Source organism: Spirosoma endophyticum (genome assembly GCF_900112365.1).
GTDB classification, from domain to species: domain Bacteria; phylum Bacteroidota; class Bacteroidia; order Cytophagales; family Spirosomataceae; genus Spirosoma; species Spirosoma endophyticum.
On the sequence record NZ_FOLQ01000027.1, the window covers coordinates 15935 to 57468 of the forward strand.

The 41534-nt window shown below is 39.8% G+C and carries 35 protein-coding genes and 5 pseudogenes; 10 read left to right on the forward strand and 30 right to left on the reverse strand.

The features are described from left to right. A partial coding sequence (locus BM202_RS37605) for a transposase (RefSeq protein WP_177236768.1) occupies positions 1-844 on the forward strand: 844 nt, incomplete at its 5' end. 183 nt (positions 845-1027) lie between these two features. Here BM202_RS37605 and BM202_RS31890 read toward each other — a convergent pair. Then, a pseudogene (locus BM202_RS31890) lies at positions 1028-1321 on the reverse strand (transposase); the annotation flags it as partial. Between the two features lie 870 nt (positions 1322-2191). Here BM202_RS31890 and BM202_RS38535 point away from each other — a divergent pair. The 4 genes and pseudogenes from BM202_RS38535 to BM202_RS39200 all read left to right on the forward strand — a co-directional run bounded on the left by BM202_RS38535 (position 2192) and on the right by BM202_RS39200 (position 6262). Further along, entirely contained in the window at positions 2192-2572 is a 381-nt protein-coding gene (locus BM202_RS38535; RefSeq protein ID WP_245776881.1) for a helix-turn-helix domain-containing protein, read from the forward strand. Between the two features lie 445 nt (positions 2573-3017). Beyond that, positions 3018-3131: pseudogene (locus BM202_RS39195) on the forward strand (transposase); the annotation flags it as partial. 326 nt (positions 3132-3457) lie between these two features. After that, positions 3458-5932 (forward strand): T9SS type A sorting domain-containing protein, encoded by a 2475-nt coding sequence (locus BM202_RS31900; RefSeq protein ID WP_093833893.1) that lies wholly within the window; start codon positions 3458-3460, stop codon positions 5930-5932. Between the two features lie 219 nt (positions 5933-6151). Then, positions 6152-6262, forward strand: a complete 111-nt coding sequence (locus BM202_RS39200) for a hypothetical protein (protein ID WP_394333816.1) — start codon at positions 6152-6154, stop codon at positions 6260-6262. A 393-nt stretch (positions 6263-6655) separates the two neighbouring features. On the opposite strand, the pseudogene BM202_RS31915 reads toward BM202_RS39200, so the two are convergent. The 4 genes and pseudogenes from BM202_RS31915 to BM202_RS31930 all read right to left on the reverse strand — a co-directional run bounded on the left by BM202_RS31915 (position 6656) and on the right by BM202_RS31930 (position 8848). Further along, positions 6656-7550 (reverse strand): annotated as a pseudogene (locus tag BM202_RS31915) (IS3 family transposase). Next, the gene (locus BM202_RS31920; protein ID WP_093833901.1) at positions 7535-7837 is read right to left on the reverse strand and encodes a transposase; all 303 of its coding nucleotides are present in this window, start codon (positions 7835-7837) and stop codon (positions 7535-7537) included. Before BM202_RS31920 ends, BM202_RS31915 begins: the two are co-directional and overlap by 16 nt. 47 nt (positions 7838-7884) lie before the next feature. Continuing rightward, positions 7885-8277 carry an integrase core domain-containing protein gene (locus BM202_RS31925; RefSeq protein ID WP_093833903.1) on the reverse strand — a complete coding sequence of 131 codons (393 nt, stop codon included), beginning with the start codon at positions 8275-8277 and terminating at the stop codon, positions 7885-7887. Beyond that, a complete protein-coding gene (locus BM202_RS31930) occupies positions 8240-8848 on the reverse strand; it encodes an IS3 family transposase (RefSeq protein ID WP_093833905.1) in 609 nt (202 codons plus the stop codon). Before BM202_RS31930 ends, BM202_RS31925 begins: the two co-directional genes overlap by 38 nt. 188 nt (positions 8849-9036) lie before the next feature. Here BM202_RS31930 and BM202_RS31935 point away from each other — a divergent pair, with 188 nt between their 5' ends. Beyond that, positions 9037-10044 (forward strand): IS110 family RNA-guided transposase, encoded by a 1008-nt coding sequence (locus BM202_RS31935; protein WP_093833907.1) that lies wholly within the window; start codon positions 9037-9039, stop codon positions 10042-10044. A gap of 183 nt (positions 10045-10227) precedes the next feature. Here the strand turns inward: BM202_RS31935 and BM202_RS31940 are convergent, their stop codons facing one another. The 21 genes and pseudogenes from BM202_RS31940 to BM202_RS32040 form a co-directional block, all read right to left on the reverse strand. Beyond that, the gene (locus BM202_RS31940; protein ID WP_093833909.1) at positions 10228-10716 is read right to left on the reverse strand and encodes a transposase; all 489 of its coding nucleotides are present in this window, start codon (positions 10714-10716) and stop codon (positions 10228-10230) included. 225 nt (positions 10717-10941) lie between these two features. Continuing rightward, positions 10942-11802: a hypothetical protein gene (locus tag BM202_RS31945; protein ID WP_093833911.1), complete on the reverse strand. Its 861-nt coding sequence runs from the start codon at positions 11800-11802 to the stop codon at positions 10942-10944. Between the two features lie 157 nt (positions 11803-11959). Continuing rightward, positions 11960-12112 (reverse strand): IS1 family transposase, encoded by a 153-nt coding sequence (locus BM202_RS39210; RefSeq protein ID WP_093833913.1) that lies wholly within the window; start codon positions 12110-12112, stop codon positions 11960-11962. 272 nt (positions 12113-12384) lie between these two features. Continuing rightward, positions 12385-12561 (reverse strand): annotated as a pseudogene (locus BM202_RS39215) (IS1-like element transposase); the annotation flags it as partial. A gap of 217 nt (positions 12562-12778) precedes the next feature. Further along, the gene (locus BM202_RS31960) at positions 12779-13900 is read right to left on the reverse strand and encodes a glycosyltransferase family 4 protein (RefSeq protein ID WP_093833917.1); all 1122 of its coding nucleotides are present in this window, start codon (positions 13898-13900) and stop codon (positions 12779-12781) included. A gap of 47 nt (positions 13901-13947) precedes the next feature. Then, a complete protein-coding gene (locus tag BM202_RS31965) occupies positions 13948-15093 on the reverse strand; it encodes a glycosyltransferase family 4 protein (RefSeq protein WP_093833919.1) in 1146 nt (381 codons plus the stop codon). Between the two features lie 57 nt (positions 15094-15150). Next, positions 15151-16065: a glycosyltransferase gene (locus tag BM202_RS31970; RefSeq protein ID WP_177236769.1), complete on the reverse strand. Its 915-nt coding sequence runs from the start codon at positions 16063-16065 to the stop codon at positions 15151-15153. A 1446-nt stretch (positions 16066-17511) separates the two neighbouring features. Beyond that, entirely contained in the window at positions 17512-18477 is a 966-nt protein-coding gene (locus BM202_RS31975; protein WP_093833923.1) for a glycosyltransferase, read from the reverse strand. A 27-nt stretch (positions 18478-18504) separates the two neighbouring features. Continuing rightward, on the reverse strand, positions 18505-19725 hold the full coding sequence (locus BM202_RS31980) for a hypothetical protein (RefSeq protein WP_143100820.1): 1221 nt from the start codon (positions 19723-19725) through the stop codon (positions 18505-18507). A gap of 162 nt (positions 19726-19887) precedes the next feature. Beyond that, positions 19888-21114 (reverse strand): acyltransferase family protein, encoded by a 1227-nt coding sequence (locus BM202_RS31985; protein WP_093833927.1) that lies wholly within the window; start codon positions 21112-21114, stop codon positions 19888-19890. Positions 21115-21245: 131 nt separating this feature from the next. Beyond that, the gene (locus tag BM202_RS31990; RefSeq protein WP_245776883.1) at positions 21246-21971 is read right to left on the reverse strand and encodes a WecB/TagA/CpsF family glycosyltransferase; all 726 of its coding nucleotides are present in this window, start codon (positions 21969-21971) and stop codon (positions 21246-21248) included. A 904-nt stretch (positions 21972-22875) separates the two neighbouring features. Then, positions 22876-23283 (reverse strand): IS1 family transposase, encoded by a 408-nt coding sequence (locus tag BM202_RS39220; protein ID WP_093833929.1) that lies wholly within the window; start codon positions 23281-23283, stop codon positions 22876-22878. Positions 23284-23312: 29 nt separating this feature from the next. Beyond that, complete coding sequence (locus BM202_RS32000; RefSeq protein WP_093833931.1) at positions 23313-23609, reverse strand: IS1-like element transposase; 297 nt, start codon at positions 23607-23609, stop codon at positions 23313-23315. Positions 23610-23661: 52 nt separating this feature from the next. After that, positions 23662-24990, reverse strand: coding sequence for a flippase (locus tag BM202_RS32005; RefSeq protein WP_093833933.1), 1329 nt, complete (start codon positions 24988-24990; stop codon positions 23662-23664). Positions 24991-25149: 159 nt separating this feature from the next. Then, positions 25150-25338 (reverse strand): annotated as a pseudogene (locus BM202_RS32010) (IS1 family transposase); the annotation flags it as partial. Between the two features lie 268 nt (positions 25339-25606). Further along, positions 25607-25930: an IS1-like element transposase gene (locus BM202_RS38550; protein WP_093833935.1), complete on the reverse strand. Its 324-nt coding sequence runs from the start codon at positions 25928-25930 to the stop codon at positions 25607-25609. Between the two features lie 558 nt (positions 25931-26488). Further along, on the reverse strand, positions 26489-27157 hold the full coding sequence (locus BM202_RS32020; RefSeq protein WP_093833937.1) for a sugar transferase: 669 nt from the start codon (positions 27155-27157) through the stop codon (positions 26489-26491). 68 nt (positions 27158-27225) lie between these two features. Further along, on the reverse strand, positions 27226-29535 hold the full coding sequence (locus BM202_RS32025) for a GumC family protein (RefSeq protein ID WP_093833939.1): 2310 nt from the start codon (positions 29533-29535) through the stop codon (positions 27226-27228). Positions 29536-29546: 11 nt separating this feature from the next. Then, on the reverse strand, positions 29547-30353 hold the full coding sequence (locus BM202_RS32030; RefSeq protein ID WP_093833941.1) for a polysaccharide biosynthesis/export family protein: 807 nt from the start codon (positions 30351-30353) through the stop codon (positions 29547-29549). Positions 30354-31753: 1400 nt separating this feature from the next. Further along, a complete protein-coding gene (locus tag BM202_RS32035; RefSeq protein ID WP_093833943.1) occupies positions 31754-32209 on the reverse strand; it encodes an SRPBCC domain-containing protein in 456 nt (151 codons plus the stop codon). A gap of 163 nt (positions 32210-32372) precedes the next feature. Then, positions 32373-33332: a helix-turn-helix transcriptional regulator gene (locus tag BM202_RS32040; protein WP_093833945.1), complete on the reverse strand. Its 960-nt coding sequence runs from the start codon at positions 33330-33332 to the stop codon at positions 32373-32375. 97 nt (positions 33333-33429) lie between these two features. On the opposite strand from BM202_RS32040, the gene BM202_RS32045 reads away from it, so the two are divergent. Then, positions 33430-33735, forward strand: a complete 306-nt coding sequence (locus BM202_RS32045; RefSeq protein WP_093833947.1) for a GNAT family N-acetyltransferase — start codon at positions 33430-33432, stop codon at positions 33733-33735. Positions 33736-33743: 8 nt separating this feature from the next. Then, positions 33744-34700 carry a polysaccharide deacetylase family protein gene (locus BM202_RS32050; protein ID WP_177236770.1) on the forward strand — a complete coding sequence of 319 codons (957 nt, stop codon included), beginning with the start codon at positions 33744-33746 and terminating at the stop codon, positions 34698-34700. A gap of 55 nt (positions 34701-34755) precedes the next feature. Here the strand turns inward: BM202_RS32050 and BM202_RS32055 are convergent, their stop codons facing one another. The 4 genes from BM202_RS32055 to BM202_RS32070 all read right to left on the reverse strand — a co-directional run bounded on the left by BM202_RS32055 (position 34756) and on the right by BM202_RS32070 (position 38449). After that, entirely contained in the window at positions 34756-35502 is a 747-nt protein-coding gene (locus BM202_RS32055) for an ion transporter (protein ID WP_093833949.1), read from the reverse strand. Next, positions 35499-36200, reverse strand: coding sequence for a hypothetical protein (locus BM202_RS32060; RefSeq protein WP_093833951.1), 702 nt, complete (start codon positions 36198-36200; stop codon positions 35499-35501). The genes BM202_RS32055 and BM202_RS32060 overlap by 4 nt, the downstream gene beginning before the upstream one ends. A gap of 49 nt (positions 36201-36249) precedes the next feature. Next, complete coding sequence (locus BM202_RS32065) at positions 36250-37659, reverse strand: carbohydrate porin (protein WP_093833953.1); 1410 nt, start codon at positions 37657-37659, stop codon at positions 36250-36252. Between the two features lie 109 nt (positions 37660-37768). Continuing rightward, positions 37769-38449 (reverse strand): response regulator transcription factor, encoded by a 681-nt coding sequence (locus tag BM202_RS32070; protein ID WP_093833955.1) that lies wholly within the window; start codon positions 38447-38449, stop codon positions 37769-37771. Positions 38450-38685: 236 nt separating this feature from the next. Here BM202_RS32070 and BM202_RS32075 point away from each other — a divergent pair, with 236 nt between their 5' ends. Next, a complete protein-coding gene (locus BM202_RS32075) occupies positions 38686-40008 on the forward strand; it encodes a TolC family protein (RefSeq protein WP_093833957.1) in 1323 nt (440 codons plus the stop codon). Positions 40009-40011: 3 nt separating this feature from the next. Beyond that, positions 40012-41115, forward strand: coding sequence for an efflux RND transporter periplasmic adaptor subunit (locus tag BM202_RS32080; protein WP_093833959.1), 1104 nt, complete (start codon positions 40012-40014; stop codon positions 41113-41115). The last annotated feature ends 419 nt before the right edge of the window (positions 41116-41534 follow it).

Sequence of the window (41534 nt, forward strand, 5' to 3'; positions counted from 1 at the left end):
TCAGGCCGTGTTTTGTCAAGAACACACGGGTATCTACAATGCCCATCTATTGGAACTTTTGCATGAACTGAAACTGTCAATCTGGCTGGAGTCATCCTTACAGATCAAGCAGGCCGGCGGGATGCAACGGGGCAAGACTGACAAAGTCGATGCCCAGCGGATCGCCCAATACGCTTATCGGTTCCGCGATCAGATACGGCTGTGGACACCTCCCCGGGAGGTTATCCAGAAGCTGGCCTTTCTGAGCGCAACTCGCCAACGGCTCAATCAGGCATACAACTTACTGGCAGTACCCGTGACCGAGCAGGAAACCTTCGTCAACAAAGCCCTCCAAAAGACCCTCAAGGGAAACGTCAAGAAGTCTCTTTCGGCTCTCAAAGAGGAACAGAAAGCCGTCGAAATGCAAATTCATAACCTCATCCAGGCTGATGCTCGCTTGAAAGAGTTGTTTGATCTGATGGTATCCATACCGGGCGTTGGGCCAGTGATTGCCACTGAGTTACTACTGGCCACCAACGAAATGCAGTCTATTAACGAGCCCAAAAAGTTAGCCTGCCACGCCGGGGTTGCCCCTTTTGAATACCGTTCGGGCAGTAGCATACGCGGCAAAACTAAAGTCAGCCACCAGGCTCGTAAACGGCTGAAAGCGTTGATCCACTTGGGCACCATGTCAGCCATTCAAGTGAAAGGAGATCTTCAGGACTACTACGAACGCAAACTCAAGGAGGGCAAACCCAAAATGCTTATCATCAATGCCGCCCGCAACAAGCTGATTCACCGGGTTTGTGCCGTTGTACGCCGAGGCCAAAAATATGATAAAAATTATGCGCCAGCCCTTGCTTAATCCATAGAAATCGGAGCGGTCATCTCGACGACGAGACTTATACTGCAAGGAGGATCGACGGAACTGAATAACAGAGCAGGCACGGCGGGCCGAAACTCGCGGGGTGGCCCGTGCCATAGTTTTCCAATAAACTTGAGGCCAGTTTTCTTCGCTGAACTGGCCCGCTCGGGCGGCCCCGTTAAAGCTTTTTTTTGAGCACATCCTGAAGTATTTGTTTGTCCAGGCTCAGGTTGGCCACTAGCTGTTTCAGTTGACGGTTTTCTTCCTCCAACTGGCGTAATCGGTGCAGTTCGGCAACACCCAATCCGCCATACTTCTTACGGTCCGCCGTCGCGGTTCCAATTGTAAAAGGTGGCCTCGCTAATGCCCATTTTGCGGCATACTTCAGCTACGGCTACTCCCGTCTCAGATTGTTTGAGAGCAAAAACGATGGCTCCGGCCACCCGGTTGCGCTTCGGTGAACTTCGTTTTCTTCATGACGATTTGTTTGATTTAAGTTAATCCAAATCGCCCGATTTTCTCTACTTTATACTGGAACGCTTTTCCGGGGGGAGGTCACCGCTATAGTTTCTGTCGGCTCCAACCAACCTTCTTTAGAATACGACCTATTTGGGAAGGGTCATAACTAACGCTAAAAGACTTTTAACCATTTAATTGACCTACAGGCGAGTCTAGGCTGCCCCTCTAAAACCATGATGTTCGACTCCCTTATGGAGTTTGGTCACTAATTGGCTGAGTTGTTCAAGCGATAAGCGAGTTCGTGCTCCTGTTCGTTCACCTCCCAATAAGGCTTTTGAGTCTTGCTGCCGGTATTTCTTAAGAGTTCGACTCACACAAGGCTAATTTAAACCAAAGGCCTAAGCTATTACAACTGCTGCCAACCGGCCTGCTAAGGTCAACACATCGTCGTCTTGGAGCTTCATAATCGGATTGCTTGTAATTTGCCATCATAGAAAAAGTAACTTACATCGCAGACTTACTCACACATCAATAAAGGCTTTGCGGGGCTGACGCCATACGAATTTGTCTGTATGCAGTGGCAAACAAAAGTGATTATCTTTACTAGCGATCTAACCAAGCCCACCTTGAGTCTATACATCTAGAACAAGACGGCTAATTTATATCTGATGGCTCAGATATATCATTACAATTAAGTTTATAAAATTAAATATTTATTAATAATTTATTTATAATATTAATATTTTGGTTTTTAATTTAATATATGTACTTTGCCCTAGATATATTTTTGTCTTATGACATTTCTTTCCAATTATTGATCCGTGAGTAAGTCTGTTATGTGATCGACTTTTGCTTTCCATGGCAAACTAGAGACAAGCAGATTACGAAGTGCTTCGCCGACTCTGTGTTGAACTCTGTCAGGCCGGTTGGCAACAAGCAGCTATCGCGCAAGCATTTAAGCTAACTCAACCTTGGGTTAGTCGAACTCTTAAGAAATACAACCAGCAAGGACTAACCGCTTTGCAAGAAGGGAGGCGAACCGGAGCACCAGCCCGTTTATCGGCTGAACAGCTGGGGCAACTCGTGATTGAGCTTAACAAAGGGGCAGAACATCACGGATTTAGCGGAGCCTTCTGGACTCGGGGACGAGTCAATGAAGTGATCAGGAAGTTTTTTAGGGTCAGTTATGACCCTTCTCAAGTAGGCCGTATTTTGAAGAAAGTAAGTTGGACTGGGGCGCCGGAGCGACAGGCGGTTGCCGCAACGTAAAGCTCGTCAGCAAGATGCGCAGGCAGTTGCTCTATGGCGAGCCGAACGCCTACCTGAACTCAATCGGATCGCCGAAGCGAAAAAGCTAACGATGAAGGGTGGGTTATTTTATATGTGGATGAGTCAGCCGCTGCGGCGGACCGTCTGTTAACTATTGCCCCTAGTAGCTCATACTTGGGCACCTTGTGGGCAAACACCTGTACTGGTTGAGCAAGCTGGACGAACCCACTTCTAATTTCAGTTATTGCTCCTAACGGTCTGATCTATGTGGCCGGTCAAGATCAGGCCTTCACTGGTGAAGACATAGTTTGGTTTTTAAGCCAGCTGTGTGGGCGATATCGAAAGCGGAATCTGCTAATTATCTGGCAGGGCCGCCTGTCTGTATGGAGCGGCCATTCATCGTAGCGAAGCCGTTACGCAATTCCTTGGTGAGCGCTCCGATCGTGTTCATTTGGAAAGCTTGCCCTCTTACAGCCCAGAACTTAACCCAGTGGAACCGGTTTTGAGTCAGTTGAAGGGCAACTTGAAAAACAGGGTTTTTACAAGTCTGGATGAATAAACTGTAACCGTTCTTGAGCAAACCAAGCGATTAGAAAACGATCCAAAATCAGTGAAAGCATTCTTCAATAAAAAAGAGGTAGACTTTATTACACACTAATTCACGGATCAATAAGACAGAATATACCTACTCAACTTTGCAGAAAGGTCTAAGGATTGACATAAACTTCATTCCTACTATTCATATATTATGACATTGGTAATCTTGCAGAATATTACACCTGATACAACTCTTACCAAATGTTGGATATCCATTTGTCACTATATTGCCAAAGCTCGATTTAGTCACGAGTACATATAAGACCATTCTGCTAGGAATTAACTAATATGGGTACTACTATATTGCCTACAGATAATAACATTCAATTAATATTTAATATTAATGGTGGAATTGAATCATTGGACACAAAGAATATGAAACTAATATTAATACTAATTTTACTCTGCCTACAGCAAGTTAAAGCTGCAACATATTATGTTAAGGTAGCAGGAGGAAATGGGAATGGGCTAAGTGATGAAACGGCCTGGAGTTACTCCAAATTAAATTCTACAAATCTCGATCCAGGTTCTATAGTGTTATTTAAAAGGGGAGATATTTTTTATGGAAAACTCCTTACAGTCTCTGGAGTTGAGGGAAATATTATTACATACGGTGCATATGGAAGTGGAGCAGATCCTATAATCTCAGGCTTTTCAATCATTAGTACATGGACGTTTTTTAGTAGTAATATTTATTATACTACAGTTAATGTACCTGAATTAAACGTTGTTACACTTGATAGCAAATTACAAGGAATGGGAAGATATCCTAAAACGGGATATTTATCGTATGTAAGGCACTCAGGAAATAGTTCAATTACTGGATCAACAACCTTGCCTTTTAATCCGATGGGGGCAGAAGTTGTTATTCGTAAAATTAGACAAATAACCGACAGGCATATAATTACGTCTTATAGAGATAAAACTATTGGCTTATCGTCAGAAGGTACATATGGGAATGTTTACTTAAATAATACAGCTTATGAGCCACATGATGGTAATGGGTACTTTATACAAGCCAGTATAAATACACTAACAAATTTAGGCGATTGGTATTATGACAAATCATCAAATCGTTTATACATGTATTTTGGTACGGATACTCCCAGTAGTCATCTTATTAAAGTGAGTACTATTGCTGTTCTATCTCAAATGGATAACAAGAATTATATCACATTCCAGGGTATCGATTTTGAAGGGGCAAATCGAGAAATAATTAATATTAATAATAACAATAATATTTTATTTGCAAACTGTAATTTTAGAAAAAGCTATGGATGTGTATTCGCAGACAATGGGATGTCTAATCTTGTAATTCAAGGTGGATCTATGACAGATATAATCAATAATGGACTGTTCGTTCCTCAGTCAGGCGATCAAATTACAGTTGATAGGGTGACAATGAATAATATTGGTATTATACCTGGTGCAGGAGGAAGTGGCGATGCTATGCAACTAGGAGTTTGGATTCAAGGAAATAATTTAACAGTAAAGAATTGTACTCTCAACAATATTGGATATCATGGAATTGTTCTTTATGGTAATAATACTCTTGCCGAAAAAAATTTAATTGATACTTATGGTCTTGTTAAAGATGACTGTGGGGGGATTTATGAGTTTCAATTCTCGAATGTAAAACATACAAATAAAATAATTAGAAACAATATTATCCTCAATGGTATTGGCGTTGCGGCAGGCGCCCCTCCTTATGAACAATATGGACAGGCAGCGGCTATTTATTTGGATGCGAATGTCAATAATGTCAAAGTATATGATAATATTCTAGCTCACGGACCTTGGGGTGGAATATTGCTAATTGGCGTTGGAGATAATAATGAACTTAGAAATAACCTCGCTTATGACTTTTCAAAGAGCCTTCTAATCTATAACTTTGAAGATCTTTTAATTAGAAACATAACGGTGACAAATAATACTTTTATTGCACGAACATCTGTACAGTCTACTTTATATTTACAAATGTACATTAAAGACAACCCATTATACTATGGAACTTTTGATAATAATATTTATGCTCATCCTATCATTAGTGATAATGCAATTTCAATCAATAGAGAATATCCAGGTGGGGAAGGTTTCACAAAAATTTCACTTGGTACATGGAAATCTGTTTATTCGCAAGACGTAAATTCACCTGAAACTCTGGTTACTACGGATCAGGAAAGTAACTTACGCTTTGACTATAACTACACTTCTAACCCTATAGATATATCGCTTAATTCTACTTATTCAGATGTCACAAATAATATATATACGTCAAGTATTAAACTTTCAGCATATGGCGGCTCGGTCCTAATCAAAATACCGCCTATTTTATACCCAGTTCAAACTATTACTTCAGGGAGTTGGACTGATCGATTGATTTGGTCTAGTAGTAATATTCCCGACTTAAAAGATAATGTTAAGATAAATAGTGGACATACTGTTACTGTGAATGTAGACCAGCGTATCTCATTTAAAACTATTCAAATAGATACTGGTGGTAAACTACAGTTTATAGGCGATTTTGACTTAAGTATTTATCCAAACCCGGCAGAAAGCACTATCAGAGTACAACATCCTATTGTGTTTAATTCCGGATACATTCAAGTTATTTCGGACGATGGGCGGGAAGTAAAGCATCATGATCTTATTGAAGGTGCTATTTTTACAACAATTGATGTTCGCTTTCTTAATCCTGGCTTTTATCTAATTCGGTATCAAAATGGAGCTTCCCAAGGAAGTGCACGTTTTATAAAGCAATAATAAATTCATTAGGAGCCTGTTTGAAAATGCGATAAAGACTCACAAAAAAAGAATCATCCTATCTAAGGGGATGAGAGGACCAAATCTGTACCCTTCCGACCTGACCACTCTGCTGGCCCAGTGATTTCGTCTGGAAAGTTATTGAACAAATCCTAACCGACAAGCGAAAACGCAACCGGGTCGCCGGAGCCATATTCCCTGCGGTGCATTTTTGACGCCTTGCTGTATGTCACCAAAAAAAGTTGCCAATGGCGACAAATGTCCAATGATTTACCCCCTTGGCCGCTATACTACTGTTACTTCTGGAAGAGGCACAATAATGGCAGTTAGGAAAATCTCAATAAAGCGCTGGTTAAATGAAGAGGCAAGAAATCTAATCGAGAAGCCTCACTCGACGTGGGTGTGATTGAATCTCAAACCGGGCTGCCAGAGCTTTATTAAATGTAGTGAATAAGGCGTAGTACCTAAAGGTTACACTGCGCCTTTGAAACTGGACCACTTTACTGAACAACGAAGTTGTTAGTTGATTTTATTTTCTACTTGATTTTGACCGCTTTTTATTCCCTTTAATACCTCTTCAGGCGTTCGATAATTCAGCGACTGGTGAAAGCGCCGACAGTTATAAAACTCGAAATAGGTTTGCAAGCCTGCCTCCAGTTACCAACCATTCTGATAGGCCTTCAGATAAATATCTGGACTTGCAACAGTACACTGGAGATTTTTTTAGGCAGCCATTGGAGCGGTGTAAAAATAGGACTCTTGTTGCGCCGGGGTCTGGTAATGCAGGCTTGAATGTCGCCGTCGGCGATTATACCAGACCTCAATGTACTCAAAGGTGGCCAATCGAGCTTCAGCCCGCGTCTTGAATTCAACATGGTTTACCAATTCACTTTTAAACGTTTTGAAAAAACTCTCCGCTACCGCATTGTCCCAACAGTTGCCTTTTCGACTGTTCCGGCAGCCCGGTCATACTTTGCATCACGGGTAGGCCCTTCAACTGAGTCTGGAATTCAGTGCAGGCGTATTGTACGCCCCGATCCGAATGAAAAAGCATTTGTACTTGTATCGCCCTGTTTTTGAGGGCCATACGCCACGCGGCCACACTCGTATCAACCGCTTTGAGACTATCACTCAATGCCCAGCCAATCACTTTTCGGTCCGCCAGATCCAGCACGGTGGTCAAGTATAGCCAGCCTTCATCAGTGGGAATGTACGTGATGTCAGATACCCACTTCTGGCCAGGCTTTTCTGCGGTGAACTCTCTGTTTAACAGGTTCTTGGCCACTGGATAATCATGCGCTGATTCGGTGGTCTGAACCCGGTACTTCTTGTACATAATACTGCGAATAGCTTCTCTATGCATGAGCCGAGCCACCCGGTTACGCGAAGTCTTCACCCCCCGATCCCGCAACTCGTCAGCGATCCGAGGACTACCATACCGGCCCTGACTTTGTGTGTGTATTTGCCGGACATGTGTCAGTAACTGATTGTGTTTCATCTGCCTGACACCAATCGGGTGTTTACGCCAATAGTAGTAGCCACTGCTACTCACCTTCAGTACATTACACATCTTCTCAACAGGAAACTGGCTGGCGTGTTCCGCTATAAATCGGAAGATTTCCTGTCGCCCCTGGAAAAGATGCTGACCGCCTTTTTTAGGATATCCCGTTCAAGCTCAGCGTCTTTCAATTCCTTTTGCAGTCGTCTGATCAGTTGCTGCTCCTGACTCAGCCCGCTGGTAGTAGTGGCGAGTTGGCCAAGACCTTTGTGAGTCTGCCGCCATTTGGTAATTCGACTAGAGTCGATGCCGAGCTCGCGGGCAGCCTCCTGCACGGAGCCTTTTGCATGGGATAACTCGACGGCCATTTTCTTAAATGTCTCGTCAAATACACATCTTTTTTTCATGGGTAATTTCGGTTTTGCCCCTAAATGTGCCTAAAAACCGTCTCCAGTCAAATGTAGCAAGTCCAGGATTCGACGTACCACTGAGCCGGAGTCTGGTAGCCCAACGACTGATGCTTGCGCTCGTAATTGTAGAACTGAATGTACTCCGTCAAGCCCTTTAACAAAGATAGGCCATCCGAGTAAGCCCGCAGATAGACATGCTTGTATTTGAGCGTACGCCAGAAGCGTTCCACAAAGATGTTATCCAATGCTCTTCCTTTTGAGTCCATACTGATGGCAACCTGCCGCTCTTGTAGGGGTACTAAAAACAGCTGACTGGTGAACTGACTCCCCTGATCGGTATTAAACATGCGTGGTTGGCCCCACTGCCCCAAAGCGTCTGATAGGGCATCAATGCAAAAGTCAGCCAGCAGCGTGTTTGATAAACGCCAGCTTAGAATGAAGCGCGTGTACCACCGGGACGCCGGAGCGTTCGATAACTACGCATAAATACAAAAATCCATGCGCCATCTGGATATACGTGATGTCGGTAGACCAAACATGATCAGGACCCTCAATGCTAACTCCCCGTAGCAGATAAGGGTAAATCTGATGGCCTTCGGCGGGCTTGGACAGATTAGGTTTTTGATAGACCGCTTCGAGTCCCATCAGGCGCATGAGTCGGTGTACACGCTTGATATTGACTGGGTTCCCCTCGCTGGTGACCTCCTGATGCATGCGTCTTAGACCCGTCTCAGGCCGAGCGGTAAAGAGTTTATCGATACGTTCCATCAAGACCAGATTTTCGGCAGACTCGCCCACCGGCTGGTAATAATAGCTAGAGCGAGATAGGCCCAGCAATGTGACTTGCTGGCTGATACTCAGTTGAGCATGGCCGACTTGGATTAACTTACGCAGGTCACCGGCTAACTCGTGCGTAATTTTTTTTTGAGAAAGTCGTTTTCGACCGCACCGGCCTTTAGGTTTGAGGGCTGGTAATAAACCAAGATTTGGTAGCTTGCTGACAGACAACCGAGCGGGCTTCCCTAGCGTCTCCGGCCAGGTTTGCGTCCTATGCGGGGCCGCCCGTGCGGGCCGATTCAGGTCCCGCTCGGTCTTTCTTACTTAACCTCGAATAGAAATTAGGGTGTTGTGACCCATTAGCAAGGTAGCGAGTGATAAGTAAGCGTCTGATTAGAAACTCTAAATTAAGTACCCACATGGAAATTCGCTATTACATTGGTATTGATGTTTCGAAGATCACTTTAGATTGGGCCGTTTATGCTAACCAGCGAATGGTTTGGCAAACTCAATCGGAGAATTCATCGGTGGCTATCCGAGCGGTGATCAAACAACTCCAGACGCTGGCATGCTTTAAGAACACAAATTGCGTAGTTTGTATGGAGCATACAGGTCTTTACAATGCCCATGCCCTGGAGGTGCTATTTGAGGCCCAATTTCCGATTTGGCTGGAGGCTTCCCTACACATTAAACAGGCGGGCGGGTTACAGCGAGGCAAATCCGACAGCGTTGATGCTCAACGGATTGCTGAATATGCGTATCGCTTTCGGGACCGCCTTCGGCTGTGTCAACCGCCCCGCCCTGTTATGAAAAAATTAGCCGAGTTGACCCGATTACGGCAACGGCTGCAAGGTATGATCAGTCAATTGAAAGTGCCCCTGACCGAACAGAAACGCTTTGGCGACAAAAGCTTGACCGCTCAATTAAGTCAGCATTGCAGTAGCTCACTAAAGGCACTGGTCAGCGATTTGAAAGGAATTGAAAAAGCCATCAAACAACTCATCTTAGATGACCCTACTCTGAAATCACTTTTTGAGTTGGTGACCTCAGTCCCTGGTGTCGGTCAAGTCGTAGCGACTGAACTGATCCTGGCCAGCGACGAGTTTAAAGCCATTGACGACCCTAAAAAGCTAGCCTGTCATGCAGGAGTGGCACCTTTTGAGCACTCTTCAGGGAGTAGCGTTCGCGGGAAAACCCGCGTGAATCATCAGGCGCGAAAATCGCTCAAGACTTTACTCCATCTGGCGGCTATGTCAGCTCTTCAAGTCAAGGGCGACCTTCAGCAGTACTATCAACGGAAAGTGGCTGAGGGCAAGAACAAGATGTTGGTCATCAACGCATTACGAAACAAACTCATCCATCGAGTCTATGCAGTCGTTAGGCGGGGCGAAAAATATAACAAAAATTATACGCCCACCCTTGTTTAAACCATAGAAATCGGCCCGGCTTCAGTTGTCCAATTTGCTGGAACAACGGGGCTTCGATTTGCTCGCGCTGTTCTGATGAGATAGCTGGTTTGCTGGTCCCTGACTCGAACAGAGTAGGCAGACCATCGATTACTTGCCGTTTCCAATCGGTGATCATTTGGGCATGAATGCCGAATTCGCGGCTTAACTGAGCCAAGATTTTGTGGCCTTTGAGTGCTTCCAAAACCACCTTGGTCTTGAAAGAAGCATCGTGAAGACGCCGGATAGGGTTTGCCATTGTTGGACATTTTGTAGGTGCAAGGTAAATTGGTTCAAGTTATCCTTGCTGTCCAGTTTTTTGGGAACATCATATTCTTCTTCCGCCACCTCAATCACCGTCTGTAAGCTGCTAATCTTCAATTCAGCTTGAGCCAGTACCTTGGTTAGGGCTTTTACTTGCCGGGTTAATGTTTGGACGGCTTGAGAGTTGGGCATAGTAGTAGACGGCTCAGGAGTAGCCGCTGAGTCCGTCACTGGCAAAGAAAACACAACCAGCCAGCTTCGCAAAGTATTTCGGTTGAGTCCGTATTTGCGACAAGCGGCTCGTATACCGATGATGCCCTGGTTAACTTCGTGAACAATCCGGCGCTTTTCTTTTTCGGATCTTCTCTCGAAAGGATGCCGACTGCCCATTCGAAGTCCATGTTTTTTTGTATTCTTGTGAGTTATCCTGATACGCTTAATGTAAAGCTATTTCAGGACTTGACATACCGGAATCTGGAACTTCTATATTAGCTAAATAGCTATTAATCACTATTGCAACAACTCTAATTTTTAAATCATCAATAGTTAGCTTGACATCACAAATTCAACCCGTCACGACAAATCTAATAAAATGAACAGCTTCAATATAAATGATTAAAAGAATCGCTTCAAAATATATTTATCAATTAATTGATTAGTTAAACTAAATAAAGTTTTAGAAACGCCACCAATTTTTACTGAAAAAATTAAAGGGTAATAATAGTAGCCAACTAATGTATCTAAATAACATCGTTTCATATTAATTACATGGGAAAGGGTAGATTTCAAAAAAGGAATACCATGATGGCTAGTTTTAAAAAAAATAACTTGTAGTCCTAAATCTTTGATAGTGGTATATTGTTCTATATCAATTTTACTCCAACATGAATAAAAATAAAAAACAGCCTTTGGATTAACAATGTATGAGTTAATTGAAAAAAATCTATTAATTAAAGGATTATTTCTCTCTCTAAATAAAATAGGATCATCTAATTCACTTGATCTATCTAAATACTTGAATAGAGAAAATTGACCATTAAAAGTGTAAATTATTTCAGCATTCAACTTAGACCCGAATAAAACTGCTGCATATCCGCCAGAAGAGCTCCCAATAGCAATAACTTTATAACCTTTAGTCTCAATTTGAAGGAAATAAAATAGCTTTTCAACAGAATTCAATTGCTCATTAATTCCATTTAAATAGAATTGCTTCTTTATATCTCTAAGAAAAATGTGTTTCGTTGCTTTTTCTACCCTAGTTCGGTACCATTCATACTTATTTGTTCTAACAACCTGATAGTTAAATGCATCTGCCGTATTAGGATCATAAAGTCCATTACTACTAAAATAGATGGCACAAAATTTTTCGTTTTGTTCAATTTCACTATCATGTTCAATTATGTAATTAGAATTATCTCGGAAAAACGAAACTATCTCAGTAGAGTCAGCATGGAATACGAAATTTGATTTTTCCATAAAAGCAGTTAAAATTAATTAAGTAAAACTTATAAAGTAAGAAGCGGGCAATGAACATAGGCATAATAATTAGTACGATTTCACTCGTTATTTGGTAGTGGCTTAATTGCGATGATCGGCAAAGAAAAATTGCTTGATAAACAGACGGATTGTTGTATCATGAACTGCCACTGACCGCTCCAGCGGTCTGGTTTGAAAAGCAAATGGTTCGGCGAGTTAATCGTTTTAAGCGCGTTCGAAGGGTTAAATGCTTACGTTCAAGACCTTGTAAAGATTTTTTACAATTAAGCGTATGCGTTGATCTAAGCAATCAAAATAGGCCGGCACGGGCCGCCCCGCACCAAGAGTCAGTCATCCATCTGATTAACTCAATTTTGGCCTTCTCTAACAGATTCAGCAAGTGGCGGAATGTTAGGTTTGTACGGCGGCACCAGCGGACCGGGCCAAAAACAAAGGCAATAACCTAGCCTGTCACGGCATCCTCCACCCACGGCAGCGGCCGACCGTCATAGTTAACGAGGTTGTTTTCTCTTACCCACGTAGGACCACATCTCGCCGACTTTTAGGCTCATTTTCAAGCTTCTATCTACGTTTAAATGTTAACAGGAATGACTTCACTACCGCACGGGCGGCCCAGTTTTTATTAAACTGAGCGCTGACGGTGTTGCGATTAACACCTAAGATACGGGCGGTATCACGTATGCCTGCTCCGTTGAGGACCATTTGAGTAATTTGTTCTTTGACCAATGGGTCACGGGCCTTGTGGGTATAGGTTTGAACAAAGGCTCTGACGAAGTCAAAGCATCGGTAGTACTAGACGCCTGCAGGAGTTGTGCCATAGCCGGTCCGCCGGTGCGGTTTGACTTGTTTGGTTTGCCCACAATGCTTACAGGAGACTGCTTCTAGTACCATTCACAAATATACCCGATTCAACACAGTTAAGCCACTACCAGTTAATTAGTTCCAGCATTGTTCTTTAATTTCTTGTTACAATACTTTGGAGAATATTAATAAATCTATTCTCAAATTTCTTTAATGTAAAATTTGTCTCAAATTTATTTCGGCTTTCTATACCCATCCGTTGACGCAAGGAAGAATCAGTAATCAAAATTTCTAACTTTTCAGCTAATAATTCAACGTGATTCTGTCTCACCAAAAATCCAGTAACTCCATCTTCTACAATATCCTGGATACCACCTTCATAAGTAGAAACGATTGGTAATGAGTAACTCATTGCTTCAAGAAGAACTAATGGAAAACATTCGTTATGGTAATATGTAGGAAGAGCAAAAATATCGGCTTTAATAAAAGCTTGTTTTTTTTCTTCTCCGTATTTTTTTCCCTCAAATATTACATATTTACCCAATCCAAGTTCTTCAATCCAAAGATAGAATTTAGCTAGTGAAATATCAGCCTCACCACCAACAAAACTACATAAAAAAGGAATATTTTTTCTTTTCAATAAAACTAATGCCTTTAATAATATCAAAACTCCTTTAGACTCAATCAAATTTGATAGAAAAAGTATTTTAACGTTTAAATCAATGTCTTTTTTTGAATTTTCTAAATTAAAATCTCTATTTTCGTCCTCTACCCCATTATGACAAATATATGTTTCTCTAATGGGAACAAGCCCTTGAATGTCAAAATAAAGATATTTTGACAATATAATAACAACTGCATTCTTAAAAATATACTGATAGCAAATTCGATTAACAAATTTGTGTTTTTGAATATTTATTCCTTTATTATGTAAATGATATACTAATTTTACGCGAAAAAACTTCAAAAGAGCAACTAGAATCAAATCTTTATAAAACGCAACACCTGTAGTAGTAAGAGCTAAATAACAGTATATCGGACGTTCTTTTAAAAGAAAAATAAGTAATTGTGAAAAAGTGTTAAGGTAACCTAAAATTTTCCTTAGATTAATCTTACCCGTTTCAGCGACCTGCTTTGAAGCTAACAAATTTATGTAAAAGCACTTAAAGCTTTTATTAATAGCTATGCTGTTTTTTATAGTTAAGCCAACTAAGGATGATCCATGAACTGGTGGGGGTAAATGAAGTAAAAATAATATTTTAGGTGAGTCATTCATAAAGTTTATTTCTGAAAAAATCAATACTTCAATCAAAAAATTATATGTTAAATTATTTCATTGCACATATTATAAATATTTAATGCTACAGAACTAGCATTGTATTTTTTTTCTATATTTTTAGATTCTTTTCCCATTTGCTCTAAATCTTTGTTGTGAAAATAAGCTAATGCATCAATAACAGATGTTTCTTTGAGAGGATCAAATAGCTTACCATTTAAGCCTTCTTGCACTAATTCTGGATAACAACCATTATATATGGAACAAGCAATAGGCAAACCACAAGACATAGCTTCAGGCACTACTAAACTCCAATTGTCTTCAAGAGTAGGGATAATAAATACATTAGCGATAGCATAATAATGGTGTATAAGATCATAATCTATACTGCCAATTAAATAAATTGAATCAATGTGTGAAAAATCCTCTTTACACTTGTCATATAATGGTCCAGTACCAATTAAAATTAGATTATCATTAGGATATAATTTGTTGTGAGATTTCCATGCTTCTAACAAAGGGATTACTCCTTTACGTTCATTAATTTGTCCAATGTATAAAAAAGTTAAGCCATTTCGAAGTAACAACTTTGACTTAAGTGCTTGAATTTCATTTAAAGAAACAGAATTGAAACTTGCTACTAAATTTTCGCTATCAGCAGACATACCACCAACGAACAATTGATCTGCTTTCACACCTAATTGAATTAGATAATCTTTAGTGAGAGACCCATTTATTGAATAACCGTCAACAAATTTAGATATAAATTTTCTATATAATGCTCTCCATTTTGGGCAATTGCGTTCAGTGTGAGCAGTTCGCTCGTAAGCAATTAATAACTTCCTTTTCTTTAATTTTGCTATTAATATTGCCATTGGAGTCCACTGAAAAAAGCCTTCACCAATAATAATATCAGCATCTACTTTCAAAATTGCATTGTACAAACCAGGTTGGTAGGGGATTTTAAATTCAGTATTTGCAAAATCACTTTTACTTTTAAAATTCAAAACTAACTCATCAGATAACCCTATAGCATGATCTCCAATTGCACTTTCAATTTTGGAAATAACTCTTTGAGGTACTCTATTTTTAGAGTATATCAAAAAAAAATTCTTATTATTTAATTCGAATATTTTTTTGTAAACTGGTATTCTGTAATCTAAAAATGATGGATTCACCCAAAGAATTTTCATGAAATTTTATCGCAATCTTAGAATTAAAATAATAATTAAAAAATATTTTAACATTGATTAACTAAAGATCTTTTTAATTGACATTTTCAATTGTTTTGGTAAGAATGAAAAAACAAAAAAGAAAAAATAATTAAATGGTAATTTAAAATAGTTTTTATAATACAATTTTTGAAAAACAATATAATTTTCAGAGTAGAATATTTCCCGAATATTTCGTTTAAGGATATAATTTTTATCAATCATTTGATCATTAACTACCTTCGAAAAATTTTCTGGCCTATTATTAATTCTATTTAAGTGATTTTCAAATACTCTTTTCAGATAAGCTCCATTGTTTAAAGTACTTTCAGAGTTTTCACGAATTCTGTAACTGTAAAGTGGTATATTTATTTTTTCTAAACGTGCATTATTTTCAATCAATCTTAATATTAAATCATAATCCTCAGTTTTATTGTAAAAAATATTGTAACCTCCTATTTGATTTATTAAATCTTTAGGTATCATCATAGTTGGGTGTAACGCGGGAGTACTACCTTTTAAAATATTCTTATTAATGTTTTCATATAATTTATTATTTGTTGTAATTACTTCGTCATTTTCATTTATAACGTGATAACCTGTGCATGATATCAACTTTTGATCAGAATTCAAAAGTTGATATAGCTGCTTTTCCAACCTATTCGGTAAAGATATGTCATCAGAATCTTGTATAGCTATATATAATCCACTAGCTACATTTATGGCTGTGTTTCTTGCTACTGCAGCGCCTAAATTATTTTGAGTTAAAACTATTAATCTTATATCTTTTTTTGCAATCTCTTTAAGAATATTTAAAGTATTATCAGTTGAGCCATCATCAACAATAATGTATTCAAAATTTCCAAAAGTTTGAGATAATATACTTTCTACAGACTTTTTAATAAATTTTTCGTCATTAAAAACGGCAGTTATAACAGAAATCAAAACGCTCATTGTCATGAGTATTATAGTTGTAAATCTAACAGTTACAATTGTTAGGAATGATCCTCATTAACGGAATTGGAATGATCAGTTAAAACACATGTAACTAAATTATTATTTAGTATACAAATATGTCAAAATTAAATTACTTTTTAGTAAATTAATTTTTGAAAGATTGTATTGTGATTAAGTTTTTTTCATTTCACAAAATTAATAAAACAAGCTAATTAAAACCTAAAAAATGTTTTACAATTCGCTTCATAAATTGGGTTATTTTGTTGAATACCGAAATAGTTAGCAGGTTCTTTTCCAAATTGGTTTTAACACCTTTTACGCTTTTTATTATATATTATGGCGTTCAACAAATCAATCTTTAATGAAACAGGCAATAGTTGTAAACTCGAAGTAGGCTTATCAACTGACTTGTAACTATTTCTCTCCTGTTAGGCTTTTCGGTAGATTTTATCATATTTGACTGTGCATTAAAGTCGTTCGATTAAAATTGTGGTTAAACGTTCGTTTCATGCCATCTAATGAGATCTCCGTATCGGCTATAAGTAATAGAGCGGTGAAGGTATCTAATGCAAAACCTGGGTGCCTTGATCAGTAGTGAGTATCTCGTATGTTAGATAATTACCGATGTTTCAACTAAGGCCTATTAGTACCAATAGCATCCACCATATTATAAACTGACTATTTTAGGATGTAAGGCAGTATATATCCATAATGATTATCGGTACATATATCCAGTTTGAATAGATATTAAGTACTATCATTGTTCCAAACACGACATACCCAATTAATTAGTAACAATCATAATTAATAAATATAGAAGTAGTAACCTATACTAGACACTAGGTATTAGCTTAAGCATAAATTGCTATATGCACATTGGTTACATTTATTGATATGCCCGCTTATTGTTCACCTTGTAACCTGCCTAAATCAGATCTAACTGCATGTTTCGGTTGCTATATTTCGTGGTGAGCAACTAATGTTCGTTTTAATAAACGCATTAAGAGAAATTTTTAAATCCAGCACAAGTGAGTTGGTAGTTATAACCTGATTGTTACAAATCTAACCATTAGCACTGTTGCCGAAGGCGCCCTCTGAAAGTTGGATTAAGCAGCGCATGACGTTAGATTAAATTCATTGGGGCAACTTTTAATAAAGGAGTTCAAATCAATTTTATTTCTGCCAGTCTGTTCATAAAACAGTGCTACTTTCAGTTCAATTTAAGCTGGAGTCGGCTTACCAGCAGTCTGAAATATATAGGAAGGTGAGTCCATTAACGGCTTTTTTCATTTGCTGATTTGGTCAGGATGGAAATCGTATCGATTACTAATCACCTTCAAGGTAATCTTCTCTTTAAGTTTCAAGGATTATTTAAAATTTGAACTATTTTATACACTTACGTTTACATTTAATAAGTGGTCCAAAATACGGTAAGTACAATATTCAGTAACCTTTGTAATATGTTATTAATTTGATATTTCGTTTAAATTCCTCTAATAACCAAATAATCATAGTTTTTAATTTTAAACTTGCTAAATTTAATTTTTTCAGGTCATTTATTATTATCCAATATTTTTCTGAATAGCTTAATGAAGATGTGTATACTACAGTTGTTAATAACCAATGTATCTTATCAAATTCAGAAGTAACGTCCGTTAAATTATTACTTACAAAAAATTGTTTTGCCCATTGTAGGTAATTTACACTTGCATTAATTTTACGTAGTACGATATTTTTATCATTAGAGATAGATGAAATATTTAATGTACTTAATCTCCATTTTACTGAAGCACCCTCAATTGTAGTAATTCCGCCATAAAGTGATAACTTCATCCATGTAGCATTGTCCGTAGTCCAAGCCAAATCAAAAGGCTCAAATCCACTAACCTTGACAAAGACCTCTTTTTTGAAAATGTATTCCACAGCACAGCTATATATACTACTTTTAATGATATTTTCAAAATATTCTATTGTAGAATAGTGAGATTTAAAATTTTTAGGTTTAAATATTCTTGTATTATTTTCATTTATAATTTTTAAATTAAAATGTAATAGTGCATCGTTAACATTTATGAGGATATGTTTATAAAAGAGTTCAACGCAATTGCATTCCATAATATCATCATCTGAAAAAAGCCATATCCATTGTTCGTCTTGTACCATATTGATACATCTATTCCAATGTGATACCAAATTTCTTCTCCCTAAATTTTCCTCAAATCTTTTATAAACTGTATTTATCTCATTTTTACAATAATTTATTATTTCACTAAAGTCATCAGGACTTGCGTCATCTCCAATGTATAATGTAAAATTTTTACATGTTTGATTAACGATTGATTCGATTGACTGCCTAAAAAAAGTAATTTTATATGCTGGTATTACAATTGCTAATTGATGAGTTTTCATAATTATTTGCTGCCCAATAAATTAAAGTTACAAATTCAGTTTGTATTTAGTGTGTATCAATGAGTTTATTTTTTCTTTTTCGTATATATGCTGGTATATGTATACAACTAAAACTGTAGCAATAAGATTGGACGAAAGATAACTGGTAGCTGATGTAAGACTTGTTAGTAGTAAATACCACAAATAATATCTTAGATATAAAAAATTTTTAGGGAGTTTTATAACATAACTTTTTACCCAGATTAAGATATATCCCAAAACAGCAAATACACCGAACATAGCATATACTGCCACTAGCCCAACGTCTGCTAACCAATACCCATAGTTTGTTATGTAATATGTAGTGTATTTATAGTAAGGAGAAGACTCTCCATAAGGCTCGCCATTACCCAATATTCGATTTATGGGAGAATGAGAGAAATCAGTTAAAAAGAATGTTGCTGCACGAACTCTTATGTAATCAGCTCCATCTTCGGCGGTTTGCTGTTGAGTATCTCGGAGCCCTTCAACAATTGGATTATCAGACTGAATTATGTAAAATACTAAACCTAAAACGCAACTCACAAAACCAATTTTTTTAAATAAATTTTGATCTTTGACGAAATGATATAAGTAAATGATTACTACTGCAAATATATATTGTCTTGTAACTTGCATAACTGTGACCACAATGCCCATAATTGATAGAGTAGCCCAAAACCATTTGTTTCTTTTTTGAGTAGTTAATTTATTAATAGCCATATAAACAGTTACATAAAATACTCCTTGCCCCGGAAAAACAATTCTTGTTATTCCACGTGATTGGTCAACAGATTCTAAATCTATAAAATAGTTTTTGTCAGAATGCAAAAATTGGAAAAAATACAAGAATAAGTATATGATTCCATAAATAATAATAATTTTTTCAATTTTTCTTATTGAAAAGTTAACATGTTTTAAGTAAAAAAAAATTACCCAAACTAAAACTAATATAGAGCCTGCTAGACTGTCACCGAAGCTTTGCCCCCAAGTGACCATTGAAATAAATATTGACAAAATTATAGAAAATGATATTAATTGAACAGGTAAAATGAAACCATCATTTTTTTTAGGGAACATATGAGGTAAAGAAATTAGAACGCCTAAGAATAAGTATCCGAACTGGAAATATTTCACTATACTTCCTCTAATAGCTTGAAATTCAAAAAAATTGATAGAACATATTATTAATATAAACAAAAATATAGTTCCCGAAGATTTATTTTTCATAAAAATGTTAATATTTGTTAAAAAAAATTTAAGTAAGTACTTCATTTTGAATAATTTAATATGTTTCTTATCTTCGATCAGTATTATAATTTACCTCTTAAGATACTATATAGAAGTATATTTTTTAAACTTTATAATAATCCATTTTTTTTAAATATTTATTTACTTTTTACTTAACACTGAGTTATCATTTAAAAAATATTTTTTATAAAATAATTTAGACAACAAAATACTTTTTTCATCTACATAATTAGTCATCATATGTGATATTACAATAATTAATAGAAAAGAAGGAATACATTGAAATAAAAATGACCAATTGTAACTAAATATTCTTTGTAGATATATGAAAAGATATGAACTAAAAGATTTAAGTATTAAAACGTGAATTAAATACATTGAAAATGAAATTTTACCTAAATAAAGAAAAAATCTTCCAGAAAAAAATTCTCTCATTACTGCCCATTTTTGGATTGAAAAAATTACTAAAAAAGCACCAATTTCATTTATTAGACCACTTCTTTCGATTATAAAATTATAATTTAAAAACTCAAAAAATGTGCCACTAATTGTGGGCGTTGAAGTGTGATAAACATGAGGAAAGCCTCCTAAAAGTAATCCAAAAAAAAATGTGAATATAATTGATAGTTTATTTAGGTTTTTATTTTTAAATTTAATATAGTCACTATAATTAAGTAATATGCCTAATATGAAAGCGCTATATTCATATTTCTCATGAAACAATAATATAAAAAGTATAAATAAAAGTATAAACACAGAATTTCTACTTTTATAAATTAATGCTAAAGAACCAAAAACGAGTATTGACCCATAAAATTCTATAGTAATTGACCAAAGAACAGTATTATAAGAATTATTTCCTAGAAACATTGCGCTAATTAAAATATTTTTTAAAAAAGTTATAAAGAGTTTGTCTCCTTTTAATGATTCTAACCAGGTAGATTTAGTTATAATACTGGCATCCGAGTTATAATCTAATGATAATACTAGTATTATGTAGCTAATAATTAATGAAACAGCTACTGGAATATACAATCGAGGTAGTCGTCTAATAAATGCAGAAGCTAAATAATCCATGTCTTTATCTAGCATGAATTTTTTGCTTAAAACATAACCACTTAATATAAAAAATATTAAAACAAATAATTGTCCATTGGTAAGAAATAAAAATGGAGACTTAAAATACAGTATTTCTAAAAGATTTAAATGAACCTCTTCCAACCTTCCATTTGCATGTGCTGGATAAAAGGCTAATAAATAGTGATAGATAACAACCATGAAAGCCGCCAATCCCCTTATTCCTTCTATATATGTAACCTTTTTATTATTTTTATTTATTTGATAAGAATTTAAATTTAAGGTAGTCATTTCTGAATATAATTAATATGTTTTATTGTATTTTAATTAGTATTTTTTTTGTTTGAGATGAACTAGAAAACCAATGGTAAGATATACGCTCTATGCGATTTCTTGTGATAATTGAACATTAATTAGATATTTTACATCCTAAGTTTTGCTTTTGTAATATCATAAGCGAATATAAATCCATAATATATATATCTCTTCCACATTCTTTTTGGTTCTTTCGTAAGTCTAATAAACCATTCTAGATTCAGGTTTATCCAAAATAGACTCGGTCTAGTCATAGTTTCGGCATAAAAATCAAACACTGCTCCAACCGAACAAATTATATTAGTTTGAACTTTTTCTTTTAAAAAATATGATAATTTTTCTTGTTTAGGCGCTGTCAGCCCTAAAAATAGTATATTAGGCTTGAATTTATTAATTTTTTCAATCATTATACTAATATCTTCTTCTGTAAAGTCTTTTTTGAATGGCGGGGAGTAAAATTCACTTTTAATTAATGGATATTCTTTTTTCATACGTATTCTAATTTTATCTAATGTTCCTTGTGAGGAACCTAAATAAAAACATTTTCCTTCCATTTCATTAAGCTTTTCTAAAAGATACGTATGCATTTCAGCACCAGCAATTTTTTTAATTGGCTTACCAGTTATAAACATACAGGCTTTTACTACCCCTATTCCATCTGGGAGTAATATATCTGATGCTTGCAAAGCCTCTTTAAAAGTGATATCCCTTTCAGAGATACAAAATGCATATTGATTTATGGTATTAATTACAATTTTATTTGTTTTATTAATATTAATAGGAAAAGGGTTTACTGCTAAAGAGTAACCTAAGAATTCGGTTGTGGACATCATAATTTTTTAAGTTTTAAAGAATATTTATAAAGCTAATTGGTAACATTAAGTTTTTAGATTAGAATAGCAATTACAGGAAAAATATTGGTTGTATTTGAAACTATAACGTTTTAAAGTCTTTAAAATGTTCTAGTTTCAATATTCGATTTTTTAAAATTTATCAAAAAAGTTTTTTGTGATTTCTCTGATAAATGCAATATTTTGACTGATATTACCACTTTTAACTAGTTCCTATATTTTTATTTATAGGTTTGCCCTTACGGGACTGTTAATAAATCATTAATGCCTAGTCCTTAGTATATATTTATATCATTTCAAAATTTTCATTTACTTATTTTTACTCAATAATGATTTTAATATATTTTGTTTATTTGCTTAAGCAGTTTACTTTATTTTATAGATTCCCTTAACCTGAGATATCCACTTACTTATTCCATCTACGTATTTTATATTAGGTATAATTTAAAATGTAGACATAAATAGCTAATTATTATGCAAACAAAGTTTAAATCACATTTTTACAATTTAACGAATGAATAAGACATTATTTACATTCTCGTAGTTGCTAATAGGTAAATATAATAGGTTTATGATTTGAATCGGCATATTATCATTATGTTTTTCATATTTGATATTGCAATATATAATAATATTAGGAATTTAATCAATGTTTTCTAAAAAGCTGGTTATATCCTAAAGATCTCAGTTAAAAAATCTTGTTACTTTTTTTAATAATAAATAATTTATTTGTGGTTATGATTAACTTTTTTACTTTTTTTGCATTTAATGTATAATTTATATGTTATTAGGTTTTTATGTTGACTTGAAGCATAGTAATTATTAATGAGAGAATCAGCTGTCAATATTCGTATTTTATTATGAGTCTGGTAAAATAGGTAGTGGCTTAATTGCGTTTATTGGCGAAGAAGAAAGGGTCAATGAATTGGCCGATTATGGTATCTTGGACCGTCACTGATTTAGAGAAGCAAATGGTTCGGCGGGTCAGTCGCTTTAAGCGTGTTCGAAGAGTAAGATGCTTCCGTTCAAGCCCTTGTAATGCCGCCTTACGGACTAAGCGTAAGCGTTGATCTAAGCAATCAAAGTAAGCCCACCAAGAGTCTGTTATCCACCTAATTATTTTAATTTTAGCCTGCTCTAAAAGGCTAAGTAGGTGGCGAAACATTTGGTGCGTACGTCGTCCGAAAACGAAGGCAATAATTTCGCCTGTCACGGCATCCTCGACCCACCACAGCCACCGGGGTTGTTTTTTCTTACTTAAGTACGACCACATCTCGTTGACTTTAAGACTCATTTTCAAGCCTCTATTGACGTATAAGGGGTTTACATGGATGACTTCACTACCGCACGGGCGGCCCTGTTTTTCTTAAACTGAGCGCTGACGGTATTGCGATTGACGCCTAAAACACGAGCAGTATCACGTATGCCTGCTCCGTTGAGGACCATCTGAGTGATCCGCTCTTTGACCAAGGGGTCCCGGGCTTTGTGTGTGTATGTCTGGACGAAAGTCCGGCCGCAGTCGAAGCATCGGTAGCGTTGGGTACCCGCACGGGTAGTGCCATACCGTTTAACGTGTTGGGTTTTGCCACAATGTTTGCAGGCAACAGCTTCTAAGACCATTCACAAAGATACTCTATTCAACGCAGTTAGGCCATTACCCAAAATTCTACTTTTACAATTTAAACAATTTTTCTTTTAATGGCTTAATATATTCTATTATTAAGCTAAACTTAAAATATTTACTATTAATCGGATTTAAATTTTGCTGCTTCAAAATTATATACATATTACCAAAAAGAAAGAATTCTATTATTAACCAATTAATTGTCGACCCAATATATCCTAAGTGCTTTACTGTCAAAATGTTTAAAAAAATGCTTAATACACCAGCAGCTGCTGTTACTTTTAAAAAGTACTTATCCATCCCTAGGTTTAGCATTATTTGAATTCCCAGTACATTATTTAAAGAAAATAGTAATGGAATGATGGTTAATATCTGAAAGATAGGAATAGCTGCCTCAAATTTTTGCCCATAAAAAGCTCTGATTACAAATGGCCCTAATACACACATCATAATAGACGCTAATCCAACATATATAACAATGAATGAAATCAGTTTTTGTGCTACTTTTAAACCCTGTTCACGACTTTCTCCAAAAGCTTTCCCAATAAATGGGTAAAATGCTTGTGCTAAAGGCATTGCTAAAACAGATTGTGCTATAATTATCAATCGTTGCGCTGCGGTATAATATCCAACTTGTTCTGCATCTTGATATAACCCAAGTATCACAGTATTGGTGCTTGAATAGAAGTTTACAAAAATGAGTGACAGGAAAATTATTCTTTCTTCCCATAGCAGCTGAAAGCATCTAATTATTGACACTTTAATGAACCTTAATTTATATTTTTTAAATGCCCATATAAAAGACCATATTGCAATAGTAGTCTGAACAACACCAAGTAGTAAGGGTTGCCAAATATAATCGGCATTTTTTCGGACAATTAATAGGATTAATAATGTAAATATAAGTCTACTAATTAAATTAAATAAAGCTACTTTTGAAAGATCCTGCATTGCTTGGAATAACCAATTTTGAGTAAATAATGTAGCAACGCATATGGAAAAAGAAAATATAACTACTGTAATATTTTCTTTTAGTTCTGAAACATTAAAAAGCAAAATTGTAAATGTGATCAAGGAAAAAACAAACAATAAACATTGTGTATAAAATACCTCACTGAAGACGAGATTTCGATTACACTCATTGTTAGGTTCTCTAGCAATCTTTCTAGTTGCTGTAAAATCGAAACTGTAGCTGATTAATAGTGTGAAGTATGAGATATATGCAGCCGAGAAATTAATAATTCCGTATTTAGCTGGGCCAATAATTCGGGAAACAACTGGAACTGATATTAATGGCAATATATATGTAGCAACTTGAACTATTGTAAGTGAGAAAACATTTTTTGTTAGTTGATTCTTAGAATTATTTGAATTCATTTTATTGTCTGTATATTAATCCGATCATAATAGCGAATTTTTATCAATAAATTTAGGACATCTTTATTTTTTTTCTTAAAATAACTGCTTTTTTTATGGTTTTGTTCTTTCAATTTTATTTAAAACGTATTTCGTTAATGTTCAAAAATTTGTAGTGGCTTAATTGCGTTTATCGTCAAAGATAAACTGTTTGATAAACAAACCAATTACAGTATCATGTACGATCACTAACTTTGAAAAGCAGATCGTTCGGCGGGCTAATCGCTTAAGCCGTGTGCGAAGCGTCAGATGCTTTCGCTCCAAGATCTGTAACAAGGCTTTACTCTCCAGTCGGAGCACTTGGTCTAAACAATCATAGTATGCCCATCAAGCATCCGTGATCTATCTGATTACTTTAATATTGGCTTGCTCAAGCAGCTTCATTAAGTGAAGAAATGTTTGGTTTGTACGGCTGCACCGCCGGACCGGGCCAAAAATAAAGGCAATAACCTCACCCCTTACTGCGTCTTCTACCCACGGCAGCGGCCGACCGTCATAGCTAACGAGGCTATAGTTTTCTACTTGCATATGCCCGCGATGACGGCCCGGCACATCTCGTCCTCTTTGAGGCTCATTATCAGGCCTTTATTAACACAAGCAGGATTGACATGAACGACCCCAGTACCGCATGGGCGACCCCTTTTTTTTTAAACTGATTGCTAACTGTATTACGATTAACACCCAAAACGCGAGCGGTATCCCGAACTCCTGATCCGTTCAAAGCCATTTGTGTGATTTGTGCTTTGATTAGTGGATCACGAGCTTTATGGGTGTAAGTCCAAACAAATGTACGCCCACAGTCGTAACATCGGTAGCGTTGGATACCAGTACGGGTAGTTTCATACCGTTTGACTTGTTTCGTTTGACCACAATGCTTGCAAACAACCGCTTCTAAAACCATACTCAAAGATATACCCTTCAACGCAGTTCAGCCACGACCAAAAATTTAAAACTTTATTATTTGAGAGTTTTATTAAGTAAATTTAATGTCATTGGTAAATCGACATTCATTACAATTTTTGAAGAATTAATAACTAAGTCTAATTCTTTTCCACGCTAGTGAAGTAGTTTTCTCGATATCGTCTATGTGCTTTGATGTTCTTTTAATGCGTTTAAATAACAAGAATGGTTCGACCCGAATAGAAAAATTATCTATTTAGGACGTATTTAATCATTTCAGTTTCTGACTTCCTAACCACTGCTTGTTCGTTCTATAAAATTTATTCCCGCAAAACACCTGAAATTCAAGCAACATGAGCTCGTTAGTGTTTATTTAATTTAACAATTGAAGAGCAGTTTTTCAACTACTAAAAATTGTTCCGACTATATGCGCATTACCTTAATTATTGGGAAATAGTCATTTATAGCCCTTTCAGCAATTTTTTCAGCGATTAGCTTCTTACGTTGGGACTTCTTTTGTAAAAAACTTACTCAAGCAAAGTTTAGCTCATGTTCTAATTTACCAAACGTTCATATTGCCTTCTATCATTGATTTTATCGTCAACCAGCAAATCCACATATCTAAGGCTGGTGATCTTTTTCGATTGTAAAAGCGATCATATTTTACTCGATGTTGCATTTTTATGAATTTGTCCGTCTCGCCGCGGCAACCTCGTACCTGAGCTAATCCCGTTATTCCTGGTTTTACTCTGTAGCGTTTGCGGTATTCAGGCATAGTATTCCAAAATTGTGCACTGTGTTGTAGAGCGTGAGGGCGCGGACCAACGATACTCATATCACCAACAAGGACGTTTAAGAATTGTGGCATTTCATCTAGATTTGTACGTCGTAAAAAACGGCCAAGTAGGGTTACTCGATTATCGTATTTTGTTGCCTGTTGAAAATCGGCCTTCGGGTTGTACGTCATGGTACGGAATTTGAGACAGTTAAATTCCACTCCCCGAAAACCAGTACGCTTCTGAATAAACAGAATTGGACCCGGTGATTCTATTCGAATTAATAAGCCCAATAATGGAATCAGCCAAGATAAAATTGTTACAGCAATTAATAATGCAACGCCAATATCAAACGCTCGTTTCCCTAATTGTTGATAAGTGAAATCGCTACGGCGCGTACTTGGTTCTGTGTATACGTACAGACTTTTGTAGTGTGAATTAAGACTTAACATATAATAAAAGTTATAGTAAAGTAAGGGTATGGATTTGATAATATTGAAATTGATAGTGTTAAATGTGTCTATTTGCCTTTCTTAACCAAGTCCTGATAATCTCCATAGTTGTAACTGTAATTTAGTGATTCACCTTCACCTATCCCATTTAGAATAATGCTTAGCTTGGGAAAGCGTCCTTCTTTATAAAGCGTATCTACCATCTTAATGTAGCTTTTAGGTGTATGATCATGGCGTACTAAAAACATTGTCGCATCAGCAAAAGAAGCAATCAATTGTGAGTCGGTTACCAAACCAATGGGCGGTGAGTCAACTAGTATATATTCAAACCGCTCTTTTAATCCTGAAAATAATTCCTCCATATGAGGAGAACTTAGTAACTCGGCTGGATTTGATGGCAGTGGGCCTGCTGTAATAATATAGTAATTAGGATAGCCCATAATTGGATGGAGTAGCTCGTCAATGCTAGCCTCGCCCATTAGGTAATTACTTAGTCCCGTCTGGTTTTCAATGTGCAGGCTCTTATGTAACCTTGGCTTTCGCAAATCCATTTCCAGAATAACTGTCTTGCGCTTGACCATTGCCAGACTGGCTCCCAGATTCAGCGAAATGAAGGATTTGCCTTCGCCACTAATGCTGGAGGTAAACAATAGAACCTGACTTTTTTGCGGATCGCTGCGTAGGAATTGCAGGTTTGTGCGTAATGCCCGTATTTGCTCACCCATTACCGACTGCACACTTGGATTGAGCACAAGATTCTCCGTATTTTTTTGACGACCTTTTACAACTTCGCCAAGAATGGGAATTTGGGTCGCTTCTACTACGTCGGCCCGGCGCATCACATTATCATTTAGGATGTCTTTAGCGGTAATAAACCCTATGGGTATTAAGAGTCCTAATACCGCAAACAAAGCGAAAATCATCATCTTAACTGGTTTCACAGGCCTATTGCTTGTGTGTGCGGCATCGACTGTCCGGCTGTCTGACATTCTGGAAGCGGCTGAAAGAGCCGTCTCTTCCCGCTTTTGCAGTAAGTAGGTGTACAATCCATTTTTAATGGATTGTTGTCGGGTAATATTCAATAAGGCACGCTCTTTACCAGGAATAGTTCGAATAATACCCTCCATGCGTCCATTGTTGGCAATGAGTTGATTTCGGTTACTAACTAATTGTTGACGAATGGTTTGGATATTTTCATTGATGCTGGCCTTTATAGCTTTCAGCTGGCTATCGAGCGATTGGAGCAATGGGTTGTTCGACGACATGGTTCTTGACACATCCTCCCGTTTTAATTCCAGTTCAGCAACTTTGGATAACAAACCCGTTAAAATGCGGTCATCGAACCCCAGTGTTGCGGGAGCAACGCCCTTCTCTCCTGAATGATTTTGAACATACCGCTCAATATCGGCTAAAGCACCCAGCCGCATATTAACTTCATTCAGGTGTGTATCATTTTCTTTAACAGCTGTTAGGAAGGTTTGCGCCTGTATACTGAGATCCGTAATGCCCTGAGTTGACTTATAATTTTCAACCTGCTTTTCGACAGTAGACAGTTCACCTGAAATCAGAGCCAATCGATCCTCAATAAAATTGAGTGTTTTGCTGGCTTCTTTATTTTTATCAACAATTTCTTCTTTGTTATATTCGCTAATGAGTTGATTCAAAATTGCTTCCCCTCGATCGGGAACTGATTCCTGAAGAGTCATAACCAGTACCGTAGACAATTTTGAAGTCGATTCAATCTTCAGATTTGACAAATAACCTTCAACTGCATCGGTATGCGAAGAAACCGATGCCAAAATTGGGGCTAGCTTAATACTGAGTGGCTTTCGAGGAAATACCCGTAATTGGCCAAGGGGCGTCTTAATACTTTGGTTTACAGGGTACGCCTGTCCATTCAATTTCACCGTTTTTCCATCGACAAAGGAGAATTTCATTTCTTCCATGTACAGCTGCGGAGTTGGCTTCTCCACAATCAATCGAATTGGTGATTCCTGGTAAATTTGTTTTTTAACTGTACGGCCCGGTTGGTAATACCGAACATCAAGCCCCAAGTTTGTAACAACTCGATCCATAAGTGTATAAGACTTAAGAATCTCTGTCTCATTCTCTACCACTTTACTTTGCGTGAAGGTATCCATTTCCTTCATCAAACTTTGTTCCGAAATACCCCTCTTCTCGTCTTTCACTAAGACACTGGCTTGCACTGTATATATAGGCGGTTGGTACAATAAGTATATATAAGCAGATGCTAATGCCAAAATCAACGAAAGCAAAAACCAGGGCCAATTGCGCACATACCGTATAAGTAGAGCACGTAGGTTTGGTTGCGTCTCCACTTCGTAAGCCTGGTATGGAATATATGCATTAGTATTCATGAATATGAATGTTAATTACGGCTGACAATAATGGCAATTAAGGACAGGGCACTTATAATTATAGGCAAGAGCACATAAGTCCGATCCGCATTGGCAATCCGGGCTTTTCCCGGCTCTACATAGACAACGTCGTTCGGATGCAGATAATAATAGGGCGACTGGAATACATCGCGCTTTGTCAAATCAACATGATTGAAGGTGCGTTGTCCATTTTCTTCGCGGATGATCAGTACATTAGTTCGACGACCATAAATTGTAATATCACCAGCCAGCCCTAATGCGGCTGGCAATGAAATTTGTCCGTTTGGAATTGAGAAAAGTGATGGGTGAGCTACTTCTCCCGATACGGAAATCTGAAAGTTAACGTTTCGTACGTTTACCGTTGGCTCTTTGAGATAATAGAGCAGTTTTTGTCGAATCAAAGCGGCTGCCTGAGTATTTGTCAATCCTTGGACCGGTTGTTGTCCAATTAGGGGCAATTCAATTTGCCCTGTTTCACTTACTAGGTAGCCGGGTGTATATGGTAACGGAGTTGTCAGACTTACTTGTTGTGGTCCGCCAGCACGCTCGGCCGTAGTGATAGTGGTGTAGGGATTGAAGAATGCTGTCGCTTCGGGGCTAAGGCTACTTACCTGAATAGATAGTACATCGCCTGTTTTAATCGTCTGCATATACTGTGGTACCAGTGCGATCGAGTCTTTTTCGCCCACATTCGCCTGATACAAAACCAGTTCCTTGCTGGAAATGCAACTTGATAAGCTTAGACACAAACCAATAAACCAATACCCTAACTGGGTACGCACGCCACTTATGTTCATACAAGTTACTTCACTAAATTTAGGATACTGATTCTTTGAATAGGGTATTGTCGTGATTTCTGACTCTAAACAGTAGGTGCTAAGGCTTCCTATAAGAAATAGATGGCTTTCGAAATTTCAGTGAGGGAAAAGGCTTTTCCACACGATACACGCTAACAGAAGAAAGTGGTATATGATCAGTAGCCCTCCCATTGTTTTGTGCTATCGAAGCTCTAATGAATAAGGGCGTTAATATAGAAGTGGTTGGAAGGATCGACTTTCTGGTATGCAGTTTTATAGCATGTAATTCCCGGCGTGTGTACGTAAAACGTGTATAGGAAGATACGATCTTTTTATTACAACCATGCATTTCTGGGAGATGGCGCTCGGAAATGGTAACTGGTAAATGAAGTAATACTATTTTCATGTGAATAGTCTATTGATCAAAAAAGAGGGGTCGCAACTGATTCGATAAGTTGTGTTAAGCAATTTAATTTATATTAAGTCGCCCTTTATGTTACTATATCTTCAGATAAACAAGAAATACTATATTGTTTCATTCTATTGCGTTACTATTTATTTCATATTATTACTTGTGTTTATAAAAGTAAATTTGGATATAAGTAGGTGTTACTACATCTACTTCAATGGAATTTTGTGTACAGACTAATGAAATACTGCTTATTATTAAAGTCCAAATTTCAATATTAAATCAAATCGATTTATAAACTTACTATTGGTATATATTATGCATTGTAATAATTACTGTTTTGTAATGCCCAGGAAAAAGAGTGTTTTTGGTCCGCAGTTTCAGTTAATGACCTACAAAACTTTATCAATACTAATTGTACAACCTGTAATCAAAATTAAGACAAAATTTGGCTTATGAAGTGCTCCCCAAAATAAATTATTGAAATAATAAAGGTTATTTAGTACATATGAACGTATTTTTATGTAGGTTTTGGCTATCCTATTTGTTTATCTTTTTTAAAATAAGATTATTAAAGGCAACCTATAGTGTTAATTGAGTTGATGTACTATTAGATTTATTATATAACTAATTCATTTGATTAACGAGCTAATCTGGCCAATTATTTTTCAGTAATTTACTTATTCAATTTAGGTGTTTACTTGATTTTCAATATTTTTTGTTGATTATCTACTCAAAAAATTCAAATAAAGCACTTAGGCTCCCTGATAAGGAAATGCTGTAGCTATAGAAAAGAAGATTACGATGCTTAAAATAAGCCAGGTTACTTTTTTACGCTTCATAAACCATCAGATCAGGCTGAGCATTTGATGAATTTCTGTTGCAAATCTGCCCCAATTAATGAGCAGTTACTTGATTATACTTGCTACTTTTTGCAGGATGAAAATAAACCAAATAGGCAAGCTGGGGAACAATGATTATAACTGTTACATTACGTCGTTTCTACTAATTTTTTGATCTCCACCAAAATGGGGTTCCAGCTTTCACCGCCATTGTAGGTATCGGTGTAGCGTCGTTCGCCATCGGCAACCGTGGCAAAGTCGCCTTGGGTTACTACCAAGCGGGTTTGTCCCTTCTCTTCAGACAAGTCATACGTAACAGTTACGTAGTTCTCTGGAATATCGGCAAGCGTCGAATTTGGGTCGAAGGTAGTGTAAGCTAAATGGGTAGTAGGCTCAATCGCTACAATTGCCCCTTTCACGAAAACCATCGGCTGCCCTTCCCAAACTCCTTGCCAGAGTAATGGACTTCCAACGTGCCAGTCAGAAACGGTTTCGCAACCAAACATGTACTTTTTCGTCTGCTCCGGGTTCGTCAGTGCGTTCCAGACGGTTGCCATTGGTGCCTTGATGAGGATACTGCTTGTTACAATTAATTCATTGGCCATAGGTACGTTGGTTTGGAAGGGCAATACATTCGTGTCAGCTAGAAGACATCTGCTCTTCTGAAGAGATTATTGATCGTTTGCGCAAAGATTAGCTGATGCACTGACAACGGTGTGTCAGCAGGCGTAGGCATAAGATGCAGTCCGCTACGTTGTTTGGTTGTTTTTAGTCACTGACGGCTTGGGCTGAGTAGTGCAGTTGAATTTCCTGCGCCAATCGCTGCATCAGGGTATGCAACGACTCAGGTTGCTCGATAGTTGTTGCATTGCCGTACATCAGCAACCAGCGGGCCAGGCCTTCCAGGTACGGTGTCTGAAAATGCATCCGGATGTGATCGCCCATATCTTCTTCGTATTGAAAGCCGAAGTAGTGTTTCTGTTCGTGCATGTAGCGGGCCGCCTTTTTGCGAAACACAATGGTTACGTATACCATCGGCATACCAACATCCAGTCGTTTCAGGTATTCCTGCAACGTGAGTCGGTCCCGACGGGCAAACCGCTCACCCGTGTCGGTAAGCTGGCGAATGCGATCAATGCGGAAATCGCGGTAGTCCTGACGAATGCGACAGAAAGCAATCAGGTGCCAGCTCATGTGGTAATGATACAGTCCGACAGGTTCTACTTCGCGCTGGGTTTCGGCGTCTTTGTATTGAGAATGGTACTGAATGTCGAGTACATGATGTTGGGCGATGGCTTGCTGAATATCATTGAGAAGCTCATTGGAATACGGAACACGATGGGTGGGTGTGGCTACGTCGATGTGCGCATCCAGATCGGCCAGGTGTTCCTGATCGGAGCGTTTCAACACGGATTTGATTTTATACAGTGCCGATTCGAACTCGGTACGTACGGACTCGTCAGCCCATTTTTCGATTAATTTGCCGCCTAGCATCAGCGCTCTGGCTTCGGCGCTGGTAAACATGACGGGCGGCAGGTGATAGTCGGTCAGGAAGTAGCCAACACCGGCTTCGGCTCCAATCGGCACACCGGCTTCCTCAAGTGAGCGAACATCACGATAAACCGTTCGGAGGCTAATGTCGAACCGGTCCGCTAATTCCTGCGCGCGAACAACTCGTTTGGTTTGCAGGTGGATCAGGATGGCTGTCAGGCGGTCAAGGCGATTCATAGTTGAAAGGCGGGTAAAGCTATTTGCAAATTACGATGGTTCGATTGAACAAGTAGGCACTTTTTTGAGTAACAGTCATAACGCAATTCTAAACTGTATGAGCACGAACAGCCTCCATAACAACACCCATCATCACCGCTTTGAGTTAGACGTTGAGGGTAAACTGTCCATCGTTGAATACCAGCAGGTCGATGATGAAACGCTGGCCCTGACGCACACAGAAGTTGACCCTAGCCTGGAAGGGCATGGCGTCGGTTCTAAGCTGGTCGAAGATGTTTTACAGTATGTTGAGCAGAATAACCTTAAAATTGTCCCGCTTTGCCCGTTTGTTATGGTCTATCTGAAACGCCATCCCGACTGGAATCGCGTCGTTTCGTCCGCCTATAGCATCAACGATTTTTAAGGGATTGAATGAATCGTTCTGTTATAATTGGCATTCTGCTTTTGGGGCTTTGTGTTGATGGCTTTGGTCAACTGATGAGTTACCGCGTGTTGTTTGGTCTTACGACACAGCAGCCCCGGCAGATTGTGCTACGTCAGTGGCAGCAACAGGCGCAGACTCGTTATCTGGTCGTGAACCCACAGACGCTCGAAACGGCTATAACAGCGCTGCCGCCGAACGGCGTGAAAATTCTGTCGTGGTCGAGCCTGATGCAACAGCTAGGCCAAACGCCTTATGGCCGGGCGATGCGGTTTGAGCAACAGCGGGATCAGAATTTGCAGGACGCGGGTATTGAACGTACCGATAAGACCGAACGGGGATTCAGCCTGACAATTGACCTGTGTCCTTCCACAAAACCGCTGACACGCTCGGTTTTTGAGCAGTTGATTAAGGCATTTGAACCGGAAGAAAAGCCAATTCCAGTAACCATTACGGTTACGGGTCTCTGGATGGAGAAGCACCCGCAGGATCTGGCTTATCTGAAAAATTTGGTCAGTCTGGCGGAGCTGGATATCACGTGGGTTAATCATACGTATCATCATCGGTATGATCCGAGACTTCCGTTACCCGTCAACTTCCTGCTCGAACCCGCTACGAACCTGAACGACGAAGTACTGCTGAACGAACAGGCCATGCTGAAAAATGGCCTGAAGCCTTCTATCTTCTTCCGGTTTCCGGGTCTGGTTTCCGACAAATCCGTATTCGATCGCGTGTTGGCGTTTGGGTTATTGCCCATTGGGAGCGATGCCTGGTTAGCCAAAAATGAACAGCCTAAACAAGGCAGCCTAGTGCTGATTCATGCTAATGGGAATGAGCCCTTAGGCATCACGGATTTCATCAACCTGATCCGGCAAAAGTCGCCGTATATCCGCAACAAAACGTGGCTACTCTATGATTTACCAGGTAGCGTAGCAAAGGAAAAGTGAAATGATGTAGGATATAGGGTATATGATGCTTTGATAGCAGGACATATAGTATACATCATATATCTTTTCCCCCTTGTTCCATCTCTTCGATTTTCTGACGTAGCAACCGAACTTCGCTGATGAGTATTTGCATGTCGCTGTCGGCTTGGTCCTGATCATCTTCCACGAAAAAATTGGCCACGTAGCCGGTAAACGTACCGAACAAACCCACCCCGGCAATCATCAGAATAGCCGCAATAAGCCGCCCGATTGTCGTAACGGGAAAACGGTCGCCGTAGCCAACGGTTGTGATGGTCACAAAAGCCCACCAAAGGGCGTCGGATGGCGTTTTAATATTGGCTTCGGGAACGCGCTCGACGTAGAGAATAGCGACGGCTCCGAAAATCATGAGGAGAACAGCGCTAAGTAACACGATCGCCAACGTACCATTAGCCCGGTCACGAAAGAGGTAATGCAGAAATTCACGAATGGAACGAAACGACCGGACCATCCGCAAAATCCGAACGACCCGCACCAATTGTCCCAATCTGAACCAGTCGAGCGCCGGAATACTGGCTAACAGATCGATCCAGCCCCAGCGTAAAAACGCCCATTTGTTCGGCGCCTGGTAAAGTCGCAGAAAGAAATCGAACAGAAAATAAAAACAGATACCTGTATCAATATGATCGAGCAATAGCCGGTTCTGCTCGTCCATAGGAACAAGTTCACGGATGAGCAGGGCGATGACGACATAGACCGATAACACCAGCATAATGACCTGGTGCAGGGTTAATTTCTGGGCTGACGGTTTATCTTTCTTCATGGCGTTCGGGGCTTGGGTGGGTGAATGGGTGAAATTCGATCTTTTTTCTTCACCCACCGCCATAAGTCCGTCACTAGGGCCGGATAAATAGTAACCCCAATGCTGTAATAACTCCCGTTGAAATTCTGGTTGATGGCAGTTTGGAATATGGAAACCCGATAGCCGATCTGGGCACTAAGACCTACCCAGCGTGTTGCTTTCCACTGCCCATACACACCCGCCTGCAACGGCACGAAAAAACTTCGGCGCGATCGGTCAACGGGGGTTTCCTGTCGTAAATTCAGCGGCAATGCGTAAGCGATACCCCCACCAACTTCAACCGGAAAACTCACCATCCATTTCTTGTTGTTGGTCAAATTCCACCAGTACATTAAGCTCACATACCACAAGTCGGTGCGGGTATAATAATCGAGGTTAATGCGCCGGGCCGCGTCGCGTTGCCAGTTAATCAGCCGTAAATACGTAGCATAATTGATCCAGTAATAGCCGAGCGTTAGTTGGTGGCGTTTGGGGCCATACTGAATACCCGCATTAATTCCCCAGACGTTTACGTGCTGGCTTTCAAGAAACGAATCCCTGAAATCGAGGTTAAAGGCCGGTTTAATAAAGAAATGGGATGGTCGTGTCGTATCGACCGGGGGAGTCGAGTCAATCCGGGGCGTCAGAAGTGAACAAACGAACAGGTACAAAGCAACCATAATGCTCTACTAACCTGAAAAATTGCGTTTGGGTTAATCAGGCGTTTTATCAAAATTCAACGTGCGTTCGCAACGCAAACAAATTTACCGGTCCCCGGTCTGCATTGTAACCCGGATGCTGTACTAACTGGTAGTCCAGTGTCAGGTAAAGCGTATGGGCGACTCGGGCTTTGTAAAATACTTCCAGACTATTTTCTGTCCCGTAATTGGGTAAACTATTATCACCCAGCATGAACCCCGTTCCACCCGCATTGAGGAAAGCGATATGATCGGCTGAAATACCGTTTCGGGCTACGGCTATGCCTACTACATCGTTTTGACGGTGCCAGCGCGTGCCACCAATGTACGCGCCTACCGTAAGGCTATTGTCAATTTCCGTAAACGCCCAGGTAGCGGTGTGGCCATCGTTCCAACTGGCTCGCCCGAAAAGACCCCCTACGTCGCCCAGAGGCTGTTCGAAATTTAAGCCCAATCCATATTTGACTCCGCCGTACTGGGTGCCGGTCAGCAAATAAGGTGGATCGGTGGGGTAAGTACCCGTCTGTAATAACTGGGTGGCTGAGCTATAGGTCGGCGCTTTTGTTACGTTACGGAAAGCCAGTAACCGAACGGTTCCCGCGCGAGGCAGTAGCGTGAACTTATGTTCGAGTTCCAGGGTCAGGGCATGGGATTTGCTGATATTCCAATCCAGTACGTTGCCGTTTGCCACCGTGGGCATCAGTGCCGCAGCAATCCGAATCGCATAGTTCGGCCGGATGTATTCGGTGGCGAGGCTCCACGTATAGCCTCGCGTGTTGGCCGGGTAATCCCAGGCGCCCATGTTCATCAGCGACCAGTTCGAAAACTGACTTCTGGGGTCATGTGCGTAGGCGTTGTTATCAAATATATCGGCAATGGAGAATTTGCCCGCCGTTATGACCAGCCGGGACGAAGGGATGGGTTCCTCGACCTGGTTTGCTTCTGATTCGGCTTCTTTGGAAGCCTCTCTGTTCAGCGGAATAATTTGTTCGATGTAAAAACGGGCAACGTATAGGGCTGGCCGGGCGCTGCCGATGCGAAATGTTTCACCATTTGGAAAGCCCGCTATACCAACGGCGGGCGCGTACAGACTTTCGTCATAAGGAGATTGGCTGTCGCGATGACCAACCCCTCGTCCACCCGCGAGTTCGGGGTTCACGTAAACCGCGGCTCCGCGCCATAGCCGACGCCCCAGAAATAGAGTTGTCGTCACTGATAAAGCCGTGTCTGGCAGCGTACTCAACGTATTGCGACCATCATAACCGGCTCCCTTGAAACGGGTGTGCCCCTGTACGATCGTCGTGAACTGAAAATGCAGGCTCCAGTTCTTGAGCGAATCGAGGTAGTTATTGTTATTATCCTGCTGCGCGTGTACGGCTGATCTGGTGGCGAGCGCTAGCACTAAACAAAACCAGCCTCGGGTGTTTCCGGGAAATTTCATGCCGGAAAACTAACAAAAATCGGTTTTATGAGCTAAACTATATTTATAAAGAGCTGATAACTAAGGAACAGGCAGGGGTGCAGTGCACGGCATGTGCCAGTGGGTGAATTTATAAGCCTGCTTTCAATAAATAGCCTACGCCCATAGCTGTATGAATCAATTTGTGGTCAAACCCGCGATCTATTTTCTTGCGTAAAAAATTAATATATACCTCGACTTTGTTGGTGTTGCAGGCCGTATTGTTATCCCATACTTTTTCTAAAATCTGCGCTTTCGAGACAACACGCCCGGCATTTTCGACCAGAAAAGCGAGCAACTGAAATTCACGGGCTGTTAGACTGATACGTTTATTGGCGCGGTAAGCTACTTTTTCGGCGACATTCAGTTCTAAATTATCAATACTCAGAATAGTGGGCGAGTTGAATCCGCCCGTTCGTCGGCGATGCAACGCGTATATACGAGCCAGTAGTTCATCGGGGTCGCACGGTTGGCCTACGTAGTCGTCGGCACCTGCGTACAGGCCCTTGGCTTTATCGGATGGATCATTCAAACCAGACAGCAGCAGCACGGGCGTCGAGTCGTTTTCCTGTCGAAGTCGTCTTATTACGTCGAAACCATCCATGCGGGGTAACTGCGTATCCAGCAGAATCAGGTCGAAACGAGCGTGCAACGCCATGGCCAATCCTGTGTATCCGTCGGTAGCCACCTTCATGGTGTACTGGCGTTCCACTAAGGTTCTGTGCAGGAAGTCGAGATAGTCAGGATCACTTTGAATTAAAAGAATTTTCATACGCCGACACCCTAAATGATGATTGAACCGCAAATGTGAGGCACCAACTTTAAATCGGCTTTAAAGGGATATTAAAACTTCTTTAAAATTTAATTGTATGATTGTGAGAAGAATATGAATTAATACCGATTTTTATTTTTTTAAGAATTAATTAATAAAGCTTTAACCAGACCTTAACCACGGGGTTGCTACTTGCCGCCCAAACCAGCCGGGTTTAGTCGGCCAATATGTAGCTTATGTCTCGTTTTCAATTTATCCGCATCCGTATCATCGGCCTTTTGCTGAGTGGACTTGGTGCCTGTTTACCGCTACTGGCTCAAACTGCCGTAGCCACGCCCGATACCGTTCGACAAAGTCTGCCGCAACTCGAACAGAAGTTTGTCGAGCGCAATTTCCAACTGATTGCCCAACGCTATCAGATCGACATCGCTGATGCCGCCATCACGCAGGCTGGTTTACGCCCTAATCCAAACCTGTGGTTTCAGGGTAACTTATACAATCCCGGTACGCGTAAATTTTTGCAGTATGGTCCGCCTACGCAGGCTGATAAAGATGCTGGCATCTACAATAGCGGCTATTACGCCGTACAATTGCAGCAGGTGATTTTGTTGGCGGGCAAACGTAGCAAGCTGGTAGCCCTGGCCGAAAGTAATAAATCGCTGGCCCGGCTGGCGTTTCGTGACATTATGCGAACGCTTCATTATCAGCTCTATACAACCTATGCCAATCTGTTTTATGATTTACAGGGGCTGAACTTATTTGACGAGGAAATAGCCCGGCAGCAGCGCTTGCTTGAATCCTATCGAATTGCACTCCGAACGGGGGGCGTAGCGGCTTATGAAGTAACCCGGCTGGAAGTCGCGATACGTGATCTTCAGGCCAACAGCGCAAACTATCGGACGCAAATTGCTGATGATCAGGCGACTCTTCGCGTTTTGCTGCGTCAACCGGATAAGACGTTCATTATGCCGACCGAACTGCCACCCCTGACAACAACACTTCCTGCGTTAGCCACGGCGCTCGACTCTGCCCAGACAAACCGACCCGACATTGGTCTGTCGCAGGAGCAGATCAACAATGCCCAACGTAGCGTGGCGCTGGAAAAAGCCCGGCGTACGCCCGATTTGACAACGGGTCTGTTATTCGAGAAGTACGGGAATGCTTACAATAACTTTACCGGCTTCCAGCTAGCCATGGACCTGCCGGTGCGAAACCGAAATCAGGGCGCGATTCGGTCGGCAGAAACGACACTCAAAAGCGTGACGGGTGGTCTGGAAAATCAGCAGATTGTGGTGCAGAGCGATGTTCTGAATGCCTACGATAAACTGAATACGTACTACGCGCAATTGAACGCCCGCCCTGACGGCTATCTGGACCGTATTCAGAACATTTCGGTAGAAGCAACTAAGGCGTACAATGCCCGTACGATTGGCTTGCTGGACTATCTGGACAAAATCAGGACGTATCAACAGGCGCAGCTCAACAACATAAATCTGCTGAATAATCTCTTCAATACGCAGCAGTTACTGAATTATACCACCAACACGAGATTCTTTTGATTCATGAAAAAAGTACTCTGTGCCCTGGCCGTTGGGTTGACAATGGCTGCCTGCGGACATAAAAATGAGGAGGCAGAAAAGGCACCAACGTCAAGTGCCGATTCCAGTAGCAGCTATCTGACGGATTCTGTTCGGCAAATGAATCCCGAAGACGAGCTGACACTGAATGGCACGGTTACCTTCGATCAGGATAACGTAGTACGGGTGTTTCCGCTCGTTAGTGGAAACGTCCAGAAAACCACGGCCTCTCTGGGGGCTTATGTTCAGAAAGGACAGGACCTGGCGCTTATTCGCTCGGGTGACATCTCCACCTATACCAACGATTATCAGGCGGATAAGTCGGATCTGGAGGTAGCTCAGCAACAACTTAAGAACGTATCGGCGCAGTATAAAGCCGGTTTTGCCTCGGAGACGGATTTTCTGACAGCCAAAAATAATGTCAAAAAGGCGCAGGACGAGCTGAGTAAATCGTCGAATATCCTTCGCGTATATGGAGGAAGCACAGCCGGAACGGGCGAACCCTCCTTTGCGGTCAAAGCGCCGATCTCGGGGTATATTGTAGAGAAAAACGTCAACGCCGGACAGGACTTACGAGCTGATAATCAGAATCCGCTCTATACCATTTCCAGCCTGCAGCAAATCTGGATACTGGCCAACGTATATGAACAGGATATTCCCGAAATCAAGCAAGGGCAACCGGTTGATATTCAGGTGCTGGCCTATCCCGATAAAACATTTAAGGGTGTCATTAGCAATGTGAGTAGTGTGCTCGATGAACAGGCGCGGGTGCTGAAAGTGCGTATCGTCCTGCCTAACCAGAATGGGCTGCTGAAACCCGATATGTTCGCCACTATTCATGTTCACCTGCCCAACGCGAAGGTATCAAACAGCGCTCAGTCGCTGGCCGTTTCGCAGAAAGCCGTCGTCTTCGACCGCGACCATTACTACGTTATCGTTCAGACGGGCAAGGACAAATATGAAGTGCGAGAAGTGAAAGTGATGAAAAATACGACGCGGTATGCCTTCGTGTCGGGTGGTAATCTCAAGCCCGGCGACACCGTTGTAACGGAAGGTAGTTTGTTGTTATACAATGATTTAACGGACTAATTTAATGAGTGAAAGAACGAAAGAGTGTGTGAGCGATTAGTTAATGCGCTCCTGTTTTATCGCTCTTTCGCCCATTCACTCCGCACCGGCCTTTAGGTTTGAGGGCTGGTAAGAAACCAAGATTTGGGTAGCTTGCCAGACAGACAACCGAGCGGGCTTCCCTAGCGTCTCCGGCCAGGCTCGCAACCTATGGGCCGATTCAGGTCCCGCTCGGTCTTTCTTACTTAACCTCGAATAGAAATTAGGGTGTTGTGACCCATTAGCAAGGTAGCGAGTGATGAGTAAGCTGTCTGATTGTCGAACCATAAAATTAAGCACTTCAATGGACATTCGCCATTTCATTGGGATTGATGTTTCTAAGAACACTCTTGACTGGGCTGTTTACGCGAATAAAGGCATCATCTGGCAAATTCAATCGG

Coding starts and splice junctions, on each gene's coding strand:
- BM202_RS31900 (WP_093833893.1), top strand. CDS start 3,458: ATGGGTACTACTATATTGCCTACAGATAATAACATTCAATTAATATTT.
- BM202_RS31920 (WP_093833901.1), bottom strand. CDS start 7,837: ATGAAAAAAAGATGTGTATTTGACGAGACATTTAAGAAAATGGCCGTC.
- BM202_RS31935 (WP_093833907.1), top strand. CDS start 9,037: ATGGAAATTCGCTATTACATTGGTATTGATGTTTCGAAGATCACTTTA.
- BM202_RS31940 (WP_093833909.1), bottom strand. CDS start 10,716: ATGGGCAGTCGGCATCCTTTCGAGAGAAGATCCGAAAAAGAAAAGCGC.
- BM202_RS31945 (WP_093833911.1), bottom strand. CDS start 11,802: ATGGAAAAATCAAATTTCGTATTCCATGCTGACTCTACTGAGATAGTT.
- BM202_RS31960 (WP_093833917.1), bottom strand. CDS start 13,900: ATGAATGACTCACCTAAAATATTATTTTTACTTCATTTACCCCCACCA.
- BM202_RS31965 (WP_093833919.1), bottom strand. CDS start 15,093: ATGAAAATTCTTTGGGTGAATCCATCATTTTTAGATTACAGAATACCA.
- BM202_RS31970 (WP_177236769.1), bottom strand. CDS start 16,065: ATGAGCGTTTTGATTTCTGTTATAACTGCCGTTTTTAATGACGAAAAA.
- BM202_RS31975 (WP_093833923.1), bottom strand. CDS start 18,477: ATGAAAACTCATCAATTAGCAATTGTAATACCAGCATATAAAATTACT.
- BM202_RS31980 (WP_143100820.1), bottom strand. CDS start 19,725: ATGAAAAATAAATCTTCGGGAACTATATTTTTGTTTATATTAATAATA.
- BM202_RS31985 (WP_093833927.1), bottom strand. CDS start 21,114: ATGACTACCTTAAATTTAAATTCTTATCAAATAAATAAAAATAATAAA.
- BM202_RS31990 (WP_245776883.1), bottom strand. CDS start 21,971: ATGATGTCCACAACCGAATTCTTAGGTTACTCTTTAGCAGTAAACCCT.
- BM202_RS39220 (WP_093833929.1), bottom strand. CDS start 23,283: ATGAGTCTTAAAGTCAACGAGATGTGGTCGTACTTAAGTAAGAAAAAA.
- BM202_RS32000 (WP_093833931.1), bottom strand. CDS start 23,609: ATGGTCTTAGAAGCTGTTGCCTGCAAACATTGTGGCAAAACCCAACAC.
- BM202_RS32005 (WP_093833933.1), bottom strand. CDS start 24,990: ATGAATTCAAATAATTCTAAGAATCAACTAACAAAAAATGTTTTCTCA.
- BM202_RS38550 (WP_093833935.1), bottom strand. CDS start 25,930: ATGGTTTTAGAAGCGGTTGTTTGCAAGCATTGTGGTCAAACGAAACAA.
- BM202_RS32020 (WP_093833937.1), bottom strand. CDS start 27,157: ATGTTAAGTCTTAATTCACACTACAAAAGTCTGTACGTATACACAGAA.
- BM202_RS32025 (WP_093833939.1), bottom strand. CDS start 29,535: ATGAATACTAATGCATATATTCCATACCAGGCTTACGAAGTGGAGACG.
- BM202_RS32030 (WP_093833941.1), bottom strand. CDS start 30,353: ATGAACATAAGTGGCGTGCGTACCCAGTTAGGGTATTGGTTTATTGGT.
- BM202_RS32035 (WP_093833943.1), bottom strand. CDS start 32,209: ATGGCCAATGAATTAATTGTAACAAGCAGTATCCTCATCAAGGCACCA.
- BM202_RS32040 (WP_093833945.1), bottom strand. CDS start 33,332: ATGAATCGCCTTGACCGCCTGACAGCCATCCTGATCCACCTGCAAACC.
- BM202_RS32045 (WP_093833947.1), top strand. CDS start 33,430: ATGAGCACGAACAGCCTCCATAACAACACCCATCATCACCGCTTTGAG.
- BM202_RS32050 (WP_177236770.1), top strand. CDS start 33,744: ATGAATCGTTCTGTTATAATTGGCATTCTGCTTTTGGGGCTTTGTGTT.
- BM202_RS32055 (WP_093833949.1), bottom strand. CDS start 35,502: ATGAAGAAAGATAAACCGTCAGCCCAGAAATTAACCCTGCACCAGGTC.
- BM202_RS32060 (WP_093833951.1), bottom strand. CDS start 36,200: ATGGTTGCTTTGTACCTGTTCGTTTGTTCACTTCTGACGCCCCGGATT.
- BM202_RS32065 (WP_093833953.1), bottom strand. CDS start 37,659: ATGAAATTTCCCGGAAACACCCGAGGCTGGTTTTGTTTAGTGCTAGCG.
- BM202_RS32070 (WP_093833955.1), bottom strand. CDS start 38,449: ATGAAAATTCTTTTAATTCAAAGTGATCCTGACTATCTCGACTTCCTG.
- BM202_RS32075 (WP_093833957.1), top strand. CDS start 38,686: ATGTCTCGTTTTCAATTTATCCGCATCCGTATCATCGGCCTTTTGCTG.
- BM202_RS32080 (WP_093833959.1), top strand. CDS start 40,012: ATGAAAAAAGTACTCTGTGCCCTGGCCGTTGGGTTGACAATGGCTGCC.